Origin of the sequence: Spirillospora sp. CA-128828, from assembly GCF_050945415.1 — a bacterium.
Taxonomy (GTDB): Bacteria; Actinomycetota; Actinomycetes; order Streptosporangiales; family Streptosporangiaceae; genus Spirillospora.
In genome coordinates this window covers 9,208,519-9,263,619 of sequence record NZ_CP191986.1, presented here as the reverse complement: position 1 = coordinate 9,263,619, position 55,101 = coordinate 9,208,519, and the positions used below count along the sequence as shown (strand labels likewise).

The following is a 55,101-nucleotide window of genomic DNA, read 5'->3' as shown; positions in this document are numbered from 1 at the left end:
GGTAGTCGATCACGTCGGCGCGCAGCGCGGTGAAGACGGCGTGGGCCAGGTAGTCGGCGTCGTCGCCCGGACGTGCGCGGCCCAGGCGACGGGCAAGTTCCTCGATCCAGAACCGGCTGGCCGGGTTGGCGTAGTACGCGTACGGGCCGCGGTGCTCCAGCGCCCGGATCAGGCCGCGGTTGGCCCGGACGAAGTCGAAGAGGGCGTCGAGGTAGGCGTGCAGGGCTTCGTCCGGTGTCGCGCCCGGCCCCAGTGGCGGCGGCCCCGACTCCACCGCCGCTCGCAACGCGGAGACCCGCGGTTCTATCACCGCCTGGATGAGGGCGGTGCGGTCGCCGAAGCGGCGGAACACGGTCCCCTTGCCCACGCCGGCCGCGGCGGCGATGTCGCTCATCGACACGTCCGGTACGCCCTCGCGGTCGAACAGGTCCGCCGCCGCCGACAGGATCGCCTCGCGATTGCGGGCGGCGTCCGCCCGCTCCGACCTGACCATCCGTCCCCCTTGCTCATCCGGACCGTAGGTCCGTATTCTAGCGCCCGAGACGATCCGGACCGAAGGTCCGCTTAATGCCGTCAAAGGGGGACGCCATGGAGTCGGATACCGGCCGGCGTGAGATGGCCGTGCGAGCGATCGAGGACATCCGGGCGACGCCGGTTCAGCCCTACCGTGAGGGTGCGCCCGTGCGCCGGGTGATCAGAGTGCGCGGACGGGTGACCGGGCAGCCCCGTCCCTTCGGGATCAACGTGACCCGGGTCGGCGGCGGCCTTTACCTGTGCTCGGCGATTCGCCACCGAGACTGGGTGCGCAACCTTCTCGGGGCAGGCCGCTGCACCGTCGAGCGGGACGGCCCGGACGGCACCGACGCCGACTACGCCGCCGTTCTGGTCGAAGGGGCGGAGGCCGCCGCCGTGCTCGCGACGTACCTGCCGCAGGCCGGCTACCAGGACCCCGAACTGCCCTTTCCCATCGGCGCGCCGATCGCCGACATCACACCGCACACGACGGTGACGGCGGTCTTCCGCCTGGATCCCCTGTGAAGTCGGTCGCCGTCAGGCCTCGGGGAAGACGAGGTCGGCGTTGAGGCCGTCGGCGAGCAGGAAATACCCGAGGAAGGTCACGCCGTCCTCCTGGGCGTCGAAGCGTGCGATGCGCACGCCCTCGGGCTCGTAGAACACATCCCCGGGCTTGAGCAGGGTCTCGGGTTCGCCTTCGATCTGGTAGACCGCCGAGCCTGTCTCGATGCTGCCGAAGACCGGTCCGTTGTGGATGTGCAGCCCCGCGGCGTATCCGGGGGCGATGGTGATCTGCCGGATTTCGACGCGCTGGGTGGCCAGCGGCTCCGGGAGCCTCTGGTCCATGACGATCACGCGGCTGAGCGGCGGCGGCTCGGCCTGTTCTCCACCGTCACCGCCGTGTCCGGCCTTGTATTCGGCGTCCGTCACGGCCTCGGCGAACTCCGCCGTCCTCCCGTCCTCCGGCAGCTCCTCGATGGCCAGATGGGTCATCGCGCCGCCGGGGGCCGCGCCGTGCCAATGCCATTCACCGGCCTCGATCCGTACGGTGTCGCCCGTGCGGATGGCCTCGACCTTTCCACCGCGGCGCTGCACGAGCCCGGTGCCGTCGGTGACCACCAGCACCTGCCCGGCCGGGTGCCGGTGCCAGCGCGTGCGGGCGCCGGGCGCGAAGCGGACGCTGTCGACCTGCGTACGCGAGGGGCCTTCGGGGGCGGCGAGTTCTTCGACGCGGGCCCCGCCGGTGATCAGTTCGGACGAAACGGAGACGCTGTCGCGCGGAGCGCGGGATATACGCATGAGGGCAGTGTACATACTGATAGGTACAGAGATCCATGCGGCGACGGTCCGCGCCTGATGAGAAGTTCGGCCAAGCGGTGGCCGGGCCGTGGTCAGGCGGGTGGAGGGGCACGCTCAATACATGGCGCCTGCTCAGTCTCAAGAATGGACGTCCGGGGCTCCGTCAACGAATTTGAAGAGCCTCTACGAGTCACGCGGACCCAGTCTCTTTTCGCGCATTCACGTGAATCTCAGTGCCACCGAATTGGCAAGTGAAAGGGCCGGGTCCGGTAGGGGTCCCGCCCGGAATGTCTATAATGACAAACTGTGGCGGCTTGTATCGGCTTCGGTGATGCCTCGGGAACGCGGCTGCGTTGCAAGCTTCCGCAGGTCAGGTACTTCACGCCGACGGAAAAGGAAGGTGCGGCGCATGCCGGATGACGATGTCGGCCACACAATAAGAGGCATCGCCCGCCACGGTGGCGTCGTTCTGACGGTCGGTGTCGTCACACTCATCGTCAGTCTCATCCTCGGTCTGATGTACGTGTTCGGATGGGGATTCTTCGCCCAGGTCACGGCGCCGTGGCGCGGTGCCGCCGAGAAGCGGGAACAGGTCGAGGGCAGCGGGACCTACCGGATCGCGGCCTACGACCATTTCTTCGACCTCTGCGCCCAGGTGCAGTCCGACGAGGCGTCGATGAGAAATCTGCGACGTGAGCTGGCCTCGAAACCGAAGCCCGGCGATGAGCGTGCGATGCAGATCAACGCGTCGATCACGGCCTTGGAGAACAACCGAGCCGAGAACATCAACCAGTACAACGCGGATGCCGCGAAGAAGTACACCGAGGGACAGTTTCGAAGCTCGGGGCTGCCGTACCGGCTCGGGCTGAGCACCAAGGAGACACAATGCACGTCGAGTTCACCGTCACCCGCGCACACCTGAGGCGCACTCTCGTATTGCTGGCCACTGCGGCCGTGGCCCTGTTCTCCCTCGTCAGCTGCACGGACAGCTCCGGCGAGCAAGAGCAGGACCGCACTCTGGGCGGGTACACGAAACTGGTCACGCAGCAGCCGAGCCAGACGATGAGCTATTCACCGACCCGCAACACGGCCAACTTCTGGATCAAAACCTGGGACAAGCCCGGCAAGCTGAGCTACGTCTACCTGCAGAACAGCGACGGCGACCTGCTCGGCTACTACGTTTTCAAGGGCCTGCCGGTGCCCTACTGCGTCAGCCTCACACCACCGGACCAGGTCAGCGGCAGGGGCGACTACGGCGTCGTGCGCAAGGCACCGAGCGTCGACGGGGTCTACTACGGTCAGGGCGACTGCTCTCGCTACTTCGGCATCGATGCCACGACCGGCGGATACGTCGAGTACACGGCCGGTCTCGGGATCAACGTGCTGCTCTACGACCAGCCGTTGCCGAACCACCCGAACGTGAAACCGCTCGGGCGCACCCGGATCAACGAGGACGGCAAGCCGGTCGCGAACTGAACCGGCCGGCGGCCGGAGGTGTCACCCACCGTCAGGGCTCTGTTCAGCCAAAGTGGGCGAGGAGGTCGCCGGAAGGGCCGTGGAAGCGCATCAGGAGAATGTCGTGAACGGTGACCGGCACCGTCGTGCCCCACGAACCCTGCTCGTTCTTGACGGTCATGGTGCCGAGGCTGACGTCGCGGCCCTCCTGGGTCGTGAGCGTGATCTGGTAGGCGCCCGGTTCCCGGACGGACGTCATCGTGACGAAGAGCCAGGCGGGTGAGCCCTGGTAGGCGAAGACGTATCCGGACGGTTTCGCGCCGTCCCCGTCGACGGGCACCGTGCGCAGGTACCGGCCGTGGGCGACGGAGAGGGTCTTGCGGTAGCCGTCGGCGAGCTGCCGGTCGTCCGAGGTCCGCTGCCAGACCGCGGCCCCCGCCGCCCCCGCGATGAGCAGCGCGGACGCGGCCAGCGCCAGTGCGTTGCGCAGGCGCCGGGGGCGTTCGCGGCGGAGCATGGGGGCCAGGGCGGCGGCCTCGAAACCGGCGGGCGGCTGCCGTTCCGGGACGAGCCGCAGCAGTTCGTCGACGAGCGCGGTCTGCGCTTCCAGTTCGCGGTGGCATCGGCCGCATCCGGCGAGGTGGCGCAAGGCCCGCGCGCGTTCCTCCGGTGGCGCGACACCCGCCGCGAGCTCGGGGAGGACCTGCCGCGTCTCGGCGCATTCCGGACGGTCAGTCATGGGTCACTCCCAGCGCCTCACGAAGTTTCGCGAGCCCTCGGCGGAGCCGGGTCTTGGCGGTCCCCAAGGGTATGTGCTCGCGGTCGGCAATCTCACCGGCGGTGAGCCCGTAGTACACCGACAGGACGATGGGGGTGCTCTGCTCGGGTGGGAGGGCCCGCAGGGCCTCGCGGAGTTCTTCGGCGTCCTCGAAACTCGTGGACGGCGCGGCCCCCCGCTCCCCGCCGGTGAGCGTGCTCAGCAGGACGTGCGGATCGACGGGCCGGTCGCCGCGCAGGCGCATCGCGTCCACGGCGAGGTTCCGGGTGATGGTGAGCAGCCAGGTGATCGCCCGGCCCTTGCGCGGGTCGTAGGCGCCCGCGTGCCGCCACGCGCGCAGGAACGCCTCCTGCGCGACCTCCTCCGCTATCGCCGAGGACCCGACCAGCGCGTACGCCAGTCCGTAGACGCGGGCCTGATACCGCCGGACGAAGACGGCCGCCGTCTCGGCATCGCCCGCGGCCATGCCGGTGAGCAGCGACTCATCGGAAAGTTCCCACATGTTCAATACGGGAGCGAGCCCCGAAAGGGTTCACGAATCGACGAATCTCTTCGTCCCTCCTCGCCGTATTACCGCCGACACGAAGCACGGCGAGGGGAGAACCGTGAACACGAAGATCGTGATGGCCGGTGTCGCCGCGGCGGCGCTCGGGCTGAGCGCGTGCGGTGGAAGCTCGGAGGCCGCGAGCGGGGGCGGCGGTCCGGCGCTGAAGATCGAGTCGCCCGCGGAGGACGCGAACGTGCAGGCTCCGGTGACGCTGAAGTTCAGCAGCAGCGTGGCCATCGGACCCGAGGACTCCGGCAAGGACCACGTCCACGTCATCATCGACGGCAAGACCAACGAATACACGGTCGTGACGTCCTCGCCGTACCAGATCAAGAACCTGCCGGCCGGGAAGCACACCATCGGTGTGACGCTCCAGCACGCCGACCACTCGTCGGCGGGCGCGAGCGCCAAGGTCGACGTGAACGTCACGAGCGGCGGCTCCACCGGCGGGTCCGGCGGCGGCTCCGGTGGTGGCGGGAACTATGGCTATTAGGTCGCGGACGACGGACGTGGGCGGCACGCGTCCGAAGCGCGACACCGTGGAGAGGTACACGCGGCCGACGCGGTGGTTCCACGCGGGCGTCTACGCCGGGGTGCTGGTGCTGCTGGCCACCGGATGGTGGCTGCTCCTGGGGCACGAGGGCCGGCCGAGCCTTCTCGCGAGGCTGTTCCACATGCCGGACACCACCCTGCACAAGGACGTGGGCTGGGCGCTGACGGCGCTGGTCGTCCTGGGACTCGTCGTGGGGGTCCGCGCGGTGCGCACCTTCGTGATCGAGTCGCTGCGGTTCCGGCGGGGCGACGCACGATGGTTTCTCCGCTGGCCGGCGGCGGTCGTGACCGGACGGTTCGTCCGGCACGGCGGTCACTTCGACCCGGGGCAGCGCGTCGCCAACGTCCTCCTGGCCGCCGGGCTGCTCGTCCTGGTGGGGAGCGGTGTCGGCCTCGTGACGCTGCACGGCGGCCCGGCGTTCGCCGTGCTGGCGCGCGTCCACAAATGGGCGACGTACTTCTCCACGGTGCTCATCGCCGGCCATGTCCTCGTCGCCTCCGGGATCCTGCCGGGGTATCGCGGCGTCTGGCGGTCGATGCACCTCGGCGGCCGTCTCGACGCGAGGGTGGCCGGACGGCTGTGGCCGGGCTGGCTCGAACGCGTCCGGAACGACCGGCGGGACCCGCCATGAGCTGCCCCTACCGGATGGACACCGGGGCCTACGTCCTCGGGATCCTGGCGCCGGCCGACCGGTTACGGATGCGGGAGCACGTGGACGGCTGCCCGTCGTGCCGGGCCGAGGTCGCCGATTTCACCGAGGTGCTCGAACTGCTCCGCGGCCTGGTCGCCCGCCGGGACCGGCACGACGGCTGTCCGGCCGACTGAGGCGGCGGGCGGGCGGCCGAGGAGCGTGCGGGCCTCCGGCGGTCGGAAGGACGTCGATTTCGCATTGGAGCGGCCGTCCGGCCAGAGGGTCCGGAGGGCGCGGACCAGCCGTTCAACCACCCGGCCGATGTCGGTCGTATATCGACTTAGACTTTGCGCGCCGGGCATGCCACGGGTCATGATTTGCCCCACACAGGTCCCATAAGTAAGTAATTACCCCGTGTGTACGGCGCGCAACGCAGGGGGACGGAGCTGGGAGGTTCTGTGGCGGACGACGGTTCCACCACCAGCGGGCGCCCGTGGGCGGATCTGCCGAGGGAACTGGCGGATAACATGCGTCCGCACCTCGACGAGGTGGCGGACGACATGATCCAGGAGATCCAGACGCGCGTCAGGGAGTACGACCGGCCGGGGGACGGCTCCTACTCGGGGACCCTCCGCCTCGCCGTCGAGCGCGTGCTCCACTTCTTCGTCGACCGGGTGGCCGATCCCGGCCATGATCCGGCTCCGGTGACCGACTTCTTCCGCGCCATCGGCCGCGGTGAGGCGGGCGAGGGGCGCAGCCTCGACGCCATGCAGACCGCGATGCGGGTCGGCGGCATGGTGGCGTGGCGGCGGATGACCGAGGGCGCCGAGGTGCTGCAGGTGCCGCCGCGCACGCTCGGTGCCGTCGGCGAGGTCCTGATGCAGTTCCAGGACGAGCTGGCGCACGCCGCCGCCGAGGGCTTCTCGCAGGCCAAGGCCGCCGTCGCCGGCGAGATGCAGCGCCGCCGCAAGCGCCTGCTCGACCTGCTGTTCGCCGACCCGCCGGCCGCGCGGGAGGCGATCGCCGACCTCGCCGCCGCCGCGCACTGGCCCGTCCCGCGGACGGTCGCCGCGGTCGCGCTCGGCCGGCACCCGCAGGACACCCGGCAGCCCGCGTTCCCGCCGGACGTCCTCGCCGACCTGACCCGCCGCACCCCCAGCCTGATCATTCCCGATCCGGACGGCCCCGGCCGCGCCAAGCTCGTCGACCGGGCGCTGTCCGGGACGCTCGCCGTCGTCGGCCCGACCGTCCCGCTGATGGAGGCGGCGCGGTCGATCCAGTGGGCGCGCAAGACGCTGTTCCTCGTGCAGCGCGGGGTGATCGAGGCGGAGAGCGGCGTCATCCGCAGCGTGGAGCACATGTCCACGCTGATTCTCTTCCAGGACGAGGGGCTCATCACGTCGCTCGCCGACCTGCGGCTCGCGCCGCTCGCGCACCTGCGGGCCAGCCAGCAGGACCGGCTCGCCGAGACGCTGCTCGCCTGGCTGCAGTCGGGCCGCAACGCCAACGAGGTCGCGATGCGGCTGCACGTCCACCCGCAGACGGTCCGGTACCGGCTGCGCCAGCTGGAGGAGCTGTTCGGCGACCAGCTGCTGGACCCGGACCTGCGCTTCGACCTGGAGATCGTGCTGCGCGCCCGGGCGCTGCTGGCCGACAACGCGCGGGAGCGCATCATCCCGCCCGCCCGCGAGGTCGTCGGCGACTCCGGCGAGGTCGTCACCCTGCGCCGGAGCTGACCACCCGGCGGGCGCCCCCGCAGGAGAGCCGCTCGGAGTCAGCGGAGGCTGGACGATCTCAGCCGCTCGGCGGTGGCGACGCGCTCGGCCAGCCGGGTCTGCGCGTCGCACAGCAGCCACAGTTCGCCCTCGTCGGTCGCGACGAGCTCCTCAAGGCAGCCGTTGAGCAGCTGGTAGTCCGACAAGGGGGTGACCCGTGTGGCCCGCAGGCCCCTGCTCGATCGTTCGCTGTGCCAGCCGGGCATGCACATGGTCACCGACATCGTGCGGGGCTCCCTCGGTCGGCCTTTGGTAGGACTACCATAGAACTACCAAGCACCGCCCACAACGCGTTCGCCCGAACCCCAAAAGGGCCCCGGGCCGGGCGGGATCTGTACGGTGTTATGTCAATACATCGACCCCAGTCCAGGATCTGGTATGCCGCGACCCCCCACGAAGGCACAGGCGATCGGCAACGCGATGGCCGCCCGCATCGTCGAGGGCGAGCTGGAGCCGGGCGCCTGGCTGCCGTCCGAGCGGGAGCTGGCGCGGGCGTACGGGGCCGACCGCTCGACCGTGCGGCGGGCGCTGCGGATGCTGGCCGACCAGGGCCTCGTCCAGCTGCGGCACGGTTCGGGCGCGCAGGTGCGGACGGCGCGCAAGGTGCGGCGCGCCGCGGCCGACATCACCCGGCAGGTCGGCGCGTGGCGCGGGTTCCACGTGTCGGCGCAGCAGGACGGCCGCCGGCCGTTCACCCGGACGACCGTCGCCGAGGTGGAGGCCGGCGAGCGGCTCGCGTCCCGCCTCGACGTCCCGGCCGGGACGCGGGTACTGGAGCGGGCGCGCGTCCAGGGCGTGGAGGGCGAACCACCCGTCCAGACCGCGACGACCTGGGTGATCCTTGAGATCGTCGAGCGGATCCCGGTGCTGCGCCAGGTCGACACCGGGCCGGGCGGCCTCTACTCGCGGCTTGAGGAGGCCGGGCACCGGATCACGTTCGAGGAGTCGGTGACGTGCCGGCTTCCCCGCGCGGACGAGCAGGAGACGCTGGAGATCGCGCCCGACCAGCCCGTCCTGACGCTGTGGCGCCGCGCCTACGACCAGGATGACCGTGTCGTCGAGGTCACCCACCGGGTGGTGGTCGGCGACCGGCACGAACTCGTCTACCGCTTTGGGTCGGGAGCCTGACATGAACGACGTCCCTGACGGCAACGAAGGGAAGCCCGCGGTCCGCCAGGTCGGCACGCGGGTGGTCTACGAGAACCCCTGGATGGTCGTCCGCGAGGACGAGGTCGAGCGGCTGGACGGCTCGCGCGGCATCTACGGGGTCGTCGAGAAGCCCGACTTCGTGCTGGTCATCCCGGTCGAGGGTGACGGGTTCCATCTCGTCGAGGAGTACCGGTACCCGATCGGGAAGCGAACGTGGAACTTCCCGCAGGGCTCGCTCCCGGGCCGGCAGGACGCCGACCCGGAGGAGCTCGCCCGGCTGGAACTCGCGCAGGAGACGGGCCTGCGCGCCGGCACGCTGACGCATCTCGGCTACCTGAACTGCTCGCACGGGACGAGCGGGCAGGGCTTCAACGTCTTCGTCGCGTCCGACCTGGTGGCCGGAGAGCCCGACCGGGAGCCCGAGGAGCAGGACATGCGGCAGAAGTGGGTGTCCTGGGAGGAGTTCAAGGCGCTGATCCGGGACGGCCGCATCACCGACGACTCGACGCTCGCCGCGTACGCCCTGCTCACCATCGACCAGGCTGGTTAGCGCAGCTCACCGTGCTGTCGACGGGGTGCTCCCGCAGGATGTCGCGCGCGCGGTCGCGTCCGTGGTTGGCGCTCATCGCCGGCTCATCGTCCTTCAGGTCGTGGGCGATGTCCAGGAGCGCGCACGACCGCATCGGCTCGGGGAGCCTGTCCAGCGCCGGGACGGCGTCGGCGGACAGGTTCCGCAGGTACCCGATGTCGATCTTGCCGGTCTCCCGGTACCGGTCGAGGTTGTGCTCGGCGATGAACCGGTCCGGGTTGACCAGCGCGAGGACGATCAGCGCGACCGCGCCGCTGGCGGCGACGGCGCGCGGCAGCCAGGCCACCCGCCCCTTGACGACCCCGGCGACCGCGACCATGACCACCACGACGCCGAGCCACAGCTCGAACGCGTGCACCCACATGCGCAGCCTCGTCCAGCCGTACGTCTCCTCGTACAGGTACAGGCGCCGCAGCGCCACGGCGACGACCACGAGCGTCATCGCGCACAGCAGCCCGAGCAGGACCTGGACGGTCACCCGGTCGCCCCGGCCCGCCGACGGCGCGTAGCGCTTCGCGACGGCCACGACCGCCAGGACGAGCACGGTCACGACGACGAGCTGGAAGAACCCCTGCCGCGCGTACTCGGCGTAGGTGAGACCGGTCGAGCGGAGCAGTTCGTCCTTGTCGTCGGCCAGGAAGATGCCCGCCTGGATCGCGCAGAACACCAGGAAGAGCAGGTCGAGCGCCGCGATCGGCACGGCCCAGGACCAGCGGCCGGCGGGCTTGGCGCGCTCGGGGACCAGCACGTGCAGCGGCGGCGGTGCCTGCCCGAGGAACGCGCCGGCGGACGCCAGCAGCAGCGTGACGCCGCCCGCGAACCCGTACAGGATGACGGTGCCCGGTGAGATCTCCGGGACGAGGCCCTCCGCGAGGCTGCCGAACGCCGCGTCCGCGCCGACGAACAGCGCGCCGAACACCGCGAGCAGCCCGCCCGCGATCAGGGCCGTCCGGATGGCCGGCCACGCGTTGCCGCGTCCCGACGTCACCGTCCCGTAGGCGCCGCGGACCGCCCACGGCATCATGGCGCCGGCCGCCGGCAGGACCGCGACCCCGCCGAACAGGACCTCCACCCAGGACCTTCCGCCCGACGTCCCGTAGGAGCCCACGGCGATGGCGAGCAGGATGGCGGGGACGACGACCCATTCCGCGTCCCGGAAGGCGGCGATCGAGGACAGGGCCACCGCGAGCAGCACGAACACGATCCCGGTCCGGTTCAGCCACGCGAGCCGCCGGTCCTTCTCAGCCCCGGGACGGACGAACCTCCCGCCCGACCAGGCCGAAGCGCCCGCGAGGTAGGCGACGGCGACCGCCGTGATGAGCACGCCCACGCCGAGCCCGTGCAGCATCTCCGGGCCGAGCGTGACCGCCCCGATGATCCCGGCGACGAGCGCGCCCGCGACGAGCGCCGGCGACATCGCCCGCGAGGGCTGCTTCCACCCGACGATCGCCTTTTCCAGCTTGGTCGGCTTGTAGCGGATCGGCGGATACCCGGGCGGTGGCGGATACCCGGGCGGCGGATAGGGGGCCACGGTGTGCGGCCGCGGCGATGCTCCCGGCGCCGGCGGTGCCCCTGCTGACGGCGCCCCTGCGGACGGTGCCCCTGGTGCGACCGATGCTCCCGGCGCCGGTGGCGGCGCGCCAGGCGGCTGGTGAGGAGCCGCCCAGGCCGCCGTGCCGGGCGCTTGCGGGTCCGTGCCCGGTGCCGGGGGTTCGGCCGGAGAGGGCGGGTCGTCGGCCGGGTTCTGAGGTGGTTTCGTCATGTCGGGTCTCCGGAGATCGGGGGGATGACGACGCGGATGCGGCAGCCGGTCGGGGTGTCGATGACGGTGATGTCGCCGCCGTGCAGGTCGGTCGCCCAGCTCGCGATGGCGAGGCCGAGGCCGGTGCCGCCGCCGGGCGTCCCGGCGCCGGACGCGGAGCCGCGGGAGAAGCGCTCGAAGACGCGCGCCCGCTCCTCGGGCGGAATGCCGGGTCCCTCATCGGTTACTTCGATGATCAGTCCGCCCGGCGGGTTCGCCGGGCGCGCCGAGACCGTGACGGGCTTTCCGGCGCCGTGCCGGGCGGCGTTGTCGAGCAGGTTCGCGACGACCTGGTGGAGGCGGTCGCGATCGGCGGTGGCGCGCAGGCCGGGCGTGACGTCCGGCTCGAACACCGAGTCCGGGTGGCCGGCGACCGCCTCCGCCGTGACGTCGGCGATGAACGCGGCGACGTCGATGTCGGTGACGTCCAGGACCGCGGCCCCGGCCTCGACGCGCGACAGGTCCAGGAGCTGGGTGACGAGCCGTCCGAGCCGCTCGGTCTGGTCGAGGGCCGTTTCGAGGACGTCCGGCGTCGCGGGCGTGACGCCGTCGGCGACGTTCTCCAGGACGGCCCGCAGCGCGCTGATCGGGGTGCGCAGCTCGTGCGAGACGTTCGCGACGAACTCGCGGCGCTGCCGGTCGACCTCGGCGAGGTCGGCGGCCATCCGGTTGAACGCCTGCGCCAGTTCGCCGACCTCGTCCCGCGACGTGGCCCGGACCCGGCGGCTGTAGTCGCCGCGCGCCATCGCCCGCGCCGCCGCCGTCATCTCGCGCAGCGGCGCGGTCATGCCGTGCGCGAGCAGCTGGATCACGACCAGCGAGATCAGCACGCCGACCGGCATCGTCTGCCGGGCGCGGAACCCCAGCGGGTATCCCCACAGCACGATCAGGACGGCGACGCAGGCGGTGACGACCACCACGACGCCGAACTTCACCTTGATCGACCGGAGCGGGTCCAGCGGCCGGGGCAGCCTCGCCCACAGTCTGTGGATGACGGTGGTCACGAGGCGGCCTCCAGGCTGTAACCGACGCCGTGGACGGTCCGGATGAGCCCCTGCCCGAGCTTGCGCCGCAGGGCTTTGACGTGGCTGTCCACGACACGGGTTCCGGACGCGTCCGCCCAGTCCCACACCTGTTCGAGCAGGACGGCGCGGGTCAGCACCGTCCCCCGGTTGCGCAGCAGGCACGCGAGGAGGTCGAACTCGGTCGGGGTGAGATGCACCTCGCGGCCGTCGTGGCGGACCCGCCGGGCCCGCTGGTCGATCTCCAGCCCCGCGACGCGCACGGACCCGTCCGCGGCCTCCATCGCGGGCCGCTCGACGCGCCGGAGCACCGCCCGTATGCGCGCGACCAGCTCGCGCATGCTGAACGGCTTGGTCACGTAGTCGTCGGCGCCGACGCCGAGTCCGACGAGCAGGTCCGTCTCGTCGTCGCGGGCCGTCAGCATCAGCACCGGCACGGGCCGGTCCGCCTGGACGCGCCGGCAGACCTCCAGGCCGTCGAATCCGGGCAGCATCACGTCCAGCACGATGAGATGCGGCTCGTACGCGCGGGCGCGCTCGACCGCGGTGGGCCCATCGGCGGCGACCTCGACGCCGAATCCCTCCGCCGCCAGCCGGTCGGCCACCGCCCGCGCGATCGTCGGCTCGTCCTCGACGACGAGGATCCGCGTCTCGTTCTGGCTCACGGGACCTGACTCTAGAAGCCCGATATGCCCGCGCCGGGGGTGATCTGTGGAGGATCTGTGAAGATCGGCCGGGTCAGATCTCCCAGGTGTGGACGGGGTCGTTGTCGCGCAGGTGCTCGGTGTAGGCGCGGGTCATCATGCGCAGGGCCTCGTGCCGGGACACGCCGTGGTCCCGTTCGAGGGTGTCGACGGCGGCGATCTGCCATGCGGCGCCGGTCTGGCCGGTGACGCAGCGGCGTTCGATGATGCCGAGCAGGCGGTCGCGGCGGACCGGGTCGACGCCCCAGCGGTCGAGGCCCTCGTGGGCGAGCGGAAGGAGTTTGCGCAGGACGAGTTCGGCGGCGGGCACCTCGCCCATGCCCGGCCAGTAGAGGGTGGAGTCGAGGCCCTCGCGGGCGGCGCGGTGCAGGTTCTCCTCGGCGGTGGCGAACGACATGCGGGTCCACACGGGACGGTCGGCCTCGGCCAGCATCCGGACGACGCCGTAGTAGAACGCGCCGTTGGCGACGACGTCGGCGACGGACGGCCCGGCGGGCAGGACGCGGTTCTCCACGCGCAGGTGGGGACGGCCCTTCACGACGGCGTAGATGGGACGGTTCCAGCGATAGATCGTTCCGTTGTGGAGGGTGAGCTCGCCGAGTTCCGGGATGCCGCCGTCGTCCAGGACCTCGCGGGGCTCCTCCTCGTCGCACAGTGGCAGCAGGGAGGGGAAGTAGCGGGCGTTCTCCTCGAACAGATCGAACACGGACGTGATCCAACGTTCGCCGAACCACACCCGGGGCCGGACGCCCTGCGTCTTCAGCTCGTCCGGACGGGTGTCGGTGGCCTGCTCGAACAGCGTGATGCGGGTCTCGTGCCAGAGTCGGTGCCCGAACAGGAACGGGGAGTTGGCGCCTATCGCGACCTGCGCGCCCGCCAGGGCCTGGGCGGCGTTCCAGTAGGCGCCGAAATGGTCCGGGCTCACCTGCAGATGGAACTGGACGCTGGTGCACGCGGCCTCGGGGATGATCGTGTCGGCGTGCATCCGCAGCGGCTCGGGCCCGTCGATGTCGATCCGCATCTCCTCGCCGCGCGCCGCGAAGATCTGGTCGTTCAGCATCTTGTAGCGCGCGTTGGCCGACAGCGACTCCTCGCCGATGTCGGTCTTGCGCAGGGTCGGCAGGATGCCGATCATGACGAGCCCGCCGCCGACCTCGCGGGCGCGGCCGTCGGCGTGCACGAGATGGTCGCGGACCTCCGCTTCCAGTTCGCCGGTGCTCTCCCCGCCGAGCTCCCGGGGCGGGATGTTGATCTCAAGGTTGAACTGGCCGAGCTCGGTCGCCCAGGCCGGGTCGGCGATCGCCTTGAGCACGTCCGCGTTGCGCATGAGGGGGTCGCCGAGTGAGTCGATCAGGTTGAGCTCGATCTCCAGTCCGATGTGGGGGCGCTCGAAGTCGAACTGGGATTCGCCCAGCATGCGGGCCAGCACGTCGAGGCACCTGCGTACCTTGTCGCGATAGCGCCGCCGGTCCTCGCCGCTGATGGTGACCGAGGCCACGTCCCTGCCCATGTGTCCGTCCCTGTGTTCCGGAGGAACCGTCATAAAACGGCATGTCCCGGTGGGCGAAGGTGAAAACCCGGCATGGAATTTCGGGCCCCCCGATTTGTGACCGGCCGGTAGCGTGTGTCGTCCCGCCGGGAAACCGGTATGTCCGCCGGGGAGGGGACCATGCGCATGCGCCCCCGGTCGATCCGGGCCCGGGACACGCTCGTCGCCGCCGTGATCGCCGCGCTCGTCCTCGGCGTCACCGCGATAGGCGTCGACCTCGCCGTGCGCAGCGCGGTCGAGGCGAGTCTCCTCCGGCAGACGCAGGTGGACGCCCGCCGGGTCAGCGGCGCCGTCCGGGACGGGACGCTGGACGGCCCGATCCGGGACGGCACGAGGGGCCGCGTCCTCGTCCAGGTCGTCGAGCCCGGCGGACGGGTGACGAACGCGACACCCGCCGCAACGGACAGACCCCCGGTGAGCAGAGTATGGCCGTCGAGCAACCTGCGGGTCCGCGACTTCACCGAGTGCCACGGCCACTGGCCCGACCGCGAATGCTTCGTGGCCGAGGCCATCCGGGTCAGCACCGCGCCGGACTCGGTGGTCGTGTACTCGTCCGTGCGGGTGCCGTCCTACCTGGTCAGCGGCCTGTTGGAGGCGGTGCTCGCCGCGTCGGTCCTGCTGTTCGCCGTGCTCGCCGCGTGGATCACCTGGCGGGTCGTCGGCCGCACCCTCGGCCCCGTCGAGGCGATCCGCGCCCAGCTTTCCGAGATCAGCGCCACCGACCTGAGCCGCCGCGTCCCGCAGCCCGCCGGGCAGGACGAGATCGCGCAGCTCGCCCGCACCGCGAACCAGACGCTCGACCGGCTGGAACGGGCCGTCGCGCGGCAGCGGCAGTTCGCGTCCGACGCGTCCCACGAGCTGCGCACCCCGATCGCCGGGCTCCGGGCCAACCTGGAGGACGCCTCCATGCACCCGGACGACAATGATCTGCGGGCCGTCGTCCGGTCGGCGCTGCGCGACACCGACCGGCTGGAGTCGATCGTCACCGACCTGCTGCTCCTCGCCCGCATCGGCACCGGCGGGAGCGCGGCGCAGGAGCCGATCGACCTCGGCGCGCTCGCCGGCGCCGAGGTCCGCCGCCGATCGTTCACCTTGAAGATCGTCACGGAGCTCGGCGGCGGCGTCATGGTCCGCGGCGTGCGCATGCAGCTCGTCCGGCTGCTGGGCAACCTGCTGGACAACGCCGAGCGGTACGCCGAGTCGCTCGTCACGGTGGAGGTGACCGGTGCGGACGGCCTGGCGCTGCTCACCGTCACCGACGACGGCGCGGGCATCGCGCCCGCCGACCGGGAGCGCGTCTTCGAGCGCTTCACCCGCCTGGACAGGGCCCGCAGCCGCGGCGCCGGCGGCACCGGCCTCGGCCTGGCGATCGCCCGCGAGATCGCCCAGGCGCACGGCGGGACGCTCCGGATCGAGGACCACCCGGCCGGCGCCCGCTTCGCCCTCCGCCTGCCCCTCGAATAGCGGAAGGGCCGTCCGTGTGGGACGGCCCCTCTCGCGGCGGCGAAGACGCGCAGGCGTGAACGGCCTCGGTCTCCGCCGCGATGTCGTCGGTCAAGCGAGAAGGGCCGCCCGGCACGGGACGGCCCTTCTCGCGGAGCAGCGGCGCGGGTGGTCAGGCGCGGACGGCCTGGATCTCCAGCTGGATGTCGACCTTGTCGCTGAGCAGGGCCTTCTCGCCCTTCAGCGGCACGTTGAACTCGATGCCCCAGTCCTTGCGGTTGATCGAGACCTCGGCGGAGAACCCGGCGCGCGTGCCGCCCCAGGGGTCCTCGCCGACGCCGTTGAACTCGACGGAGAGCGTGATCGGACGGGTGACGTCCTTGATCGTCAGCTCGCCGTCCAGGAGGTACTCGCCGCCCTCGGACCGTACGCCCTTGGTCGCGAACGTCATGGTCGGGTACTTCTCGACGTCCAGGACGTCGGAGGTCCGCACGTGCGCGTCCCGGTCGGCATTGCGGGTGTCGATCGAGCCGACCTTGATCTCCGCCGTGGCCGTGGACTCGGACAGCTCCTCGGCGATCTGCACGGCGCCGGTGAATTCGGTGAAGGTGCCGCGCACCTTGGTCATCAGGTGCCGGATGACGAAGGTGACCTCGGAGTGCGCGGGGTCGATGTTCCAGGTCCCGGTGGTCAGCTCGGGGGCGACGGCGGCGATGCTCATGGTGGCTCCTCGCGGTAGTGCTTGAAACTTCAACGACCTGTCGAAGGTTAGTTGAAGGCTCAAACACATGTCAATCCCGGATTGTTCCACCCGATCCACCGCGCCGCCGGATTCACGGTGCGCAACTCGGTCCGAACGCCGTGCAACCCGACGGGGCCCTCATGCGTAATCAACTGGGCACAGAGGCGAGCCGGAGCCCCTCTCCGGCGGGATCATTTGGAGTCTTCGTGAGCGACGAACCACCCAGCGCCGCCGGGCGGACGGCCCGGGCGGCGGCCCCGGCCCTGATGGTGACGGCCCTGCTCGTGACCGGATGCGGAGGAGGGCACAAGGACGCGACCGCCGGCGCGTCCCCGGCGGGCGGTACGGACAAGCTGCCCCAGGCGACCACCTACACGACACTCAACGACCTTCCGAAGGACCCGGCGCCGGCCGCCAAGAGCGACGGGACGGTGGTGCACCCCGAAGACACGGTCCCGGTGTCCGCCAAGCCCGGCGCCCCCGCCGTGGCCGAACTGCCGAGCACCCAGCTCAAGGGCCCCACCTGGGTGCCGGTCGTGGAGAGCCGGCCCGGCTGGCGCCGCGTGCTGCTCCCCAGCCGCCCGAACGGCGTGTCCGGCTGGATCCCCGACTCCGGCCTGAAGACCGCGCGCAGTTCGAGCGCCGTCAGCGTCGATCTCGGCGACAAGAAGCTGACCTTGTTCCGCGGCGGCCGCAAGACCGGCGCCTGGTCCGTGGCCGTCGGCGCGCCGAAGACGCCCACCCCGACCGGGCGGACGTTCCTGCTCGCCTCCCTGGCCCCCGCGAAGGCGACCTACAGCCCGCTGATCCTGCCGGTCGGCGCGCACTCCGCCACCCTCGACTCGTTCGGCGGCGGCCCCGGGACGGTCGCGTTCCACGGCTGGCCGTCCAAGTCAGTGTTCGGCAAGGCCGTCACGCACGGCTGCGTGCGCGTCCCGGCGGACGCGCTGAAGCAGCTCTCGCAGGTCCCGCTCGGCACACCGGTCCAGATCACGGACTGACCCGAACCCCCGGCTCCCCGGCCGGTCCCGCTCAACCCCCGAATCACTAACCCCCGAAGGAGAAATACCGTGCGTTTGCAGGCACTCACCAAGTGCGCGGCCGTGGCCGGCGCGCTGGCCCTGCCGTTGACCCTGGGCGCCACCGCCGCGTCCGCCACCACCGGCGGCGCCGGCTCGGCCCTCGCCGTCGGCGCCACCGGCCCGGTCGCGATCCCGGCGACCCCGTCGGTGACCTCCACCGCCCAGCGGCCGGAGCGCAAGAGCGTGGCCGAGCTGCCGGCCAACCCGCTGGTCGAGGCGCGGCTGCTGAACGTCGCCGCCTGGTCCGGGCACGCCCGCGCGTCCGTCGCCGACCTGAAGGTGGCCCGGCTCGGCCTCACCGCAAGCGCCGTCACCGCGAAGTGCGAGAACGGCAACGGCATCTCCCACCTGGTCAAGGCGAAGATGGGCGGCCGGACGCTGAAGGCCGGCGCGACGCCCAACACGATCGTCACCATCGCCGTGCCGCAGGTCGGCAACGCCACGGTCACGCTGAACAAGCACGTCCGCGACACGGACGGCAACCTCACCGTCACCGCCATCGAGGTGAGCGCGACCATCGCCGGCAAGACCCAGACGCTGAGCATCGCGTCCGTCAACTGCGGCAAGGCCGTCGGCCAGCCGGGACAGCCCGGTCAGCCGGGCGAGCCGGGCCCGTCCGACCCGGGCACCCCGTCCTCCCCGGCCACCCCGCCCGGTGAGGCCCCGGCTCCGACTCCGGTCCCGGGCGACCTTCCGGTCACCGGCTGATCCGCTCCGCCAGGCAAGGGCCCGCGCGTCCCGCGCGGGCCCTTCGCGGTGGCATCCCGCCGGAAGGTCGCGCGGTAGTCCCTGGGGCGCCGTCCGGTGTGCTTGGCGAAGAGGGCGGCGAAGGTTCCAGGGTCCCTGTACCCGACGGTGGCCGAGATGGCGGCGACCGTCCGGTCCGTCGTCTCAAGGAGGTGACGGGCGCGGCGGACGCGGGACGACTGCAGGTACTCCAGCGGGCTCTGCCCGGTCTCGCGCGCGAAACGCCGCAGCAGCGTCCGGGTGCTGACATTGAACGTGCCGGACAGCGCGGCGAGGTCGTACCGGGCGGCGAGGTTCTGGTCGAGCCACCGCATGACCCTGCGGGAGAACTCGTTTCCTGGCTGCGGGAGAAGCCGGGGGTCGACGTACGGGGTCTGGGACGTGCGCGCGTCGTCCACGAGCGCCATCCGCGCGGTCGTCCGCGCGACGCCGGCCCCGCTGTGCCGGCGGATCAGCTCCAGCGCGAAGTCGTACATGGCGCTGAACGCCGCCGTCGTCGTCACACCCGTGTCGGTGGCGACCAGAAGCTCCGGCCGGACGTCGGCGTCCGGGCAGCGCCGGGCCAGCTCGTCCGCGAACAGCCACGCCGTCGTGGCGCGGCGCCGGCCGAGCAGCCCGGCCTCGGCGAGCAGGAACGCGCCGACACAGATCGAGACGACGGCGCCGCCCGCGGCGGCGTGCGCGCGGATCACCGCGATCTCCGGGGCCAGGGAGGCGAGTGCGGCGTCCACGTCGAGGCCCGTGTGGAGCTCGAACCCCGGCACGACCAGGACGTCGGCCTCACGCGGCGGGGAGACGGCCAGCGCCACGCCCCCGGACGCGACGACGCGCCGGCGGGGCGAGACGACCGTCACCTCGTATCCGGCGCGGTCGGAGCCGGCGATGTGCGCCGCCATCGTCAGGAGATCGGGGACGCCGAACACCTCCGACGCGAAGCAGCCCGGATAGGCCAGCACGCCGACCCGCAGTGCGCTCACGCTCGCCTCCTCACAGTCGCGTCAGTGGCGAGATTACCCTCGTACATGGCGATCCGGCCTATCACCGTGCGAGGGCGCGGCGGTCCACGCTGTCCCCATGAGCACTGCCAACGGGCGTCTCGACGACGCGATCACGGACTTCTCCCGCCGGCGCGTGGACGTGGACGGGGTGGTGAAGACGGTCTACGTCGCCGGTTCCGGACCGGCCGTCGTGCTGATGCCCGAGATGCCGGGCATCAGCCCCGACGTCCTCCGGCTGGCGCGGTGGGTGCGGGACGCGGGGTTCACCGTCCACGTCCCCTCGCTCTTCGGCGCGGACGGCGCCTACCCGACGGCCGAGAGCGGTGCGAAGGTGGTCCGCCGCGCGTGCGTGAGCGCCGAGTTCAGGGCGTTCGCCGGGGGCGGCACGAGCCCCGTGACGACGTGGCTGCGCGGGCTCGCGCGCCAGGCCCACGCCGCGTGCGGCGGTCCGGGGGTCGGCGCGATCGGGCTCTGCTTCACCGGCAACTTCGCCCTCACCATGGCACTTGAACCGGCCGTCATCGCGCCGGTCGTCAACCATCCGTCGCTGCCGCTGGACGACCCCGCGGGACTGGAGCTGAGCGACGAGGACGCCCGCGCGGTCCGGGACCGCGTCACGCGTGACGGCCTGAAGGTGCTCGCCTACCGCTTCGAGGGCGACCGCTGGTGCACAGGTCAACGCTTCGCCGCCTACCGGGCGCTGCTCGGGGACGCCTTCGACGGCCGCGTCCTCCCGGACGGCGCCGCCAACACCGACCCGCCGCCGTTCTTCCGCGACATGGTCGAAACCCCGCACAGCGTCGTCACCGCCCACCTCGTCAACGAGGACGGGCACCCCACACTGAAGGCGAGGGACGAGATCCTCGCCTTCCTGACCGGCCGCCTGAAGCCCTAGGACGCGGCGGCTTCCGGACGGGATCCCAGCAGGGGGTGGGCGCTGCCGTCCAGGAGGACCTTCGCCACGCGCGGGGGGTCGTCGGACATGGGGACGTGGCCGCAGCCCTCCAGCCAGACGAAGCGGGCGTGCGGGAGGCGGCGCTGCGCGCGGATGGCCTGGCTGCGCAGCAGCAGGCGGTCCTTGGTGCCCCAGGCGATGGTGACGGGGACGTCCGCGCAGGAGCCGAGGAACCGGGTGCCGCGCCCGGCCCGGAGGGTGGGTTCGAAGCCGGGGGCGTCCCGCATGGCGCGGGCGTCTCCGGCGAGGGCCTCGATGTCCATCAGGTCGGGACGGCCGTAGATCATGCCGAACATCAGGGTGCGGCGGCGCGGCGAGCGGGCCAGGCGGGTGAGGACCGTCTCGGGGACGCGGGCGCCGAGCCGGGACGCGCGCAGCACCGACATGCCGTAGCGGAGTTCGAGCGCGTTGAAGAACCCGGCCGGGGACAGCGCGGTGACGGAGCTCGCGAGGCCGCGGTCGGCGGCTTCGAGGGCGAACAGCCCGCCGAGGGAGTTGCCCGCGACGTGCGGGCGGTCCAGCCCGAGGTCGGCGAAAGTCCCGGCCAGGGCGGAGACGACCGCGTCCAGGGTGTAGGGGGTGCCGGGCGGGAGCGGTGGGGAGTCGCCGAAGCCGGGCAGGTCGACGGCGATGACCTCGCGTTCGGCGGCGAGCATGTCCATGACGGGGGCCCAGCCCTGGCGGCGGTGGCCGATGCCGTGCAGCAGGACGAGGGGCGGCCCCTGGCCGCGACGCTCGAAGACGATGTCCACGGCCGAAGGGTAGAGCGGAAGTTACTCAGCAGTCACTAGTGATGCTCGTCACCGCGTGCACTCGGCGGGGCGGCGGTGCTCCAGGGCGTCGCGCAGCTGGGAGCGGCCCCGGTGGATGCGGGACCGGACGGTGCCGAGCTTGACGTTGAGGGACGCGGCGATCTCCTCGTACGACAGGCCCTCGATGTCGCACAGCACGACGGCGGCGCGGTATTCGGGGGCGAGGCCGTCCAGCGCCTTCTGGATGTCGGCGTCCAGGTGGCGGTCGTCGTAGGCCTGCGCGGGCGTCGGCTCCCGGCCCTGCAGGCGCTCGGCGGCGTCGTCGCCGAGGGCGTCGAACCGGATGCGCTGCTTGCGGCGGGCGCGGTCGAGGAACAGGTTCGTCGTGATGCGGTGCAGCCAGCCCTCGAACGTGCCGGGACTGTACGAGGACAGCGAGCGGAAGACCCGGATGAAGACGTCCTGCGTCAGGTCCTCGGCATCGTGCCGGTTGCCGGTCAGCCGGTACGCCAGCCGGAACACCCGGGTCGAGTGCTCGCTGACGATCTCCTCCCACGTCGGCGGGGTCCACGCCATCGCGCCTGCGCTCACCACTACCCCCGTCTGATACTGAATCGTTACGGCCAAGCATGCCGGTACCCAGATAAGAGCCGTGTAAGGACCCCGCGCGTGGCCGGATGAGGCGCTGTGGGGTACGACTCATCTCAGCGGGCCGGGCACCGGCGTCGAGGGCCGCCCTGAAGATCGCGGCTTATACCACGACCGGGCGCGTTTTCCCTGGCGCGGACCAGTCAAGAATCAATTGATGCCGAGGGAGCGTGCCTTGAGCGCCTTCCGGCGAATAACCCCGGCATGAGTGGGGATCGGCTCATACCGCTCGCGCGACGGTATCGCCTGCTCTCTGTCGTCGGCAGAGGCGGCATGGGCACCGTCTGGCGGGCGTACGACGAGATGCTGGACCGCGATGTGGCGGTCAAGGAGGTCCATCTCCCCGCGCGCATCAGCGAAGCCGAACGAAGAGTGATGTGCAGGCGCCTGCTCACCGAGGCGCGGGCCACCGCGGCGCTGCGGCATCCGGGCGTGGTCGCCGTCCACGACCTCATCAACGAGGACGGCCGCCCCTGGATCGTCATGGAGTTCCTGGAGTCGTGCTCGCTGAACAGGCTGGTCACCGAGGGCGGGCCGCTCGGCGTGCGCCGGACGGCGGAGATCGGAGCAGCGGTCCTGTCGGTGCTGCGCACGTCGCACGCGGCGGGCATCCTGCACCGCGACGTCAAGCCCAGCAACGTCCTGATCTGCGACGACGGGCGGGTTCTGCTCGGCGACTTCGGCCTCGCCGTCCACAACGGCAAGGGCCGCGAACCCGCCGACACGCTGCTCGCCGGCATCGAGGGCTCCCCCGCCTACCTCCCGCCGGAACGGGTGAACGGCCTGCCGAGCGAGGAGGCGTCCGACCTCTGGTCGCTCGGTGCGACGCTCTACACGGCGGTCGAGGGCTTCTCGCCGTTCCTGCGGTGCCATGCCCTCGCGTCCATGGTCGCGGTGCTGTTGGGCGACTATGCGCGCCCGGTGCGGGCCGGTCCGCTGACGCCCGTCATCGAGGGGCTGCTTCGTCAGCGTCCGGAAGACCGGTTGACCGCGGAAGCCGCGGCGGAAATGCTGCGGGACATCATCGGGACCCTTCCCGAACCGGGCTTCACCCGGGCCGTGGTGCCGCATCCGCGCCGTTTCTCCGCGCACCGGATCGCTTTACGCCGCCGCGACGCGGCCGGGACGCGCACCTTCCGCGGGCCTCGCGTCCCGTGGACGCTGCGCGCCGGCCGGGCCCCCGGCAATCCGCCCTGCGGCTCGCGCCGGGTCGGGCAGCGGATCACGGCCCTGCCGGCGGGGCGGCGTCCGCGTCCCGGGACGGTCGTCAGCGTGGCGGTCCTCGCGGCCCTCGCGGCCGGGACCGGCACCTGGACGGCCCGGTGGACGTCGATCGGCAAGGGCGACTCGGTCGCGCTGCGTCCGGCGGCGGGCGTGACGGCCAAGACGGCGAAGTACCACGAGGCGGGCGCCTACTCGGTGCGCGTGCCGGCGGGGTGGCAGGCCGAGCGGCGCGGCGACGTCATGACCTGGAAGGACGCCGGTTCGGGACGGGGACTGCGGATCGCCCCGGCTCCCGGTGACCCGTTGACCGGGCTGCGCGCCGAAGAACACGAGGCCGTCGCCGAGCACCGCTATCCCGGCTATCACCGGCTGCGGCTGGAACCCGTCCCGGAGGTCGTCGCAGGCGCCGCCGAATGGGAGTTCACCTGGCGGGACGGCGGTCACGACACCGCCAGGCACGTGCTGTGCGGCCGCGCGGCCGGGTACGAGTTCTGCTTCTACGCGCCCGATCCGGACTGGACGCCGGGCCAGCGTCTCTACGACAAGATCCTCAAGTCGTTCAGACCCGAGAAGAAGAACGACTGATCGGAGGCGGCCCTCTACGGCCGGCCCGTCTCAGGTGGTCTGCTGGAGCCGGAGGAGGAACTCGGCGTTGGACGAGGTGCCCTTCATCTTCTCCAGGAGCTGCTCGACGGCCTGCTGCCTCTCCAGACCCTGGAGGGCGCGGCGGAGGCGCCAGGAGAGGGCGAGCTCCTCGGGCGACATGAGCAGCTCGTCGCGGCGCGTCCCGGACGCCTCGATGTCGACGGCGGGGAAGACACGGCGGTCGGCGAGGCCCCGGTCGAGCTTGAGCTCCATGTTGCCGGTGCCCTTGTACTCCTCGAAGAAGACGTCGTCCATGCGGGAGCCGGTCTCCACCAGCGCGGTGGCGAGGATGGTGAGCGATCCGCCGTTCTCGATGTTGCGCGCGGCGCCGAAGAACTTCTTCGGCGGGTAGATCGCGGTCGTCGCGACACCGCCGGCGAGGATGCGGCTGCTGGACGGCGCCGCCAGGTTGTAGGCGCGGCCGAGCCGGGTGATGGAGTCGAGCAGCATGACCACGTCGTGGCCCTGCTCGACGAGGCGCTTGGCCCGCTCGACGGCGAGCTCGGCGAGCGCGGTGTGGTCCTGCGCGGGACGGTCGAACGTCGAGTGGATCACCTCGCCGCGGACCGACCGCTGCAGGTCGGTGACCTCCTCGGGCCGCTCGTCGATGAGCACGACCATGAGGTGCACCTCGGGATTGTTCTGCGCGATCGCGTTCGCGAGGGCCTGCAGCACCATCGTCTTGCCGACCTTCGGCGGCGACACGATGAGCCCGCGCTGCCCCTTGCCGATCGGCGCGACGATGTCGATGACGCGGGTCGCGAGCGGGCCGGTGTCGAGGCGCAGCCGCTCGTCCGGGAACAGCGGCGTCAGCTTGCCGAACTCGGGGCGGTTCGCCGCCTCCGCCGCGGGGAGGCCGTTCACGGTCTCGACGCGGGCGAGCGAGGAGGACTTCTCCCGGTTCGACTTCGGCGCCTTCGCGGTGCCGCCGATGACGTCGCCCGCACGCAGATGGTGGGCCTTGACCTGGGCGAGCGAGACGTGCACGTCCTCCGGCCCGGCGAGGTAGCCGGACGTGCGGACGAACGCGTGCTTGTCCTGGACGGCGAGGATGCCGTGGAAGGGGACGGCCGGCGCCTCGTCGGCGGGCCGCCGCCCCTGCTGCTGTCCGCCCTTCCGGGCGCTCTGCGCGGGCACGGAGTGGGACTGTGCGGGCGCCTTGCGTCCGGTGGCGGGGTGTTCGGTAGTGAGGGTGGAAGTGGACATGCGGGTCCCTTCTCAGACGGACGCGGAACGATCCGCGCCGCCCGGAGTCGAAGCCCGCGTACGGCGGCGGAACCCGCGGCGCGTACGCGAGAGGAATGCGAGAGATGCAGCTCGGTTCACCGGGCTGACGTCGGCTCCCTTGTGCGGCGGCCCCGCACGCCGATCTGCGTGCCGAGCCGGAGAAGTCACCGGGCGCTCAGATGGCCCGGGCGGGGAAGAAACGCCCTCGAAGCGAGTCGCGAAAAATCCGAAGACGCTGCTTCGACAGTACAGCACTCCCGGGCGCTTTCGCATTCCCGGAGGTCAGTGGAAACTTTCAGCCGGTTCGTCCCCCGTTCCGGCGCATACGATGAGCCGCGTCGAGGCTGAGGGAGGACGATGGGCGCCGGGCTGGAGTTCGAGGTCGCCGGGGGCGTCGGGACGGTCACGATCGACCGGCCCGCCAAGCGGAACGCCATGTCGGCGGACATGTGGCGGGCGCTGCCCGCCATCCTGGAAGGGCCCGCCAAGGATCCGGCCGTCCGGGTCGTGGTGCTGACCGGCGCGGGCGGGAACTTCTGCGCGGGCGCCGACATCTCCGAGCTGGACGACATCCACCGCGACGACGACTCGCACCTGTCGACGGTCGCGGAGCGGGCGCTGGCCGCGTTCCCGAAGCCGACGCTCGCCGCGGTCGAGGGGTACTGCGTGGGCGGCGGCTGCCAGCTCGCGGCGGCCTGCGACCTGCGGTTCGCGGCGGAGGACGCGCGGTTCGGCATCACGCCGGCCAGGCTCGGGATCGTCTACCCGGCCGCCGCGACGGCGCGGCTCGTCCGGCTCGTCGGGCCGTCGGCCGCGAAGTACCTGCTCTACTCCGCCGACCTGGTCGACGCCGCGCACGCGCTGCGCATCGGGCTGCTGGACGAGGTCGTCCCGGCCGGCGGCCTGCGGGACCGGGTCGCCGCGTTCGCCGAGACCCTCGCGTCCCGTTCCCTGCTCACCCAGCAGGCGACCAAGGACATCGTGGACGCCATCGTCGCCGCCGGCCCGGTCGCGGAGAAGACGCAGCGGTGGCTCGCGGAGGTCGCGGCCAGCGGGGAGGTCGAGGAGGGCATCGCCGCGTTCCTCGGACGCCGCGCGCCCGAGTTCACCTGGACGTCCCCCACACGCTGAGGGCTACCCGTTGAGCGCGGGCCAGGCGGACACGTCGCAGAACCGGGTCTCGGGGAGCCGGTGCAGACGCCGGGCCGCGCCGGGCAGGTCGTCCAGCAGGCCGGCGGCATCCGGGCCGCGCAGCTCGGCGAGCGGCAGCACCCCGCACACCAGCGCCTCCGGCGTCCGGACGATGAAGAGCGGCCCGATCTGCGCGCCGCCCTGGTCGATGTCGCGCAGCGCGCCCAGCAGGTTCCGGGCCCGTTCCGTCGATTCCACGCCGTTCGCGCGGAGCGCGGCCACCAGGCCGACGAAGTCGCGCTCCAGGCCGCGCGGGCTGCGCCCGGACAGGTAGTAGCGGTCCCGGTCGGCCAGCTCGACGCGCAGCCCGTGCTGCTCGGCCAGCCACTCGTAGCGCCGGGCCAGCGCGGGCCGCGCCGCCGGCGACGCGGTGAGGGCCCCGGCGACGAGGTCGGCGGGATCGGCGCCGAGGGACGCGGCGACGGCCTGGTCGAGCCGCCCGACGAGGTGCGCGCGGAGCACGGCGACCTCGGCGGCCAGCCGGTCCACGGCGGCCCGCTGCTCGTCGGCGGCCTCGCGCTGCCGCCGCAGCCGGCCGTTGACGTCCGGCAGCAGCCGGTCGTTGATCTGCGTGATCAGCGACTTGATCCGGGCGTCGGCCTCGGTGAGCGCCGCGCGGTCGCGGTCCCCGTCCTCGGCGAGCCGGTCGAGGCGTTCCCCCTGGGACGCGCGGAGGCTCTCCAGCTCGTCCCGGGTGCCCTTGAGCGCGCGCAGCTGCGTACGGATGTCGGCGATCTCCGGGGCGCCCGGCGCGCGCTTGCGCTCGAAAGCCAGGTACAGCTCCCGCCCGGCGATCGCCAGGCACAGCAGAACGAGAATCACCGTCATCGTGCCCTCCCGGGGCCTGCTCGCGGGGCAGACTATGCCACCGCCGCGTCCCGGCGGAACGCGTCAGCGGTTGAGGTAGGCGAGGACGGCCAGGACGCGGCGGTTGTCGTCGCCGGTGACCGGGAGGTCGAGCTTGGCGAAGATGTTCGCGGTGTGCTTGGTCACGGCGCGCTCGGTGACGACGAGCTTCTCCGCGATCGCGGCGTTGGAGCGTCCCTGCGCCATCAGCTCCAGCACCTCGGTCTCGCGCGGGGTGAGGCGGGCCAGCGGGGTGTCGCGGGTGTTGCTGGCGACCAGCCGGGAGATGACCTCGGGGTCCATCGCGGTGCCGCCCGCGGCGACCCGCCGGACCGCGTCCACGAACTGGGCCGCGTCGAACACGCGATCCTTCAGCAGGTAGCCGATCGCGCCGGTGCCGTCCGCGAGCAGTTCCCGGGCGTACAGCTGCTCGACGTACTGCGACAGCACCAGCACGGGCAGCCCCGGAACCTGCCGGCGCGCCTCCAGCGCGGCCTGGAGCCCCTCGTCGGTGAAGGACGGGGGCAGGCGCACGTCGACCACCGCCACGTCCGGGCGGTGGTCGAGCAGTGCCTTCAGCAGGGAGGGGCCGTTGTCGACGGCGGCCGCGATCTCGAAGTCATGCGACTCCAGGAGGCTGACGAGACCCTCCCTCAGGAGGGCGAGGTCTTCGGCGAGGACAACGCGCACGGCAGCTCCAAGGTCACGATCGTCGGGCCGCCCACGGGCGAGTTGAGGGCGAGGACGCCGTCGAATGTACCGATCCGCCGCTCGATCCCGCGCAGCCCGCTGCCGCCGTCGAGGGACGCGCCGCCCTGCCCGTCGTCGGTGACGGTGATCCGCAGCATGCCGTGCTCGTACCGCATGTCGACCCAGACGCGCGACGCGCCGGAGTGCTTGGCCGCGTTGGTGAGGATCTCCGACACCGCGAAGTAGGCGGCGGACTCGACCGGCGGCTCGGGCCGGGCCGGCAGCTCGGCGGACACCTCGACCTTCAGCGGGTGGTCGAGCCCGAGGGCCTGCACGGCGTCCCCGATGCCGCGGTCGGCGAGCACCGGCGGGTGGATGCCGCGGACGAGGTCGCGCAGCTCGTGCAGCGCCTTCGCCGACGACTCGCGCGTCTGGGCGAGGAGGATGCGGGCCTTCTCCGGGTCCCTGTCGAGGAGGTGCTCGATCGCGCCGAGGCTCATCCCCATCGCGACCAGCCGGGCCTGCGCGCCGTCGTGCAGGTCGCGCTCGATACGGCGCAGCTCGGCGGCGGACGCGTCCACGGCGTCCGACCGGGTCTCGGTGAGGTGCTGGACGCGCAGTGCCAGCTCCGACTTCTTCGTGGGGCCGAGGATGGTGCGGCCCCAGTGGCCGTACGCGGTCATCATCTTCGGGCCGATGAGGTATCCGGCGGCGATGCAGAGGGTGGCGACGAACACCGTGGACAGGACCCGCCCGGTGTCCTGGTCGTAGCCGTCCGTGACGTGGATGTAGGTGTACCAGTCGCTGCCGCCGTAGTGGCCGATCATCCCGCCGGCGAACGCCGCGAGGACGTACCCCCAGATCCCGTAGAGGATCAGCAGGCCGGGCAGCGCCGCGGTGAACACCGAGACGATCGGGTCGGCGACGACCCACAGGTAGTCGCGCCAGGTCGCCGGGTCCGAGATCAGCGCGACGAACCGCTTGAACATGCCGTTCAGGCCGGGCTCCTGCTCGGCCTCGGGCAGGTAGGGGCGCTGGATCCGGACGTTCGTCCACCTGTTGATCCGGTCCCGGTACGCGTCGAGCTGGCTGCGCAGGAGCATCACCGCGGACGGGAACAGCAGCACCCCGACGAAGCTCGTGATCATCGAGACCACGGTGATGAACCACAGGCCGACGAGCGACGCCGGGATGCCCAGGAACATCAGCGCAAGCCCTCGCCAGGGCGCCCGAACGTGCTGTTGCAGCCGTGTCTCTTTCACCAGTCCACCGTTCACCGGATCCTCCGCGGGTCGCTTTGCCGTCTGGAGTCCAGTCTTCTGGCGGGCGCCCGCCAGCACAGTGTGCCCGCAACCCGGCCCGGGGGTGTAGTTGTGTACACCCCCGGACGCCGTTTAGAGCCATGTCGCGGCGGTTCCGGGCTTCCTAGCGTCGTTGGGTGTCACCCCGCACACCACGACTCCAGGGGACCCCCATGAAACGGAATCTCGCCGCGACGCTCGGAGGCTGGAGCGCGCGGCACCGCATGACGGCCATCGGCGGCTGGCTGCTGTTCGTCGTCCTCGCCTCGGTGCTCGGCGGGGTCGTCGGCCAGGTCACGGCGGAGGAGCACGAGCAGGGCACCGGGCGGTCGGCACGGGCCGCGCAGATCCTCGCGCGGGCCGGCATCGACGATCCCGACCACGAGACCGTGCTGATCTCGGGCGCCGCGGCGGGCTCGCCCGAGATGCGGCGGGCGGTGGCGGCGGTACGGTCGGGCGTCTCGGCCACCGGCGAGATCACCGATCTGCGGCCGGACGTGGTGTCCAAGGACCGGCGGCACGTGATCGTTCAGTTCACCATGAAGGAGACGCCCGAGGACCCGCTGCCCGCCGTCCAGGGCGCGGTGCGCAAGGCGCAGCGCGACAACCCGTCCGTGCGGATCGGGGAGTTCGGCGGCGCGACGGCCGACGCGTGGTTCGACGACGCGCTCGGCAGCGACTTCAAGCGGGCCGAGATGACGGCGTTGCCGCTCGCGCTCGGCATCCTGCTGGTCGCGTTCGGGGCGCTGCTCGCCGCCGTGCTGCCCGTGGTGCTGGCGTTCACCGCGTTCCTCGCCGCCGGCGGTCTGCTCGCGATCACCAGCCACGCGCTCCACGTCGACCAGACGACGAACTCGGTGATGCTGCTGATGGGCCTCGCCGTCGGCGTCGACTACTGCCTGTTCTACCTGCAGCGGGAGCGCGAGGAGCGCCGGCGGGGGCGGGACCGGGAGACGGCGCTGGCGATCGCCGCCGCCACCTCGGGACGCTCGGTGCTGGTCTCCGGGCTGACGGTCATGGTCGCGATGTCCGGGATGTTCCTGTCCGGGCTGCTGCTGTTCAAGGGCTTCGCCGTCGCGACGATCCTCGTGGTGTTCATCGCGATGCTCGGCTCGGTGACCGTGCTGCCCGCGCTGCTGTCGCTGCTCGGCGACAAGGTCGACTTCGGCCGGATCCGCCTTCCCCGGCGCCGCGAGGGGCGCGCCGGGCTGGTGGCGACGCTGCTGAAGCCCGTCCTCGCGCGTCCGGGGATCGCGGCGCTGCTGTCGGCCGGCCTCCTGCTCGCGCTGGCGGCGCCCGCGCTCGGCATGAAGACCGAGCGGCTCGCCATCGACCAGCAGATCCCGCCCGGCGAGGAGATCGCGCAGACCTACACGCGGCTGAACGAGGCGTTCCCCGGCAACCCGGAGCCCGCGGTCGTCGTGCTGAAGGCGCATGACATCGGCTCACCGCAGGTCAAGGCGGCGATCGGCGAGCTGAAGCGGCGGGCTGTCGCGTCCGGGGAGATGAACGAGCCGATCGACGTCACGGTGCACGAGCGGGAGAACATCGCCGAGATCGAGGTGCCGCTCGCGGGGACGGGCGCGGACGCGGCGTCCAAGCACGCGCTGGAGACGCTGCGGGAGCGGATCGTCCCGCAGACGGTCGGCAGGGTGGGCGAGGCGCCGGTCACCGGGCAGCTCGCCTGGTCGGTGGACTACAACGACCGGCTCGGGGCGAGCATCGTGCCCGTGTTCCTGTTCGTGATGGGCGTGACGTTCCTGCTGATGCTGATCTTCTTCCGGTCGCTGCTCATCGCGGCCGGCGCGATCGTCCTCAACCTGCTGTCGGTCGGTGCCGCGTACGGGGTGATGGTGGCGGTCTTCCAGCACGGCTGGGGGGACTCCCTGGTCGGGACGAAGGGCGCCGGCGCGCTGGAGTCCTGGATCCCGCTGTTCGTCTTCGTCGTCCTGTTCGGCCTGTCGATGGACTACCACGTCTTCGTCGTGTCGCGGATCCGCGAGGCGTACGACCGGGGCCTGGACACCACGCGCGCCGTCCGCGAGGGCATCGGCGCGACGGCCGGGGTCGTGACCGCCGCCGCGGTCATCATGATCGCCACGTTCGGGATCTTCGGGACGCTGTCGATGCAGGACTTCAAGCAGCTCGGCGTCGGCCTCGCGGTGGCGGTGCTGATCGACGCGACGATCGTCCGGGTGGTGCTGCTGCCGGCCATGATGTCCCTGCTCGGACGGTCGAACTGGTACCTGCCCCGCTGGCTGGACTGGCTGCCTCGCATCTCGCACGGCGAGGAGCCCGCGGCCGAGGCGGTGCGGACGCCCCCGCTCGTGACACAAAGGTAGGTCGAACACAAAAATAGCCTTGACCCATTGAGTGTGACGGGCCTAATTTTAGGTCCGTCACACTTGCTTGGGAGGTGTTCATGACCGTTCCCGTCCGCGCCCCCGCGGCGGAGTCACGACCGGCCGAGCGGCTCGACCCGGCGCTGCTGAAGACGTCGTTCGTGCTGGTCCTCGGCCCGATCCTGGCGTTGCTCGACACGACGATCGTCACGGTCGGCCTGGACTCGATCGCCCGTGACCTCGGCGGCCCGCTCGGCACGCTGCAATGGGTGTCCGCCGGCTACCTGCTCGCCATCTCGATGGTGATGCCGCTGGCGGGCTGGGCGAGCGACCGGTTCGGCGCCCGCACGATGTGGATGCTGTCGATCGCGCTCTTCACGGCCGGCTCCGCCCTCTGCGGCCTCGCGTGGTCGGCCGGGAGCCTGATCCTGTTCCGGGTGCTGCAGGGCGTCGGCGGCGGCCTGATCCAGCCGATCGGGCAGTCGATCGTCGTCCGGGCCGCCGGGCCCGCGCGGCTCGGCCGCGTCTTCGGCATCACGATCCTACCGCTGACGTTCGCGCCCGTCCTCGGCCCGGTCCTCGGCGGGCTGATCGTGGAGAGGTCCGACTGGCGCTGGATGTTCCTGGTGAACGTCCCGCTGGGCCTGCTGACTCTCGTCCTGGCGGCCCGGTACGTCCCCTCTGACACCGGACGCGGGACCGCGGGCGGCCGGCTGGACGTGCTGGGCCTCGCCCTCCTCTCGCCCGGCCTGGCGGCACTCGTCTACGGCTTCTCCGAGGTCGGCGACGACGGATTCGGCGCCACCCGCGTCATGGTCTCGCTGACGGCCGGGGCGGCCCTCGTCCTCGCCTACGGGACGCACGCGCTGCGCCGCCGCGGCAGCGCCCTCATCGATCTGCGCCTCTTCGCCCGGCGGGGCTTCGCGGTCGCCACCGCCAACTCGTTCCTCCAGGGAGCCGTGCTGTACAGCTCCATGCTCCTGCTGCCGCTCTACTACCAGCAGGTGAAGCACGCGTCCGCGCTGGAGGCGGGCCTCCTGCTCGCCCCGCAGGCGCTCGGGACGGCCGTCGCCACGTTCTTCGCGAGCCGCCTGACCGACCGCCTGGCGCCCCGCCCGATCATCGTCACCGGCATCGTGCTGACCCTCGCCGGGACGGTCGCGTTCACCCAGTTGGGTTCGTCCCCCGCGGGCTGGATCCTCGTGCTGTCGCTGATGGTCCGGGGCGCGGGCCTCGGCGTCGTGATGGCCCCGGGAATGGCCACGATCTACGCCTCCGTCGAACGGCACGAGGTGGCCCGCGCCGCCGGAGCCGTCAACACCGTCAACCGGGTCGGCGGCTCGCTCGGCACCGCGATCCTCGTGGTCGTCCTGCAACGTTCCCTGGACGCCCACGCTCCGGCCGCCGCCTACGGTCACACCTTCTGGTGGGCGCTCATCCTCTCCGCCCTGACCCTCGTCCCCGCCTTCTTCTACCCGTCGCTTACGGAGAACCGATGAGGTTCCGCCTGCTGAGCGTCCATGCCCATCCGGACGACGAGTCGAGCAAGGGCGCGGCCACGCTCGCGAAGTACGCCGCCGAAGGAGTGGACGTCATGGTCGCGACCTGCACGGGAGGGGAGCGCGGCGACGTCCTCAATCCCGCGATGGACCGACCCGAGATCAGGGCGAACCTGGCGGCGATCCGGCGGGCCGAGATGGAGGCGGCGCGGGAGATCCTCGGCGTCCGGCAGCGGTTCCTCGGCTTCGTCGACTCGGGGTTGCCCGGCGACGGCGAGCCGCTGCCGGACGGCTGCTTCGCGCGGGTGCCTCTCGCCGAGGCCGCTCGCCCGCTCGTGGCGCTCATCCGCGAGTTCCGTCCGCACGTGGTGGTGACGTACGACGAGACGGGCGGCTACCCGCACCCCGACCATGTCAGGACGCACGAGGTGACGGCCGAGGCGTTCGAGGCGTCCGGCGACCCGGCCAGGTACCCGGGGACGGGCGAGTCCTGGCGGCCGGTGAAGCTCTACTACCAGGGGGCCTTCTCGCGTGAGTGGTTCCAGGCCATGCACGACGGCCTGACCGCACGCGGGTTCGAGTCCGGCATCGGCCCCATCCTGGCCGGATGGCCGGACACCGCGCCGGGCCTTGAGATCACCACGCGCGTCCGGTGCGCGGAGTACTTCGCCGTCCGCGACAGGGCGCTGCTGGCGCACGCGACGCAGATCACCCCGGGCTCGGGGTTCATGGCCCATCCGCGTGAGGTCGAGTGCGCGGTCTGGCCGACCGAGGACTACCGGCTCGCCCGTTCGCACGTCGATTCGTCCATGCCGGAAATGGAGCTATTCGCCGGAATTGACCCTTGCTCGGACGCCGTGCCGGCATGACCCGGTTCCGCAATGGCATGAGCGTCCCGCGCCATCCGGCGCGGGACGCTCAGGTCGATCGCCATTCCCGGAACGGCTCGGAAATGGACCGGTCAGATGCGACGCAGGAAGGCGCGGGCCACCCATCCGTGCTTCCCGGCGCGCAGGTGCACCCAGCCGCGGTGCGACCTGCAGTCGGCGAGGACCCGCTGCCGGAACCGCAGGTGGCCGATCACCCGGCTGCGGATGCTCGGGCGCCGGTGGATCCGGAGCCCGTGCCGGGCCACGACGACGTACCGGCAGACACGGACCTGCTGGGCCGGCGGCGCGGCGACACTGGCCGACGCGGACGTGACGGTCCGCTGCTCGGTGACGGACGCGCCGGCGGCCGGTCCCGCCGCCACGAGGCCGGTCAGGGCCAGGCCGGACAGCGAGAGGGCCAGCCCGCTACGAATGTTCGTGCTCAATGTACATCTCCCCCCGAAAGACGATCTCTTTCCGCCGACTACATTGCCCGGCAATTCATGTGGGGAGGGAATTTGTGCGGCAAACAAGTGATAGATCACTGGCGTGGGCAAAATGCCCGAAATGACCAGTCTTAAAGGGCGACGAAGGAGAGGCCGCGCTTCTTCATCTTCGGGATGACGGTCCGCAGGGCCTTGAGGGTCTGGGAGCGGTCGCCGCCGCCGTCGTGGCACAGCATGATGTTGCCGGCCTTGCCGTCGAGGAGCGTCCGGCGGATGTGGCCGACGCCCGGGCGCGACCAGTCCTGCGGGTCGACGGCCCAGTGGATCGGCAGCATGCCGTGCTCGGCGACCTGCTCCAGGATCGTCTTCGACCACGCGCCGCCCGGGGAGCGGAAGAACTGCGGGACGACGCCGGTGACGTCGGCGATCCGGTCGAACGCCTCGACGATCTCCTTGCGGACCCGCTTCTCCGGCATTCCGGCGATGGAGATCGGATGCGTCTCGGTGTGGTTGCAGATCTGGTGGCCGGCGTCGGTGATGCGGCGGGTGAGCTTCGGGAACTCCTTCACCTGCATGCCGATGACGAAGAACGTCGCGTGGATCTCGTGCTCGGCGAGCAGGTCGAGCATCCGCGGCGTCCACATCGGGCTCGGGCCGTCGTCGATGGTGAGCGCGATCGACTTCGGCGGGGGCGGCGGGGAGAGTTCCGACAGCTCCCGGACGGGTTTCTCCAGCGCCGTGAGCTTCGCCGGCGTCCACGCGGCGGGACGCGGCGTCGGCGTCGGCGTGGGTGTCGGCGTCGGATGGATGACCGGCCGTGCGCGGGGGGTCGCCGTCGCCCAGGCCGGCCCCCGGGTGGGGTGGGACGGGCGCGCGGTGTCCGCGCCGAGCGCGGCGAGACCGGCGGCGGCCCCCATCAGCCAGAGAGCTTTGCGGCGGGACGCCCCACCTGAGTCCTCAACCTCCACAAGTCCAACGCTATCGGGGTTTTGCGCGGGTAGGAGAGCCCTATCGGATCACAATCCGCTCGCCTGCGGTGACCGTCGCGGAGGTGTTACGGTTTCCCGTGCATATCGGGGGCCGGACGTCCTCGCCTGAAGGCGGGACGGCCGTGCGATCACGGCCCGGCGCAGTCGGCGTGTGGTGACCGTTCCAGGCAGTGCGCCGCGGGGGCCGATCTGTTCTGGACGACGCCCGCACTCGCGCCACTGACCCCGTCGCCGGGCCCGATCCACCGGAAGACCGCGCGGCCCCGCGGTGTTTCCTTGCCTTTCTCTCCTCCTACGGGCCTGGAGGCCCTCCATCGTCGAGAAACGCGGGCGATCGCTGGCATCGCTCCGACTCGCCTGGCGGCTCGCTGCGCGATCAGGTTCTCGCAGGCTCGAACCTGCCTTCGGACGCGATCGCGCGACCTCAGGTTGTTGACGGCTGAGGTCGTCGGCTGGTGTAGCTGCGCAGGTTACGCGGCTTTCAACTGCTGGGCGTTGAGCGCGCCCGCTAGCCGGTGCGCGGCTGGGGGAGGCGCGCGGTCACCGGCGGATGTTCCTGCTCGGGCTCGGCGCTTTCACGCTGGCGTCGCTCGCGTGCGGGCTGGCGCCGTCCACCGGCGCGCTCGTCGCCGCCCGGCTGGCGCAGGGCGCGGCGGGAGCGCTGATGGTTCCGCAGGTGCTGTCGGGAATCCAGATCCACTTCACCGGCGCGGCTCGTGCGCGGGCCCAGGGGCTGCTGGCCGTCGCGCTGTCCGGCGGCGCGGTCGCCGGGCAGGTGCTGGGCGGCGTGCTGGTCTCGGCCGACGTGCTCGGGCTCGGCTGGCGCCCGATCTTCCTGGTCAACGTGCCGGTCGGGATCGTGCTGCTCGCGGCCGGCCTGCGGCTGCTCCCCGCGGACTCGGCCACCGGCAGGGCGCGGCTCGACCTCGGCGGGGTCGCGCTGCTGTCGGCGGCGACTCTGCTGGCGATGGTCCCGCTCCTGTTCGGGCGTGAGGAGGGATGGCCCGCCTGGACGTGGATGTCCCTCCTGGCCTGCGTGCCGGTCTTCGCGCTGTTCGTCCTCGCCCTCTACGTCCAGCAAGGGCTGGGACGCAGCGCGCTGTTCTCCGGGATGGTGCTCGTCTCGTGGGTCGCCGCGTTCGGGATCGCCGGGCCGCTGGTGCCGCGCCTCCCGTCCCGCCTCGCCGCCCGCCTGCCCGTCGCCGGCTACCTGCTTCCCCGGCCAGCGGTCGGGCAGATCCACGAGGACCGGGCAGCGGCAGTTCTGGTCGTCTGCTCGCATCCGGTGGGTCCGGCCGCGGGCCTGGGCCGCGCAGTTCGGACGGCTGATGGCGAACGCCTCACCCGGTACGCGGCCTCAACGGACATGGCTGCCTCAGAGAGAAATGCAATTCAAGGCAGCAGTCCTGCGCGGCGGGCGGCGGTCACGGCCTCCAGCCGGGTGTGACTGTCGAGCTTGCGCATCGCCGACCGCAGGTAGCTCTTCACCGTCTCGGGCAGCAGCCCGAGGCGTTCGGCGGCCTCCGCGTTGGTGCAGCCGATCGCGACATAGGAGAGGACGTCCAGCTCCCGGGGCGAGAGCACCGGGCGCGCCGGCCCGTCCGGCTCGTCCAGCCCGGCCGCCGCGAGGCGCAGCGACGCCTCCCGCAGCCGGTCCCGGGTCGGCCGGTCGTGGACCTCCTCGGCCAGCGCCCGCAGCTCGGCGTGGACGGCTCGGACCTCTTCCCAGCGCGACGCGGACGTGTCGGGCCGGCTCCTGGCCAGTGCCTCGTCGGCGCGGTCCTGGACGGCGAGGTCCTGTTCGAGGTCCCGGGCGGCCTGGACCGCCGCGCCTACGACACGGTCGGCGAGCGACAGGGGCTCCCTCAGCCCGCCGTAGATGACGCCGCGGCACCGCCGCCGCACGACGATCGGGACCGCGACGATCGACAGCAGCCCCTCGCGGCCCACGGGCTTGTCGTAGTCGTGGCTGATCGACGCCGAGCACGGATAGTTGCTCACCCACACGGGACGCCCCATGGCCATCGCCTTGCCGCCGAGCCCGTTGCCCTGGCGCACGACCAGCCCGTTCAGCGAGTCGGTCGTGCTGCCGACCAGCTCGGTGATGCACAGCCGGTCCTGGCCGCTGAGGACGCCCCCGAACACCATGGGCAGGCCGGTCGTGCGGTGCAGCGTCAGCACCGCGGACCGGACGGCTCCCAACTCATCGCCCATGCCTCCGAGCATGCCCTGAGCGATCCCGCGCACGGAAGGTCAGGCGCCCGAAAAGTCAGGCGTGCCTGGTCGCCGCGGTGTCCTCCAGGCCCAGGATGTCGACCGCCTCGGCGCGCATCTGCACCTTTCTGATCTTGCCGGTGACCGTCATCGGGAAGTCGTCCACGACGTGCACGTAGCGCGGGATCTTGTAGTGGGCGAGCCTGCCCTCGCAGAACTCGCGCAACTGCCCGGCGGTGAGGCCCGGCGTACCCTCGCGCAGCCGCACCCAGGCCATCAGCTCCTCGCCGTACTTCTCGTCAGGGACGCCGATGACCTGCGCGTCCACGATATCGGGATGGGTGTAGAGGAACTCCTCGATCTCGCGCGGGTAGATGTTCTCGCCGCCGCGGATCACCATGTCCTTGATCCGACCGGTGATGTTGACATAGCCCTCGTCGTCCATCACCGCGAGGTCGCCGGTGTGCATCCAGCGGGCCGGGTCGATCGCCTCGGCCGTCTTGTCCGGCTCCTCCCAGTAGCCGAGCATCACCGAGTAGCCGCGGGTGCAGAACTCGCCGGGCGCCCCGCGCGGGACGGTGACGCCGGTCTCCGGGTCGACGACCTTGATCTCCAGATGCGGCAGGACGGTCCCGACCGTGGACACGCGGCGGTCGAGGGAGTCGCCCGCGCGGGTCTGCGTGGACACCGGCGACGTCTCGGTCATGCCGTAGCAGATCGCGACCTCGCTCATCCCGAGCCGCTCGATGACCTGCTTCATCACCTCGACCGGGCACGGCGACCCGGCCATGATCCCGGTGCGGAGGGTGGACAGGTCGAGCCCGCTCAGCGACGGCTCGTTGAGGACGGCGATGAACATCGTCGGCACCCCGTACAGCGACGTGCAGCGCTCGGCCGCGACCGCCTCCAGCGTCGCCTTCGGATCGAACGCCGGCGCCGGGATCACGACGCACGCGCCGTGGCTCGTCGCCGCGAGGTTGCCCATGACCATGCCGAAGCAGTGGTAGAAGGGCACCGGGACGCAGACGCGGTCCTCTTCGTCGTAGCCGCAGAGCTCGCCGACGAAGTAGCCGTTGTTCAGGATGTTGTGGTGCGACAGCGTCGCGCCCTTGGGGAAGCCCGTCGTCCCGGACGTGTACTGGATGTTGATCGGGTCGTCGGCGGTGAGCGTCCGCCCGATCTCGGCCAGGATGGACGGGTCGCCCGTGCGGCCCGACTCCAGCAGCGCGTCCCACCCCGGCGTTCCGATGAGCAGGACGTCCCGGAGCGCGGCGCACTTCGGCCGGACCTCCTCGATCATCGCCGCGTAGTCGGAGGTCTTGAACGCGGGCGCCGCCACCAGCGTCCGGATGCCCGCCTGGTTCAGGACGAACTCCAGCTCGTGCACCCGGTACGCGGGGTTGATGTTCACGAGGATCGCGCCGAGCTTGGCCGTCGCGTACTGGACGAGCATCCACTCGGCGCAGTTCGGCGACCAGATCCCGACGCGGTCGCCCTTGACGACGCCGAGGTCGCGCAGGCCGAGCGCGACCGCGTCCACGTCGTCGGAGAACTGCTCGTACGTCCAGCGGCGGCCGGACGTCCGTTCGACGAGCGCGTCCCGCTCAGAGAACGCCGCGACCGTCCTGTCGAGGTTCGCGCCGATGGTGTCGCCGAGCAGCGGGGTGGCCGAGACGCCCGATGCGTAGGAGAGTGTCATCGCAGGTCCTCCTCCCTGAACTCCCCTTCCGGCATGTCGTCCTTGCCGGGGTGTTTGACGATCTCGCTGTTCCGCAGCTCGACCCGCCGGATCTTGCCGGAGATCGTCTTCGGCAGCTCGCCGAACTCCAGCAGCCGGACCCGCTTGTACGGGGACAGCTGCGCCCGGCTGTGCGCGAAGATCGCCTTCGCCGTCTCGGCGGTCGGCTCCCAGCCGTTCGCGAGCGTGACGTACGCCTTCGGGACGGCCGCTCTGACCGGATCGGGCGAGGGCACGACGGCGGCCTCGGCGACCGCCTCGTGCTCGATCAGCACGCTCTCCAGCTCGAACGGCGAGATCTTGTAGTCGGACGCCTTGAACACGTCGTCGGCACGTCCGACATAGGTGATGTACCCGTCTTCGTCGCGGGAGCCGATGTCGCCGGTGTGGTAATGACCGCCGGCCATCGCATCGTCGGTGCGCTCGTCGTCGCCGTGGTATCCGGTCATCAGGCCCAGCGGGCGGTCTTCGAGATCGAGGCAGATCTCGCCCTCGTCCCCCGGCTCGCCGGTCAGCGGATCGATCAGCACCACCGCGTAGCCGGGCACGGGACGTCCCATCGAGCCCGGTTTGACCTCCTGGCCGGGCGTGTTGGCGATCTGGACGGTCGTCTCGGTCTGCCCGAACCCGTCCCGGATCGTCCGGCCCCACGCGTCCTTCACCCGCTCGATGACCTCGGGGTTCAGCGGCTCACCGGCCGCGACCACCTCGCGCGGCGGTGTGGCGAGGCGCCCGAGATCGGCCTGGATCAGCATGCGCCACACGGTCGGCGGTGCGCAGAAGCTCGTCACGCCGCATCGCTCGACCGTGTCGAGGAGCCGGTCGGCGTCAAACCGCGTGTAGTTGAAGATGAACACACAGGCCTCGGCGTCCCACGGCGCGAAGATGTTGCTCCACGCGTGCTTCGCCCACCCCGGCGACGAGATGTTCAGGTGGACGTCCCCTGGCCGCAGCCCGATCCAGTACATCGTCGACAGATGCCCGGCCGGATAGGACGCGTGCGTGTGCTCGACGAGCTTCGGCCTCGCCGTGGTCCCGGACGTGAAGTACAGCAGCAGCGTGTCCCGCGACATCGTCAGCCCGTACGGGGTGAAGGACTCGTCCTCCTCGTAGGCGTCTGCGTACCGCAGCCACCCTTCGGCCGGCTCGCCCACCGCGATCCTGGTGTACTCGCCCTCGACGCCGTCGAACTTCCCGGTGTCGGACGAGTTGACCACCACGTGCCGGGCCTTGCCGCGCGTCAGCCGGTCCTGGAGATCCGCCGTGCCCAGCAGCGGTGTGCACGGAATCAGGATCGCGCCGAGCTTCATCGCCGCGAGCACGGTCTCCCACAGCTCCACCTGGTTGCCGAGCATCAGGATGATCCGGTCGCCGCGCCGCACCCCGGACCGGCGCAGCATGTTCGCCGCCTGGTTCGACCGCCGCGCCATCTGGGCGAACGAGTACTTCGCCTCCGAGCCGTCCTCCTCGACGATCCACAGCGCGGGCGAGTCGTTGCCCTCGGCGATCCTGTCGAACCAGTCCAGCGCCCAGTTGAAGCCGGTCAGCACCGGCCAGCGGAACTTCTCGTACGCCGTCGCGTAGTCGTCGCGATGCGCGAGCAGGAAGTCGCGCGCCGCGCGGAACTCGACTGCGGGCATGGTCTCTCCTCGTAGCCGCACGGACACCCGGTCAGAAGGATCGTTGGCCATCAACGTGACCCACGCCACCCCCGAACGGGGGTACTGGGGTGGTCTTACCCGCCCATGACGAACGTTGAGCGCAGCAAGAGCGCCATGTGGTCCCCGATTTGGCCGGGCGTCCAGCCGCGGTCGAGGAGCGTCGCGGCGACACCGTTCGAGATGAGCGCGAGCAGCATGTCGGCGGCGGTGTCGACCGTCCAGCCGGGGGCGAGGACGCCCTCCTCGTCCAGCCGCCTGATGAGCGCGCGGTTCGTCTCGTACCGCCAGTACAGGACGGTCCTCCAGGGGGCGGCCGCGTCCGGGTCGCTGCCCGCCTCCCGTTCCATGGCCAGGGACACCGCGAGAATCCGCGGCATGAACTCGGCGTGCCGCCGTGCGAAGACCTCCAGGGCCGTCACCGCGTCCGGGGCGTCGCCGATGGGCGCGAACCGGCCCTCCAGGTCCTCGACCTCGTTGACATAGCCGAACAGCTCGCTGATCAGCTCGGCCCGCGACGCGAAGTGCAGGTAGACGGCGCGCCGCGACACCCCGGCCCGCTCCGCGACCGCCGCCATCGTCGTCGCCGCCATCCCGTGCTCCTCGACGAGCTCGCGCGCGGCCCGCAGCAGCGCCATGCGGGAACGCCGGCTCCGCGCGTTCCTCGGCTCCTCGATCGACCTCGCCACGCCCCCATGGTCCCAGCACCCGCACTTGCCATTAACTACACATGGTGTGTACTTTTCGAGAAAGTACACACCATGAGAAGTATTGGAGGGAGTCTTGTCGCAGCGCGCTCGCTGGTGGCCGGTCATCGGGTCCGGCCTGGTCGTGTTCATGGCCACCCTCGACACGAGCATCGTCGCGGTGGCGCTGCCCGCGCTGGAGCGGGACTTCGGCGTCCGGACGGCGGCGGCCGAATGGGTCGTCCTCGGCTACCTGCTTCCGCTGATCGCCCTCACCCTTCCCGCCGGACGCTGGCTCGACCGGGCGGGCCCGCGCTCGGCCCTCCTGCTCGCCGTGACGGGCTTCACCCTGAGCAGCCTCGCCGCGGGGCTCGCCCCCGCGCTCGGATGGCTGGTCGCGGCCCGGGTGGCGCAAGGAGGGTTCGCCGCGATCCTGTTCGCGGTGATCCCGTCCATCGTGATCCGGGCCGCCGGTCCCGAGCTGGCGGGACGGGCGAGCTCCCTGGTCATGACGCTCGGGCCGCTGGGCGCCGTCAGCGGCCCGCCGCTCGGCGGCCTGATCGTCCAGGCATGGGGGTGGCCGTGGATCTTCTACATCAACATCCCGGCCGGGATCCTGGTGACGGTCATCGCCCTGACCGGCCTCGCCCGGGACACTCTGCGCCCGCCCGGCCGGGCCTTCCTGGCCGAGACCGGACTGCTGGCCGCCGCGACCGCCGCGGTGCTTCTCGCGCTCTCGCTGGCGGCGAGCCATGGACCGATCTGGCTCGTCCTCGCGGCGGCGGCCGTCCCGCCGCTGGTCGCCTGGTGGCGGACGCGGACGAGCGAACCGGTCCGGTCCCTGATGCGCGGGCCGCGGGCCGCGGCGCCGGTGGAAGCGATCATGTGCAACGCCCTGGTGATCTCGCTCGTCGAGTTCCTGGCCCCCTTCTATCTGCAGCGGACGTTGCAGCTGTCGCCGGTGGCCACCGCGACGGCGATCCTGGCGCTGCCGGTGGCCATGGTGGCCGCCGGGCCGCTCGGGGGCCTTCTCGGCGACCGCTGGGGGGCGTCCCGGACGGCCCTCCTGGGCGCTGGGATCACGATTCTCGGTGTGCTCCTCCTCGTTCCGGCCGGTAGCGGCTGGCACGCGTCCGACATGAGCTGGCGGTTGGCCGTCCTCGGCGCCGGGACCGGCCTCTTCGCGGGCCCGAGCTTCGCCATGCTCATGTCCAGTGCCCCCGAATCCCTCCAGGGCACCGCCGGGGCGGCGCAGAGCCTCGCCCGCCAGCTCGGTTTCTCCCTCGGCCCCGCCATGGCCACCACCATCTGGGCGCTCTCGGACTACACCCTCACCGGCATGCGGTTCGCCTTCGCCGCGGCCGCCGCCTCCGGCCTGGCGGCATTTCTGTGTCTGCGCTTCAGCGGACGTCCGCGGACGAGCGTTGAAGCGCTGGCCCACCAGGATTCGGTTCCAGAGCCTCGTTCCTGGCAGGGAGGGTGAGGGCGAGGAGGGTGGCGAGACCGGCGAAGGCGGTGGACCACCAGAAGGCTCGGTGGAAGGCCGCGGAGACATCGCCGGAGCCCGTGATGGCGTGCTGCAGGAGGACGGCCAGGACGGCGGTGCCGAAGGAGCCGCCGATCTGCTGGGCGATCCGGATCAGCGCGCTGGCGTGGGCGATCTGCTCGCGGTCGAGCCCGAGGTAGGCGACGGCCATGACGGGCACGGTCACGGCGCCGAGGCCGATCCCCCGAAGCACCAGCCAGCCGGCGAGCGTCCAGGTGCTCGTGTGGGCGTCGGCGTAGGCGAAGGGAACGGTGGTGACGCCGACGACGAGGAACCCGCCGACGGTGATGATCCTGGCCCCGAGCCGGTCGGTGAGCCGGCCGGCGAGCGAGCGGCTGAGCAGGGTCCCGACCCCCTGCGGGATCAGCGCGACCCCGGCGTCGAGGGCCGACGTGCCGCGGACCTGCTGGTAGTACAGCGGCAGCAGGAGGAGGGCCCCGTAGAGGGCGAAGCCGGAGAAGAACAGCACCGCCGAGCCGGACGCGGTCGGGCGGTGAGCGAAGAGCCGGAGGTCCACCAGCGGGTCGGAGCGGCGGACCGCGTACAGGCCGAAGCCCGCGACCAGGACCACACCGGATATCAGCGGGACGAGCACGCCGCCGTGCGCGAAGCCCCCGTCCGGGGCCTTGGACAGGCCGAGGAGCACCGCGGCGATGCCGGGCGCCAGCAGGCCGAGCCCGGCGACGTCCAGGCGCGGCCGGGACGCCGGGTCGTCGCGGTCGAGGAACCGCGCGGCCAGCACGAGCCCGACGACGCAGAACGGGACGTTGACCCAGAACATCCACCGCCAGCTGAGATGGGTGAGGATCAGGCCTCCGGCCAGCGGGCCGAGGATCGGTCCGAGCAGGGCGGGCAGCGCGATGGCCGACGTCGTGCGGCCGAGCAGCCGGCCGCCGGCGGCACGGATGATCAGCGTCGTCATCACCGGCAGCATCAGCCCGCCCCCGATGCCCTGGACGACCCGTCCGGCGATCAGCGCGGGCGCGTCCCAGGCCGCGCTGGAGGCCACCGATCCGACCAGGAAGACGGCCAGGGAGAACAGCCAGACGCGTTTGCCGCCGAACCGGGCCATCGCCCACGTGCTCAGCGGGACGGTCATGCCGAGGGCGAGCAGGTAGGCGGTGGTGACCCACTGGACGGTGGCGACCGTGGTGTGCAGGTCGGCCGCCAGGGAGTGCAGCGCCACCCCAACGATCGTGGTGTCGAAGACCACGGCGAGCACCCCGGCGACGAGGACGGCGGCGGTCTTGAGCACCTTCGGATCGAGTCGGTCGTCACCGGCCATGGACGCACACCTCAATAAGAGTCATCAGTGTTTCTTAAGCTCACGATAGGCTGCGCATGTAAGAAACACAAGTGACTCTTATGGAGGTTCCGTGGCGGAGCGACCGGGCCGGCGCCGGCGCGGTAAGGCGCTGGAGGACGCGCTGCTGCGGGCCGCATGGGACGAACTGACCGAGTCCGGATATGCCGCGCTGACCATGGAGCGCGTGGCCGTGCGCGCGGGCACCAGCCGGGCGGTGCTCTACCGCCGCTGGCCGGGGAAGGCCGACCTCGTCATCGCGGCCATCCGGCACCGCCGGGAGGCCGACCCCGTCCCCCTCCCGGACACCGGCAACCTGCGCGACGACCTCATCGCGCTGCTGCGGTCGGCGACCCGCAGGCGCGTCGATCTGGCCACCGTGATCGGCGCCCGGCTCGGCGGCCTGTTCGCCGAGGCCGGGACGACCCCGGCCGAGCTGCGCGAGCTCGTCCTCAGCGGAGGCACGCCCTGGTCGCACACCGTCTACGGGCGGGCGGCGGAGCGCGGCGAGCTCGTCCCCGGCCGCGTCCCGGACCAGGTTCTCAGCATGCCGTTCGACCTGCTGCGGCACGACATGCTCATGACCTTCGAACCCGTCCCGGACGAGCGGATCACCGCCATCGTGGACGACCTGTTCCTCCCGCTCCTCGCCCACTACCGCGAAGCGCCCGCGTGAGCCGGGCGGTCCACTGCCGATCTGGTCGGACGATCGCCGTCCGCTACGCCGCCCTGCCCTCGTTCAACTCCAGGCGGGAGCCGGTGAAGCCGCCACACAGGCGCCGGTCATGCGTCACGACCACCAGGGCGCCGCGGTAAGAGGCCAGCGCCTCCTCCAGTTGCTCCACGAGCAGCGGCGACAGGTGGTTGGTCGGCTCGTCGAGCAGGATGAGGTCCACGGGATCGCTCACCAGCCGGGCCAGCTCGATCCGGCGACGCTGGCCGTAGGAGAGCTCTCCCAGGCGGAGCCTCAGATCGGACGGCCGGAACAGCCCCAGGGCGAGGAGCGCTTCCGCGTGCTCGTCCAGGCTCCCGGGGCGCCCGTGCGCGTAGGCCCGCAGCACGGTCAGATCCGCGGGCCGGGCCCGGTCGTGCTCCGGAGCCCCGGCCCGGCCGGTCCGCCACATGCCGCCGATGTCCATTTCGTCCTGGCGGAAGAAGCCGATCCGGCCGGCCCGGCGCACCTCGCCCGCGTCCGGGCGCAGTTCACCGGCGAGCACCCGCATCAGCGTGGTCTTGCCCGCTCCGTTCGGGCCGGTGACCAGCAGGCGTTCACCGGTGCGGACGGTCAGGGAATCCAGGCGGAGCCGTCCCGCGACCGCCACGCCGTCGAGGGCGGCGACCTCGGTTCCGGCGGCGGCTTCCGCCGTCGCGAGGGCGGGGGTGAAGCGCAACGGCTCGGGCGGCGGCGGTGCCGGGTGATCGGTGAGCCACCGCAGCCGCTGCTGGGACTGCCGGATGCGGCCGGCGGCCCCATGCGTGCGCGAACGTGCGCGCCACGCCCCGGTGCCCATGCCCGCCTTGGCCGTCTTGCGCGGGATGCCCGCCAGCCGGTCCGCGTTGGCCGACACGAGCGTGGCATGCCGGGCGCACTCCGCCTTCCACTCCTCGTGGGCTCGTGCCTGTGCGGCGCGTTCGGCGGCCTTGGCCGTCAGGTAACCGGTGTACCCGTCGCCGTAGCGGCGCACCTGCCCGTCGCGGACCTCCAAGATCGCGGTGGTCACCCGCTCCAGGAACAGGCGGTCGTGCGTGATCGTCACGACCGTGCCCCGGTGGGAGCGCAGGTGTCGCTCAAGCCAGGCCACGGCCTTGTCGTCCAGGTCGTTGGTCGGCTCGTCGAGCAGCAGCAGTTCGGGAGCGGATGCCAGCGCGGCGGCCAGGCCGAGCCTGGAGCGTTCACCGCCGGAGAGCGTGCCCAGCGGGCGGTTCCGGTCGAGCCCGGGCAACCCGAGCCCGTGCAGCGCGACCTCCACCCGGGCGTCGGCCTCGTACCCGCCGCGCGCTTCGAACTCCGCGACCAGGCCCGCGTAGACGTCCAGCTCTGCGGGGACCTCCATGCCGGGCTCGCCGAGCGAGCGTTCGGCGGCCCGCATCCGGGCTTCGAGGTCCCGCAGGTGGGCCAGAGCCAGGTCGACGGCATCGGCCACCGTCGCGTGCGGCTGGAGTGCGAGTGCCTGCGGCAGATATCCGACGCCGCCCGGCGCGACGACCGCGAGCTCGCCGTTGTCCGGCCGCTCGACCTGCGCCATCAGCCTGAGCAGCGTGGACTTGCCCGAGCCGTTGTCGCCGATCACTCCGATCCGCTCGCCGGGCTTCACTGTGAGCGACACCCGGTCCAGGACGACGCGGGTTCCGTAACGCTTGGTGACATCGGTGAGCGCCAGTTGGGCCGCAACGCGCAAAGAGCCCACTCCCCTTCCTGATCGCGGTCGGCCCGTCGGGCGCCGCGGTGAGGACCACGCGATGGCCGCGTGACGAGACGGTCCGTCTCGTGCCCATCAATCTAGAGAGGATTCGCCACGCGGTCAAGACGCAACGTCTCGTCTCGTTTAAATGGTAGGGTCTCGGACGTGACGCAATCCCGGAAGCCGAATCCCGCCCGGCGCAGCGAGCGGTCCCGGCGGGCCGTTCTGGGCGCCGCGCGCGAACTGGTGACCGAGCTCGGGTACGCCAAGGTGTCGATCGAGGCCATCGCCGCACGGGCGGGGGTGGGAAAGCAGACCATCTACCGCTGGTGGCCGTCCAGGGGCGCGGTGATCTTCGACTCGTTCCTGGAGCTCAGCGCGGGCGAGGAGGGCGTGCGGCTTCCCGACACCGGGGACATCGAGGCCGACCTCAAGACCGTCATGCGGGCGACGGTCGCCGAGTTCGCCGACCCGGCTTTCGAGGCGCCCGTCAGAGCCCTCAACCTGGAGATCATCGGTGATCCCGCGCTGGCGGCCCTCTACCGCGAGAAGCTGGCCGGTCCCGTCGACGAGGCGAAGAAGGAACGGCTGCGCAGTGCCCAGCGGGCCGGCCAGCTGGCCGCCGGCGCCGACCTCGACCTGGTGCTCGAAGTGCTGTACGCCCCGCTCCACCAGCGCTGGCTACACCGGTCCGGGCCGCTCACCCCGCAGTATGCGGACGCGCTCGTGGAGACCGCTCTCCGCGCGTTCGCCCCGTGAGCGAACGTGCCGCCCTTCACGCGGAAGGACGGCACGTTCGGTGACGCGAGGGATCAGGCGGTGCTGTACTCGGCGGTGTCCGCGCCGGTGCTGACGCGGCGGAGGCCGGCGTTCTCCAGGACGCGGGCCGACGCCGGGTTGGACAGTTCCACGGTCGCGACGACCTCGTCCACCCCCGGTGCCGCCAGGGCGAACGCCACGATGGCGAGGGCGGCCTCGGTGGCGTAGCCGCGGCCCCGGCGGGACGCGACGACGCCGTAGCCGAACTCGACGCGCCCGTCACCGGGCGGCCAGAACAGGCCGATGGCGCCGACCGCCAGGCCGGTGGACCGCTCGATGATCAGCCGCTGGCCGAACTCGCCGAGCGCGTCCGGGGTCTCGGCGATGACGCCTGCGATGACGCGGTCGCCGTCGGAGGGGAAGTCGTCCGCCCAGTGGTCCTGCCGGACGCCGTCGAGGACGGCGGTGACCTCGCCCGTGCTCCACGGGCGCAGGACGAGACGATCGGTGATCAGGTCGGATGATGACACGTGAGGCTCCTGGTCGTGCTGGACGACCGGGCCGCGCTCAACCGCGCACGGCCCGGACAAGGGCATGCTGACGAAGGGCCGCGCGGGCCATATTCATCAACCTCCCTCGTCGCAGGAACGAAGCGCAGATTACTACGCCGGGATGTAGGGCGGCGCGACGCCCCAGCCCCAGTGCGGCATGGGCGCCTCCAAGGGAGGCTTCGCGCCGGGCTGGGAGTTGGCGAGGGCGATGCGCGTGCCCCACTCGATGTAGGCCGTGAAGGCGGCGCGGAACTCGGGGTCGTCCGGGAGGCCGACCTCGTCCGCCGCGTCCATCAGCAGGGACGCCCAGCGGCGGCGCTGCGCCTCGGTGATGCCCTTTCCGAGGTGCTGCCGCACCATGTGGTGGTAGCCGCCGCGTTCGCGGCTGTAGCGCTCCGGGCCGCGGAAGACCTCGCCCAGCCAGGCCGCGACCCACTTCGGGTGGTCGGGAGCCATGTGCTCGAAGAGGGGACGCAGCAGGTCGTCCTTCACCACGTTCGTGTAGAACGCCTCGGTGAGCCGCTCCAACGCCTCGCTTCCGCCCGCCCAGTCGTACAGCGTCGGGACGGACGAGCCGGCCCCGGACACGGGCGTCCGCTCGTAGTGCCGCATCTCCTCGATCTGCTGGACGTACGGCTTGATCTCGGCGAAGAACGCCGGGAAGTGCTCGCCGCCCCGGAAGCCCCGCATGTGGTCGTCCGCCGACGTCCAGCCGATGCGCAGGATGTAGGACGACGGCTCGTCGACGCATCTGGACAGCTCGTAGTCCACGCACTGGGGCGCGGCGGCGAGCGGAACGGCGGCGCGCGCGTAGGCGGCCTCGAACTCCTCCGCGTCCTGCGGGTCGATGCGGTAGCGGATGTACTCGACGATCATGATGCCCCCAGAGTGCGACCGGTCGGGTAATCACTGTAATCCTGTAATCACCCGACCGGAAGCACAATGATCAACTCTGGGAGGCGCCGGAACGGCGGAACCAGGCGATCGCGCCGCCCGCCAGGGCCAGGACGAGCGCGATCAGGCCGATCCACAGCCAGCCCGAGGAACCGCCTGAGTCCTGGGCGGACGCGGCCTTCGTCGCCGATGGGGCCGACGGGGCCGACGAAGCCGGCGGAGCCGGTGGCGCCGACTGCGCGCCGCCCTGAGAACCCTTCACCATGAACTTGTAGGTGCCCTCCACCGGATGGCCGTCCGATGCGACGACGCGCCAGCCCACGGTGTACTCGCCGTTGGGCAGCGCACTGCCGACCGCCTGGGTGACCTTGTTGTCCACCGCGCGGGCCGTCCCCGCCTGGTACTGCTTCTGCGACCCGTCGGTCACGACCACGCGCGGCAGCCGGACCGGGTCCCCGTACGTCAGGACGATCTGGGGCGGCGCCGCGACGGTCGAGCCCTTCGCGGGGTTGGCCGACGTCAGCGTGGTGTGCGCGGATGCCGGGACCGCGGTCAGCGCGAGGGCCGTCCCGACGGCCGCCGCACCGGCGGCGGCGCGAAGCGCGGCCCGGATCATGCCCGGCTCCGCGCCCGGTTCAGGCCGTACGCGCCGATCGCGATGCCGATCACCCCGACGGCGATGCCGATGCCGCCGAGCAGCCGCGCCGTCCCGTCGTCGGACGACACCGACGACTTCGCGGCCACCGGCTTCACCTGGGCGGTCAGGCCGGTCGCGTCGCCCGAGCCCTTCGGCAGGAGCTTCAGCGTCGGGGACGGGTGCTCCGGCTCGGCGGCGCCTTCGGCCGGGGCCTCCTCCCACTTGACGACCTCGCCGTCCGAGTACGTCTGGTCGGCCTTGAACACCAGCTGGTCGGTGTCCGTCGGCAGCGGCCCCATGGAGACGTCGAACTCCTGGAACTGGCCCGACTCGATCTTGCCGCCGGTCCAGGTGATCTTGGTGACGGCCTCGGTCAGCTCGCCGCCGTCGGTCTTCACCGGCTTGGGCAGCTTGGACTTCTCGACCTTCGCCGTCCACCCGGGCAGCGGGCGGACCGACACCGACGACAGCGGATGGTCGGCCGGCAGGTTCACGACGAGCTTGGTGGTCGACGCGTCGTCGCGCTCGTTCGGGACGCGGAACGAGACCTTGGCGTACGAGCCCTGCTCGGCGGTCTTCGGGTTGACGGTGACGTGCGCGGACGCGGCCGTGGCCAGCCCGATCACGGACACGGTGGCGAGCGAGGCGATGGCGCCCACGCGGCGCGCACGCGGAAGGAAGGACATGACGGAACTCCGTTCGAGTCGTACGGGAATGGCCGGATGCGCCGGTGGACCGGCGTCCGGTGACGTACGGCGCTCTGCCTCAGAGGTGGGCGAGCGCCCTCGAACGCGGCGGGGGACCCCGCCGGACGACATGGTGCCGTAGTGCGCGTCCGACGCCCGTGACGGCGGCCTCCGCCCCCGCCGCGCGACGGGGACGTGCGGGAGGCTCGGCCGGTTCGACGGCGAACAGGGCGAGCAGCAGCCTGATCGGACGATCGGCCGCGGCGGCGACGCGCCGGGCGAGCGTCCACGCGGCCCGCTCGCCGTGCCGCAGCCATCCGGCGGCGACCAGCGCGGCCACGCAGTGCGCGAGCGTCATCACCAGGCCGTTGCCGCCGTGTCCGGCCGGCACCGCGGTGTCCGCCCCCATGCCGCTCGTCATGGCGGTGTGCACCGCGGGCGTGTGGTGCGCCATCGGGTCGGCGGCGGCCGTGAACAGCGTGTGCAGCGCGAACTGCCCGCCGAGAAGGCCGCCCAGGATCGTCGCCAGCGAGCGCTCGTGGCCCGCCAGCATCAGCGTCACGCCCAGAACCGCGACGAATCCCGCCATCGCCGCCCAGGCCGGAACCCCGGTGCCGCCCGCCAGGACGTGCCCGAGGGTCGCCAACGTGACGCACACGGTGGCGAAGACCACGGCGCGCGCGGTCCGGAACAGCGGATGCGGGGCGGTCGGGGGCATGACGGCACCCATCGTCCCACCATGTGCCGGGTGCGTGCAGCCCACCCCCGGATCCCCACCGACACGCCCAACATCTTGGGGTTACACAAAGATCGCCGACTACATGTAGGGTTCAACCCCGTGCTGGTTCGCCCCCGCCGTTACGCGGCGGGGGCGTCGTAAGAGGGAACCCGGTGTGAGTCCGGGACTGCCCCGCAGCGGTGAGCGGGAACGACCGCCGTCATCACGCACTGGGCCACGGGGTGGCCTGGGAAGCGACGGCCAGTAGGGCGCCTCGACGAGGCGACGCCCGCGAGTCCGAAGACCTGCCAGCAGGTTGTTCGTCCAGTGCCTCGCGGGCAGGCCGGTGGCGGAGCGCGGTATGCCGCCGCGTCCCGTTCGCATGCCTCCGCGAGGCGGCATGCGAGGGGAGATGCACGTGACACAGGCTCTGGTCGCGCCGTTGCCGGCGGGGATCGCGGCCGAGGTCGAGGCGGCCTGCGACGGGGTGCCCGATGTGGACCCGGGGCGGGTTCTCGCCGCAGTCCGGCCGGGTTCCGGTGGGGGGACGAACCCCGGGAGGGACGAGCCGGACACGGCGGCGCTGCGGGACCTCGCGATCGGTGAGGCCGCCGCCCTGGTGCCCGCCGAACCCGGGTACTCCAGGGTCGCCGCGCGGCTCCTCGCCCTGCGGATCAGGGACGAGGCCGCGTCCGCCGGCGTCCGCACGTTCGCCGAGTCCGTCGCCGCCGCGCACCGGGAGGGGCTTCTGGCGGACGCCACGGCCGCGTTCGTCGCCGCCGGCGCGGCCGCGCTCGATGACCTCGTCGACGAGGCCGCAGACGACCGGTTCGAGTACTTCGGGCTCCGCACCCTTTACGACCGGTATCTGCTGAGGCATCCGCGGTCGCGGCTCGTCCTGGAGCGTCCGCAGCACTTCCTGCTGCGCGTCGCGTGCGGGCTCACTCATCCCGACGGAGTCGGGGCGGGGGGCGTGGGGGGTCGTCCCCCCTCGGGAAACACGGCCGTGGACGAGGCGGCCGAGCTGTACGGCCTGCTCAGCACGCTGTCGTACCTGCCCAGCTCGCCGACGCTGTTCAACTCGGCGGCCGCGCGTCCGCAGCTGTCCTCGTGCTTCCTGCTCGACTCGCCGCGGGACGAGCTGGAGTCGATCTACGAGCGGTACGGGCAGGTCGCGCGGCTCAGCAAGTACGCGGGCGGGATCGGCATCTCCTGGACGAAGGTGCGGTCGCGGGGCTCGCTGATCCGCGGGACGAACGGGCACTCGAACGGGATCGTCCCGTGGCTGCGCACGCTCGACTCGTCGGTCGCCGCCGTCAACCAGGGCGGGCGACGCAAAGGCGCGGCCTGCGTCTACCTGGAGCCGTGGCACGCCGACGTCGAGGAGTTCCTGGAACTGCGCGACAACACCGGCGAGGACGCGCGCCGCACCCACAACCTCAACCTGGCCAACTGGATCCCGGACGAGTTCATGCGCCGTGTCGAGGCCGACGGGACGTGGTCGCTGTTCGATCCGAAGGAGGTCCCCGAGCTGGCCGACCTTTGGGGTGACGCGTTCGACGCCGCGTACCGGGAGGCGGAACGGGAGGGGCGGTTCGTCCGGCAGATTCAGGCCCGCAAGCTGTACGGGCGAATGATGCGGACGCTGGCCGAGACGGGCAACGGCTGGATGACGTTCAAGGACGCCGCCAACCGCGCCTGCAACCAGACGGCCGAGCCCGGCCAGACCGTCCACCTGTCGAACCTCTGCACGGAGATCCTGGAAGTGACGGGCGACGGCGAGGCGGCCGTGTGCAACCTCGGGTCGGTGAATCTGGCCGCGCACGTGGGTCCGTCCGGGGTGGACTGGGAGCGGCTCCGCTCGACGGTCCGCACCGCCGTCCGGTTCTTGGACCGCACCATCGACAGGGGGTTCTACCCCACGCCGGAGGCGGAGAAGGCCAACCGCAAGTGGCGTCCGGTCGGGCTGGGAGTGATGGGGCTCGCGGACGTCTTCTTCACGCTCCGCCTGCCGTTCGACTCGGACGAGGCCCGTTCACTGTCGACTCGCATCGCGGAGGAGATCGCCCTGGCCGCGTACAACGCGTCCGCCGATCTGGCCGCCGCGCATGGCCGGCTGCCCGCCTACGACATGACGCGCACCGCCCGTGGCCGGCTCCACATCGACCATTTCCCGGACGCGACGCCGGCCCGGCCGGCCGACTGGGAAGCCCTCCGCGCGCGCGTCGCCGAGGTCGGGCTCCGCAACTCGCTCCTCATCGCGATCGCGCCGACGGCCACGATCGCGTCCATCGCGGGCTGCTACGAGTGCATCGAGCCCCAGGTGTCGAACCTGTTCAAGCGCGAGACGCTGTCCGGCGAGTTCCTGCAGATCAACGGCTACCTGGTGGACGACCTGAAGTCGCTCGGGCTGTGGACGCCGGCCGTCCGGGAGGCGATCAAGAAGGCGAACGGCTCCGTCCAGGGCCTCGTCGACCTGCCGGAGGAGATGCGGACCCTCTACCGGACCGCCTGGGAACTGCCGCAGAAGGCGCTGATCGACCTCGCCGCCGCCCGCACCCCGTACATCGACCAGTCGCACTCCCTGAACCTGTTCATGGAGACGCCGACGATCGGCAAGCTCTCCTCGATGTACGCCTACGCGTGGCGGGCCGGTCTCAAGACGACGTACTACCTGCGCTCACGTCCCGCGACGCGGATCGCGCAGACGACGGTCGCTGCGGCCGTCTGCTCCCTGGAGAACCCCGAGACCTGCGAGGCCTGCCAGTAATGCTCCTCGATCCCGGCATGGACCTGACGTTGCGGCCCATGCGCTACCCCGACTTCTACGAGCGGTACCGCGCCGCGATCCGCAACACGTGGACGGTCGAGGAGGTCGATCTCGCCTCCGACCTCGCCGACCTCGCGCGCCTCACACCCGCCGAGGTGCACCTCGTGAACCGGCTCGTCGCGTTCTTCGCCACCGGCGACTCGATCGTGGCGAACAACCTGGTGCTCAACCTCTACAAGCACGTGAACGCGCCGGAGGCCCGGCTCTACCTGTCGCGGCAGCTATATGAGGAGGCCGTCCACGTACAGTTCTATCTGACCCTCCTGGACACTTATCTGCCCGATCAGGACGAGCGAGCCAAGGCGTTCGCGGCGATCGAGCACATCCCGTCCATCCGCTCCAAGGCGGAGTTCTGTTTCCGCTGGATCGACTCACTCGGTTCCCTGGACGAACTCAGGACCGCCACCGACCGGCGCGCGTTCCTGCTCAACCTCATCTGCTTCGCCGCGTGCATCGAGGGCCTGTTCTTCTACGGCGCGTTCGCCTACGTGTACTGGCTCCGCTCGCGGGGCCTGCTGAACGGCCTGGCGTCCGGGACGAACTGGGTCTTCCGGGACGAGTCCATGCACATGGAGTTCGCGTTCTCCGTCGTCGACACCGTCCGGGCCGAGGAACCGGAACTCTTCGACGCCGACCTCACCGCCCAGGTCACCACGATGCTGGAGGAAGCGGTAGAAGCCGAGCTGAACTTCGCCCGCGACCTGTGCGGGGACGGCCTGCCGGGCATGAGCGCCGACGACATGCGCGCCTACCTGGAGTACGTCGCCGACCAGCGCCTCACCCGCCTCGGCCTGCCCGCCCGCTACGGCACCGCGAACCCGTTCGCGTTCATGGAGCTGCAGGACGTCCAGGAGCTGTCCAACTTCTTCGAACGCCGAGTCTCCGCGTACCAGATCGGCGTCGAAGGCAGCGTCACGTTCGACGAGGCGTTCTGACGAACTCCCCCTGACGGTCGGACGGCCCGCCCCGCGCGGGGCGGGCCGTCCTGCGCGTCATGTGTCGAGGTTGGCCAGGTAGGACTCGTTGCCCTGGGCGCCCGCGGCCGCGTCCGGCGGGACGATGTCCTCCAGTTGCTTGAAGACCGAGGCGTCCAGGGTGAGGTCGCCCGCGGCGGCGTTGGCGCGGGCGTTGGCCGCCTTGCGGGTCCCCGGGATCGGCAGGGCACCGCGGTCGATCACCCAGGCCAGCACCAGCTGCGCCGTCGTGACGCCCTGCTCGGCGGCGAGCGTGGCCACCCGGTCCGCCAGGGAGACGTTGCGTTCCAGGTTGCCGCCCTGGAAGCGGGGGTTGCCGCGCCGCCAGTCGCCTTCCTCAAGGTCGGCGGCGGCGCGGACCGTACCGCCGAGGAGCCCGCGGCCGAGCGGGCTGTAGGCGACGAACGTGATGCCCAGCTCCGCGCACGCCGGGATCAGCTCCTCCTCGGGGGCCCGCTGGAACGGCGAGTACTCGGTCTGCAACGCCGTCACGGGGTGGACGGC

The 55,101-nt window shown here is 71.7% G+C and carries 53 protein-coding genes, 2 pseudogenes and 1 riboswitch (2 of these 56 cut by a window edge); of the genes and pseudogenes, 24 read left to right on the top strand and 31 right to left on the bottom strand.

Annotated features, from left to right (window positions below):
• Positions 1-493, bottom strand: partial view of a TetR/AcrR family transcriptional regulator gene (locus ACQPXG_RS44535; protein WP_433465173.1) — the 5' portion only. The gene continues 71 nt to the left of window position 1, outside the view; the window shows 493 of its 564 coding nt (coding positions 1-493); it begins with the start codon at positions 491-493; its stop codon lies off the left edge, out of view.
• Positions 494-588: 95 nt separating this feature from the next.
• Here ACQPXG_RS44535 and ACQPXG_RS44530 point away from each other — a divergent pair, with 95 nt between their 5' ends.
• Positions 589-1,038: a hypothetical protein gene (locus ACQPXG_RS44530; protein WP_433465172.1), complete on the top strand. Its 450-nt coding sequence runs from the start codon at positions 589-591 to the stop codon at positions 1,036-1,038.
• Positions 1,039-1,050: 12 nt separating this feature from the next.
• On the opposite strand, the gene ACQPXG_RS44525 is transcribed toward ACQPXG_RS44530, so the two are convergent.
• Complete coding sequence (locus ACQPXG_RS44525) at positions 1,051-1,812, bottom strand: (R)-mandelonitrile lyase (RefSeq protein WP_433465171.1); 762 nt, start codon at positions 1,810-1,812, stop codon at positions 1,051-1,053.
• 400 nt (positions 1,813-2,212) lie between these two features.
• On the opposite strand from ACQPXG_RS44525, the gene ACQPXG_RS44520 reads away from it, so the two are divergent.
• Both ACQPXG_RS44520 and ACQPXG_RS44515 read left to right on the top strand, forming a co-directional pair.
• Positions 2,213-2,734: a hypothetical protein gene (locus tag ACQPXG_RS44520; RefSeq protein WP_433465170.1), complete on the top strand. Its 522-nt coding sequence runs from the start codon at positions 2,213-2,215 to the stop codon at positions 2,732-2,734.
• Positions 2,698-3,288, top strand: coding sequence for a hypothetical protein (locus ACQPXG_RS44515; RefSeq protein ID WP_433465169.1), 591 nt, complete (start codon positions 2,698-2,700; stop codon positions 3,286-3,288). The genes ACQPXG_RS44520 and ACQPXG_RS44515 overlap by 37 nt, the downstream gene beginning before the upstream one ends.
• Positions 3,289-3,331: 43 nt before the next feature.
• Here the strand turns inward: ACQPXG_RS44515 and ACQPXG_RS44510 are convergent, their stop codons facing one another.
• Together ACQPXG_RS44510 and ACQPXG_RS44505 are read right to left on the bottom strand one after the other, a co-directional pair.
• Complete coding sequence (locus ACQPXG_RS44510; RefSeq protein ID WP_433465168.1) at positions 3,332-4,006, bottom strand: anti-sigma factor family protein; 675 nt, start codon at positions 4,004-4,006, stop codon at positions 3,332-3,334.
• Positions 3,999-4,547 carry an RNA polymerase sigma factor gene (locus tag ACQPXG_RS44505; RefSeq protein ID WP_433465167.1) on the bottom strand — a complete coding sequence of 183 codons (549 nt, stop codon included), beginning with the start codon at positions 4,545-4,547 and terminating at the stop codon, positions 3,999-4,001. The genes ACQPXG_RS44510 and ACQPXG_RS44505 overlap by 8 nt, the downstream gene beginning before the upstream one ends.
• 103 nt (positions 4,548-4,650) lie before the next feature.
• On the opposite strand from ACQPXG_RS44505, the gene ACQPXG_RS44500 reads away from it, so the two are divergent.
• From ACQPXG_RS44500 to ACQPXG_RS44485, 4 genes are all read left to right on the top strand, one after another.
• Positions 4,651-5,085, top strand: a complete 435-nt coding sequence (locus ACQPXG_RS44500; RefSeq protein WP_433465166.1) for a hypothetical protein — start codon at positions 4,651-4,653, stop codon at positions 5,083-5,085.
• Positions 5,086-5,101: 16 nt separating this feature from the next.
• The gene (locus tag ACQPXG_RS44495) at positions 5,102-5,776 is read left to right on the top strand and encodes a cytochrome b/b6 domain-containing protein (RefSeq protein WP_433465165.1); all 675 of its coding nucleotides are present in this window, start codon (positions 5,102-5,104) and stop codon (positions 5,774-5,776) included.
• Positions 5,773-5,970, top strand: coding sequence for an anti-sigma factor family protein (locus ACQPXG_RS44490; protein WP_433465164.1), 198 nt, complete (start codon positions 5,773-5,775; stop codon positions 5,968-5,970). Before ACQPXG_RS44495 ends, ACQPXG_RS44490 begins: the two co-directional genes overlap by 4 nt.
• Before the next feature lie 264 nt (positions 5,971-6,234).
• Positions 6,235-7,512: a helix-turn-helix domain-containing protein gene (locus ACQPXG_RS44485; protein WP_433465163.1), complete on the top strand. Its 1,278-nt coding sequence runs from the start codon at positions 6,235-6,237 to the stop codon at positions 7,510-7,512.
• 38 nt (positions 7,513-7,550) lie between these two features.
• On the opposite strand, the gene ACQPXG_RS44480 is transcribed toward ACQPXG_RS44485, so the two are convergent.
• Positions 7,551-7,775 carry a hypothetical protein gene (locus ACQPXG_RS44480; RefSeq protein WP_433465162.1) on the bottom strand — a complete coding sequence of 75 codons (225 nt, stop codon included), beginning with the start codon at positions 7,773-7,775 and terminating at the stop codon, positions 7,551-7,553.
• Between the two features lie 154 nt (positions 7,776-7,929).
• Here ACQPXG_RS44480 and ACQPXG_RS44475 point away from each other — a divergent pair, with 154 nt between their 5' ends.
• Positions 7,930-8,679: a GntR family transcriptional regulator gene (locus tag ACQPXG_RS44475; protein ID WP_433465161.1), complete on the top strand. Its 750-nt coding sequence runs from the start codon at positions 7,930-7,932 to the stop codon at positions 8,677-8,679.
• A 1-nt stretch (position 8,680) separates the two neighbouring features.
• A complete protein-coding gene (locus ACQPXG_RS44470; RefSeq protein ID WP_433465160.1) occupies positions 8,681-9,250 on the top strand; it encodes an NUDIX domain-containing protein in 570 nt (189 codons plus the stop codon).
• On the opposite strand, the gene ACQPXG_RS44465 is transcribed toward ACQPXG_RS44470, so the two are convergent.
• The 4 genes from ACQPXG_RS44465 to ACQPXG_RS44450 form a co-directional block, all read right to left on the bottom strand.
• Positions 9,228-10,820, bottom strand: a complete 1,593-nt coding sequence (locus ACQPXG_RS44465) for a DUF4153 domain-containing protein (protein WP_433465159.1) — start codon at positions 10,818-10,820, stop codon at positions 9,228-9,230. The genes ACQPXG_RS44470 and ACQPXG_RS44465 overlap by 23 nt on opposite strands.
• Positions 10,821-11,047: 227 nt before the next feature.
• Positions 11,048-12,094, bottom strand: a complete 1,047-nt coding sequence (locus tag ACQPXG_RS44460; protein WP_433465158.1) for a HAMP domain-containing sensor histidine kinase — start codon at positions 12,092-12,094, stop codon at positions 11,048-11,050.
• Positions 12,091-12,777: a response regulator transcription factor gene (locus tag ACQPXG_RS44455; RefSeq protein ID WP_433465157.1), complete on the bottom strand. Its 687-nt coding sequence runs from the start codon at positions 12,775-12,777 to the stop codon at positions 12,091-12,093. Before ACQPXG_RS44455 ends, ACQPXG_RS44460 begins: the two co-directional genes overlap by 4 nt.
• Positions 12,778-12,850: 73 nt before the next feature.
• Entirely contained in the window at positions 12,851-14,326 is a 1,476-nt protein-coding gene (locus ACQPXG_RS44450) for a glutamate--cysteine ligase (RefSeq protein WP_433465156.1), read from the bottom strand.
• Positions 14,327-14,485: 159 nt separating this feature from the next.
• Between ACQPXG_RS44450 and ACQPXG_RS44445 the strand changes: the two genes are divergently transcribed.
• The gene (locus tag ACQPXG_RS44445) at positions 14,486-15,829 is read left to right on the top strand and encodes a sensor histidine kinase (RefSeq protein ID WP_433465155.1); all 1,344 of its coding nucleotides are present in this window, start codon (positions 14,486-14,488) and stop codon (positions 15,827-15,829) included.
• Between the two features lie 151 nt (positions 15,830-15,980).
• Here the strand turns inward: ACQPXG_RS44445 and ACQPXG_RS44440 are convergent, their stop codons facing one another.
• Positions 15,981-16,529 carry a YceI family protein gene (locus ACQPXG_RS44440; protein ID WP_433465154.1) on the bottom strand — a complete coding sequence of 183 codons (549 nt, stop codon included), beginning with the start codon at positions 16,527-16,529 and terminating at the stop codon, positions 15,981-15,983.
• Between the two features lie 227 nt (positions 16,530-16,756).
• Here ACQPXG_RS44440 and ACQPXG_RS44435 point away from each other — a divergent pair, with 227 nt between their 5' ends.
• Positions 16,757-17,551, top strand: coding sequence for a L,D-transpeptidase (locus tag ACQPXG_RS44435; RefSeq protein ID WP_433465153.1), 795 nt, complete (start codon positions 16,757-16,759; stop codon positions 17,549-17,551).
• 69 nt (positions 17,552-17,620) lie between these two features.
• The gene (locus ACQPXG_RS44430) at positions 17,621-18,340 is read left to right on the top strand and encodes a choice-of-anchor P family protein (RefSeq protein ID WP_433465152.1); all 720 of its coding nucleotides are present in this window, start codon (positions 17,621-17,623) and stop codon (positions 18,338-18,340) included.
• Here ACQPXG_RS44430 and ACQPXG_RS44425 read toward each other — a convergent pair.
• A complete protein-coding gene (locus tag ACQPXG_RS44425; protein ID WP_433465151.1) occupies positions 18,226-19,356 on the bottom strand; it encodes a GlxA family transcriptional regulator in 1,131 nt (376 codons plus the stop codon). The genes ACQPXG_RS44430 and ACQPXG_RS44425 overlap by 115 nt on opposite strands.
• A 97-nt stretch (positions 19,357-19,453) precedes the next feature.
• On the opposite strand from ACQPXG_RS44425, the gene ACQPXG_RS44420 reads away from it, so the two are divergent.
• Positions 19,454-20,272 (top strand): dienelactone hydrolase family protein, encoded by an 819-nt coding sequence (locus tag ACQPXG_RS44420; RefSeq protein ID WP_433465150.1) that lies wholly within the window; start codon positions 19,454-19,456, stop codon positions 20,270-20,272.
• On the opposite strand, the gene ACQPXG_RS44415 is transcribed toward ACQPXG_RS44420, so the two are convergent.
• Positions 20,269-21,084 carry an alpha/beta fold hydrolase gene (locus ACQPXG_RS44415; RefSeq protein ID WP_433465149.1) on the bottom strand — a complete coding sequence of 272 codons (816 nt, stop codon included), beginning with the start codon at positions 21,082-21,084 and terminating at the stop codon, positions 20,269-20,271. The genes ACQPXG_RS44420 and ACQPXG_RS44415 overlap by 4 nt on opposite strands.
• A gap of 48 nt (positions 21,085-21,132) precedes the next feature.
• Positions 21,133-21,660, bottom strand: a complete 528-nt coding sequence (gene sigE / locus ACQPXG_RS44410; RefSeq protein ID WP_433470166.1) for an RNA polymerase sigma factor SigE — start codon at positions 21,658-21,660, stop codon at positions 21,133-21,135.
• A 276-nt stretch (positions 21,661-21,936) separates the two neighbouring features.
• Here sigE and ACQPXG_RS44405 point away from each other — a divergent pair, with 276 nt between their 5' ends.
• Positions 21,937-23,541 carry a serine/threonine-protein kinase gene (locus ACQPXG_RS44405; protein ID WP_433465148.1) on the top strand — a complete coding sequence of 535 codons (1,605 nt, stop codon included), beginning with the start codon at positions 21,937-21,939 and terminating at the stop codon, positions 23,539-23,541.
• Between the two features lie 30 nt (positions 23,542-23,571).
• Here the strand turns inward: ACQPXG_RS44405 and rho are convergent.
• Positions 23,572-24,666: pseudogene (gene rho / locus ACQPXG_RS44400) on the bottom strand (transcription termination factor Rho); the annotation flags it as partial.
• Between the two features lie 519 nt (positions 24,667-25,185).
• Between rho and ACQPXG_RS44395 the strand changes: the two are divergent.
• On the top strand, positions 25,186-25,959 hold the full coding sequence (locus ACQPXG_RS44395) for an enoyl-CoA hydratase/isomerase family protein (protein WP_433465147.1): 774 nt from the start codon (positions 25,186-25,188) through the stop codon (positions 25,957-25,959).
• Positions 25,960-25,962: 3 nt separating this feature from the next.
• On the opposite strand, the gene ACQPXG_RS44390 is transcribed toward ACQPXG_RS44395, so the two are convergent.
• The 3 genes from ACQPXG_RS44390 to ACQPXG_RS44380 all read right to left on the bottom strand — a co-directional run bounded on the left by ACQPXG_RS44390 (position 25,963) and on the right by ACQPXG_RS44380 (position 28,817).
• On the bottom strand, positions 25,963-26,847 hold the full coding sequence (locus ACQPXG_RS44390) for a hypothetical protein (RefSeq protein ID WP_433465146.1): 885 nt from the start codon (positions 26,845-26,847) through the stop codon (positions 25,963-25,965).
• A gap of 63 nt (positions 26,848-26,910) precedes the next feature.
• The gene (locus ACQPXG_RS44385; RefSeq protein WP_433465145.1) at positions 26,911-27,555 is read right to left on the bottom strand and encodes a LuxR C-terminal-related transcriptional regulator; all 645 of its coding nucleotides are present in this window, start codon (positions 27,553-27,555) and stop codon (positions 26,911-26,913) included.
• Positions 27,519-28,817, bottom strand: a complete 1,299-nt coding sequence (locus tag ACQPXG_RS44380; RefSeq protein ID WP_433465144.1) for a sensor domain-containing protein — start codon at positions 28,815-28,817, stop codon at positions 27,519-27,521. Before ACQPXG_RS44380 ends, ACQPXG_RS44385 begins: the two co-directional genes overlap by 37 nt.
• A 212-nt stretch (positions 28,818-29,029) precedes the next feature.
• Here ACQPXG_RS44380 and ACQPXG_RS44375 point away from each other — a divergent pair, with 212 nt between their 5' ends.
• From ACQPXG_RS44375 to mca, 3 genes are all read left to right on the top strand, one after another.
• Positions 29,030-31,198 carry an MMPL family transporter gene (locus ACQPXG_RS44375; protein WP_433465143.1) on the top strand — a complete coding sequence of 723 codons (2,169 nt, stop codon included), beginning with the start codon at positions 29,030-29,032 and terminating at the stop codon, positions 31,196-31,198.
• A gap of 80 nt (positions 31,199-31,278) precedes the next feature.
• Positions 31,279-32,697, top strand: coding sequence for a DHA2 family efflux MFS transporter permease subunit (locus ACQPXG_RS44370; protein ID WP_433465142.1), 1,419 nt, complete (start codon positions 31,279-31,281; stop codon positions 32,695-32,697).
• Complete coding sequence (gene mca, locus ACQPXG_RS44365; protein ID WP_433465141.1) at positions 32,694-33,566, top strand: mycothiol conjugate amidase Mca; 873 nt, start codon at positions 32,694-32,696, stop codon at positions 33,564-33,566. The genes ACQPXG_RS44370 and mca overlap by 4 nt, the downstream gene beginning before the upstream one ends.
• Before the next feature lie 92 nt (positions 33,567-33,658).
• On the opposite strand, the gene ACQPXG_RS44360 is transcribed toward mca, so the two are convergent.
• Both ACQPXG_RS44360 and ACQPXG_RS44355 read right to left on the bottom strand, forming a co-directional pair.
• On the bottom strand, positions 33,659-34,012 hold the full coding sequence (locus ACQPXG_RS44360) for an SH3 domain-containing protein (protein ID WP_433465140.1): 354 nt from the start codon (positions 34,010-34,012) through the stop codon (positions 33,659-33,661).
• 131 nt (positions 34,013-34,143) lie between these two features.
• Positions 34,144-34,980: a polysaccharide deacetylase family protein gene (locus ACQPXG_RS44355; protein WP_433465139.1), complete on the bottom strand. Its 837-nt coding sequence runs from the start codon at positions 34,978-34,980 to the stop codon at positions 34,144-34,146.
• A 541-nt stretch (positions 34,981-35,521) separates the two neighbouring features.
• Here ACQPXG_RS44355 and ACQPXG_RS44350 point away from each other — a divergent pair.
• Positions 35,522-36,448: pseudogene (locus ACQPXG_RS44350) on the top strand (MFS transporter); the annotation flags it as partial.
• On the opposite strand, the gene ACQPXG_RS44345 reads toward ACQPXG_RS44350, so the two are convergent.
• The 4 genes from ACQPXG_RS44345 to ACQPXG_RS44330 all read right to left on the bottom strand — a co-directional run bounded on the left by ACQPXG_RS44345 (position 36,394) and on the right by ACQPXG_RS44330 (position 41,300).
• Positions 36,394-37,215, bottom strand: a complete 822-nt coding sequence (locus ACQPXG_RS44345; protein ID WP_433465138.1) for a LuxR C-terminal-related transcriptional regulator — start codon at positions 37,213-37,215, stop codon at positions 36,394-36,396. The pseudogene ACQPXG_RS44350 and the gene ACQPXG_RS44345 sit on opposite strands and share 55 nt — an antisense overlap.
• Positions 37,216-37,270: 55 nt before the next feature.
• A complete protein-coding gene (locus ACQPXG_RS44340) occupies positions 37,271-38,914 on the bottom strand; it encodes an AMP-binding protein (RefSeq protein WP_433465137.1) in 1,644 nt (547 codons plus the stop codon).
• Positions 38,911-40,593: an AMP-binding protein gene (locus ACQPXG_RS44335; protein WP_433465136.1), complete on the bottom strand. Its 1,683-nt coding sequence runs from the start codon at positions 40,591-40,593 to the stop codon at positions 38,911-38,913. Before ACQPXG_RS44335 ends, ACQPXG_RS44340 begins: the two co-directional genes overlap by 4 nt.
• A 95-nt stretch (positions 40,594-40,688) precedes the next feature.
• Positions 40,689-41,300: a TetR/AcrR family transcriptional regulator gene (locus tag ACQPXG_RS44330; protein WP_433465135.1), complete on the bottom strand. Its 612-nt coding sequence runs from the start codon at positions 41,298-41,300 to the stop codon at positions 40,689-40,691.
• A 94-nt stretch (positions 41,301-41,394) separates the two neighbouring features.
• On the opposite strand from ACQPXG_RS44330, the gene ACQPXG_RS44325 reads away from it, so the two are divergent.
• Positions 41,395-42,780 carry an MFS transporter gene (locus ACQPXG_RS44325; RefSeq protein WP_433465134.1) on the top strand — a complete coding sequence of 462 codons (1,386 nt, stop codon included), beginning with the start codon at positions 41,395-41,397 and terminating at the stop codon, positions 42,778-42,780.
• Here the strand turns inward: ACQPXG_RS44325 and ACQPXG_RS44320 are convergent.
• The gene (locus ACQPXG_RS44320) at positions 42,698-44,128 is read right to left on the bottom strand and encodes an MDR family MFS transporter (RefSeq protein WP_433465133.1); all 1,431 of its coding nucleotides are present in this window, start codon (positions 44,126-44,128) and stop codon (positions 42,698-42,700) included. The genes ACQPXG_RS44325 and ACQPXG_RS44320 overlap by 83 nt on opposite strands.
• Positions 44,129-44,219: 91 nt before the next feature.
• On the opposite strand from ACQPXG_RS44320, the gene ACQPXG_RS44315 reads away from it, so the two are divergent.
• Positions 44,220-44,822, top strand: a complete 603-nt coding sequence (locus tag ACQPXG_RS44315) for a TetR/AcrR family transcriptional regulator (RefSeq protein WP_433465132.1) — start codon at positions 44,220-44,222, stop codon at positions 44,820-44,822.
• 43 nt (positions 44,823-44,865) lie between these two features.
• Here the strand turns inward: ACQPXG_RS44315 and ACQPXG_RS44310 are convergent, their stop codons facing one another.
• Positions 44,866-46,545: an ABC-F family ATP-binding cassette domain-containing protein gene (locus tag ACQPXG_RS44310; RefSeq protein ID WP_433465131.1), complete on the bottom strand. Its 1,680-nt coding sequence runs from the start codon at positions 46,543-46,545 to the stop codon at positions 44,866-44,868.
• A gap of 168 nt (positions 46,546-46,713) precedes the next feature.
• Here ACQPXG_RS44310 and ACQPXG_RS44305 point away from each other — a divergent pair, with 168 nt between their 5' ends.
• Positions 46,714-47,307: a TetR/AcrR family transcriptional regulator gene (locus tag ACQPXG_RS44305; protein ID WP_433465130.1), complete on the top strand. Its 594-nt coding sequence runs from the start codon at positions 46,714-46,716 to the stop codon at positions 47,305-47,307.
• A 53-nt stretch (positions 47,308-47,360) separates the two neighbouring features.
• On the opposite strand, the gene ACQPXG_RS44300 is transcribed toward ACQPXG_RS44305, so the two are convergent.
• From ACQPXG_RS44300 to ACQPXG_RS44280, 5 genes are all read right to left on the bottom strand, one after another.
• A complete protein-coding gene (locus ACQPXG_RS44300) occupies positions 47,361-47,837 on the bottom strand; it encodes a GNAT family N-acetyltransferase (protein WP_433465129.1) in 477 nt (158 codons plus the stop codon).
• 132 nt (positions 47,838-47,969) lie between these two features.
• A complete protein-coding gene (locus tag ACQPXG_RS44295; RefSeq protein ID WP_433465128.1) occupies positions 47,970-48,734 on the bottom strand; it encodes a group II truncated hemoglobin in 765 nt (254 codons plus the stop codon).
• Between the two features lie 70 nt (positions 48,735-48,804).
• On the bottom strand, positions 48,805-49,368 hold the full coding sequence (locus tag ACQPXG_RS44290) for a copper resistance CopC family protein (protein WP_433465127.1): 564 nt from the start codon (positions 49,366-49,368) through the stop codon (positions 48,805-48,807).
• Positions 49,365-50,075: a YcnI family copper-binding membrane protein gene (locus ACQPXG_RS44285; RefSeq protein ID WP_433465126.1), complete on the bottom strand. Its 711-nt coding sequence runs from the start codon at positions 50,073-50,075 to the stop codon at positions 49,365-49,367. The genes ACQPXG_RS44290 and ACQPXG_RS44285 overlap by 4 nt, the downstream gene beginning before the upstream one ends.
• Before the next feature lie 79 nt (positions 50,076-50,154).
• A complete protein-coding gene (locus ACQPXG_RS44280) occupies positions 50,155-50,805 on the bottom strand; it encodes an MFS transporter (RefSeq protein ID WP_433465125.1) in 651 nt (216 codons plus the stop codon).
• A gap of 95 nt (positions 50,806-50,900) precedes the next feature.
• A riboswitch (cobalamin riboswitch) is annotated at positions 50,901-51,120 on the top strand.
• Positions 51,121-51,211: 91 nt separating this feature from the next.
• Here ACQPXG_RS44280 and ACQPXG_RS44275 point away from each other — a divergent pair.
• Positions 51,212-53,563, top strand: coding sequence for a ribonucleoside-diphosphate reductase subunit alpha (locus tag ACQPXG_RS44275; RefSeq protein WP_433465124.1), 2,352 nt, complete (start codon positions 51,212-51,214; stop codon positions 53,561-53,563).
• 17 nt (positions 53,564-53,580) lie between these two features.
• Positions 53,581-54,558, top strand: a complete 978-nt coding sequence (locus ACQPXG_RS44270; protein WP_433465123.1) for a ribonucleotide-diphosphate reductase subunit beta — start codon at positions 53,581-53,583, stop codon at positions 54,556-54,558.
• Between the two features lie 57 nt (positions 54,559-54,615).
• Here ACQPXG_RS44270 and ACQPXG_RS44265 read toward each other — a convergent pair whose 3' ends face one another.
• A protein-coding gene (locus ACQPXG_RS44265; protein ID WP_433470165.1) for an aldo/keto reductase crosses the window boundary here: on the bottom strand, positions 54,616-55,101 show its 3' portion. The gene runs 450 nt beyond the window's last position; 486 of the gene's 936 nt are visible here — the last part of the coding sequence; its start codon lies beyond the right edge, outside the window — the gene reads right to left on this strand; the stop codon is at positions 54,616-54,618.

Bases quoted from the DNA above. Each gene is read 5' to 3' on its own strand.
- ACQPXG_RS44370 (WP_433465142.1), top strand. From the start codon at position 31,279: ATGACCGTTCCCGTCCGCGCCCCCGCGGCGGAGTCACGACCGGCCGAG.
- ACQPXG_RS44375 (WP_433465143.1), top strand. From the start codon at position 29,030: ATGAAACGGAATCTCGCCGCGACGCTCGGAGGCTGGAGCGCGCGGCAC.
- sigE (WP_433470166.1), bottom strand. From the start codon at position 21,660: ATGGCGTGGACCCCGCCGACGTGGGAGGAGATCGTCAGCGAGCACTCG.
- ACQPXG_RS44285 (WP_433465126.1), bottom strand. From the start codon at position 50,075: ATGTCCTTCCTTCCGCGTGCGCGCCGCGTGGGCGCCATCGCCTCGCTC.
- mca (WP_433465141.1), top strand. From the start codon at position 32,694: ATGAGGTTCCGCCTGCTGAGCGTCCATGCCCATCCGGACGACGAGTCG.
- ACQPXG_RS44290 (WP_433465127.1), bottom strand. From the start codon at position 49,368: ATGATCCGGGCCGCGCTTCGCGCCGCCGCCGGTGCGGCGGCCGTCGGG.
- ACQPXG_RS44405 (WP_433465148.1), top strand. From the start codon at position 21,937: ATGAGTGGGGATCGGCTCATACCGCTCGCGCGACGGTATCGCCTGCTC.
- ACQPXG_RS44530 (WP_433465172.1), top strand. From the start codon at position 589: ATGGAGTCGGATACCGGCCGGCGTGAGATGGCCGTGCGAGCGATCGAG.
- ACQPXG_RS44320 (WP_433465133.1), bottom strand. From the start codon at position 44,128: ATGGCCGGTGACGACCGACTCGATCCGAAGGTGCTCAAGACCGCCGCC.
- ACQPXG_RS44295 (WP_433465128.1), bottom strand. From the start codon at position 48,734: ATGATCGTCGAGTACATCCGCTACCGCATCGACCCGCAGGACGCGGAG.
- ACQPXG_RS44395 (WP_433465147.1), top strand. From the start codon at position 25,186: ATGGGCGCCGGGCTGGAGTTCGAGGTCGCCGGGGGCGTCGGGACGGTC.
- ACQPXG_RS44515 (WP_433465169.1), top strand. From the start codon at position 2,698: ATGCACGTCGAGTTCACCGTCACCCGCGCACACCTGAGGCGCACTCTC.
- ACQPXG_RS44390 (WP_433465146.1), bottom strand. From the start codon at position 26,847: ATGACGGTGATTCTCGTTCTGCTGTGCCTGGCGATCGCCGGGCGGGAG.
- ACQPXG_RS44445 (WP_433465155.1), top strand. From the start codon at position 14,486: ATGCGCATGCGCCCCCGGTCGATCCGGGCCCGGGACACGCTCGTCGCC.
- ACQPXG_RS44525 (WP_433465171.1), bottom strand. From the start codon at position 1,812: ATGCGTATATCCCGCGCTCCGCGCGACAGCGTCTCCGTTTCGTCCGAA.
- ACQPXG_RS44280 (WP_433465125.1), bottom strand. From the start codon at position 50,805: ATGGGTGCCGTCATGCCCCCGACCGCCCCGCATCCGCTGTTCCGGACC.
- ACQPXG_RS44470 (WP_433465160.1), top strand. From the start codon at position 8,681: ATGAACGACGTCCCTGACGGCAACGAAGGGAAGCCCGCGGTCCGCCAG.
- ACQPXG_RS44510 (WP_433465168.1), bottom strand. From the start codon at position 4,006: ATGACTGACCGTCCGGAATGCGCCGAGACGCGGCAGGTCCTCCCCGAG.
- ACQPXG_RS44335 (WP_433465136.1), bottom strand. From the start codon at position 40,593: ATGCCCGCAGTCGAGTTCCGCGCGGCGCGCGACTTCCTGCTCGCGCAT.
- ACQPXG_RS44420 (WP_433465150.1), top strand. From the start codon at position 19,454: ATGAGCACTGCCAACGGGCGTCTCGACGACGCGATCACGGACTTCTCC.
- ACQPXG_RS44450 (WP_433465156.1), bottom strand. From the start codon at position 14,326: ATGGGCAGGGACGTGGCCTCGGTCACCATCAGCGGCGAGGACCGGCGG.
- ACQPXG_RS44490 (WP_433465164.1), top strand. From the start codon at position 5,773: ATGAGCTGCCCCTACCGGATGGACACCGGGGCCTACGTCCTCGGGATC.
- ACQPXG_RS44440 (WP_433465154.1), bottom strand. From the start codon at position 16,529: ATGAGCATCGCCGCCGTCGCCCCCGAGCTGACCACCGGGACCTGGAAC.
- ACQPXG_RS44505 (WP_433465167.1), bottom strand. From the start codon at position 4,547: ATGTGGGAACTTTCCGATGAGTCGCTGCTCACCGGCATGGCCGCGGGC.
- ACQPXG_RS44475 (WP_433465161.1), top strand. From the start codon at position 7,930: ATGCCGCGACCCCCCACGAAGGCACAGGCGATCGGCAACGCGATGGCC.
- ACQPXG_RS44270 (WP_433465123.1), top strand. From the start codon at position 53,581: ATGGACCTGACGTTGCGGCCCATGCGCTACCCCGACTTCTACGAGCGG.
- ACQPXG_RS44345 (WP_433465138.1), bottom strand. From the start codon at position 37,215: ATGGGCGATGAGTTGGGAGCCGTCCGGTCCGCGGTGCTGACGCTGCAC.
- ACQPXG_RS44340 (WP_433465137.1), bottom strand. From the start codon at position 38,914: ATGACACTCTCCTACGCATCGGGCGTCTCGGCCACCCCGCTGCTCGGC.
- ACQPXG_RS44480 (WP_433465162.1), bottom strand. From the start codon at position 7,775: ATGTCGGTGACCATGTGCATGCCCGGCTGGCACAGCGAACGATCGAGC.